The 57,671-nt window shown below is 63.9% G+C and carries 49 protein-coding genes and 1 pseudogene (1 of these 50 running past the window's edge); 32 read left to right on the forward strand and 18 right to left on the reverse strand.

Annotated elements, in window-relative coordinates; all coding sequences use genetic code 11:
• A partial coding sequence (locus FJ423_RS34810; RefSeq protein WP_348642916.1) for an FAD-dependent oxidoreductase occupies positions 1-177 on the reverse strand: 177 nt, incomplete at its 3' end.
• Between the two features lie 189 nt (positions 178-366).
• Between FJ423_RS34810 and FJ423_RS19970 the strand changes: the two genes are divergently transcribed.
• The 5 genes from FJ423_RS19970 to FJ423_RS19990 all read left to right on the forward strand — a co-directional run bounded on the left by FJ423_RS19970 (position 367) and on the right by FJ423_RS19990 (position 5,728).
• Entirely contained in the window at positions 367-1,524 is a 1,158-nt protein-coding gene (locus FJ423_RS19970; protein WP_140844209.1) for a fumarylacetoacetate hydrolase family protein, read from the forward strand.
• Positions 1,525-1,792: 268 nt separating this feature from the next.
• Complete coding sequence (locus tag FJ423_RS19975; protein WP_140844574.1) at positions 1,793-2,725, forward strand: substrate-binding domain-containing protein; 933 nt, start codon at positions 1,793-1,795, stop codon at positions 2,723-2,725.
• 107 nt (positions 2,726-2,832) lie between these two features.
• A complete protein-coding gene (locus FJ423_RS19980; RefSeq protein ID WP_140844211.1) occupies positions 2,833-3,819 on the forward strand; it encodes an ABC transporter permease in 987 nt (328 codons plus the stop codon).
• 4 nt (positions 3,820-3,823) lie between these two features.
• A complete protein-coding gene (locus FJ423_RS19985; protein WP_140844213.1) occupies positions 3,824-4,618 on the forward strand; it encodes an ATP-binding cassette domain-containing protein in 795 nt (264 codons plus the stop codon).
• Between the two features lie 87 nt (positions 4,619-4,705).
• A complete protein-coding gene (locus FJ423_RS19990; RefSeq protein ID WP_140844215.1) occupies positions 4,706-5,728 on the forward strand; it encodes a LacI family DNA-binding transcriptional regulator in 1,023 nt (340 codons plus the stop codon).
• 278 nt (positions 5,729-6,006) lie between these two features.
• On the opposite strand, the gene FJ423_RS19995 is transcribed toward FJ423_RS19990, so the two are convergent.
• Both FJ423_RS19995 and FJ423_RS20000 read right to left on the reverse strand, forming a co-directional pair.
• Entirely contained in the window at positions 6,007-6,795 is a 789-nt protein-coding gene (locus FJ423_RS19995) for a methyltransferase domain-containing protein (protein WP_140844216.1), read from the reverse strand.
• A 54-nt stretch (positions 6,796-6,849) separates the two neighbouring features.
• Positions 6,850-7,431 (reverse strand): TetR/AcrR family transcriptional regulator, encoded by a 582-nt coding sequence (locus FJ423_RS20000; protein ID WP_140544202.1) that lies wholly within the window; start codon positions 7,429-7,431, stop codon positions 6,850-6,852.
• 251 nt (positions 7,432-7,682) lie between these two features.
• On the opposite strand from FJ423_RS20000, the gene FJ423_RS20005 reads away from it, so the two are divergent.
• From FJ423_RS20005 to FJ423_RS20020, 4 genes are all read left to right on the forward strand, one after another.
• Entirely contained in the window at positions 7,683-7,919 is a 237-nt protein-coding gene (locus FJ423_RS20005) for a hypothetical protein (protein WP_095768759.1), read from the forward strand.
• On the forward strand, positions 7,913-11,110 hold the full coding sequence (locus FJ423_RS20010) for a multidrug efflux RND transporter permease subunit (protein ID WP_140844217.1): 3,198 nt from the start codon (positions 7,913-7,915) through the stop codon (positions 11,108-11,110). Before FJ423_RS20005 ends, FJ423_RS20010 begins: the two co-directional genes overlap by 7 nt.
• Positions 11,111-11,125: 15 nt before the next feature.
• Positions 11,126-12,274 (forward strand): efflux RND transporter periplasmic adaptor subunit, encoded by a 1,149-nt coding sequence (locus FJ423_RS20015; RefSeq protein WP_140844218.1) that lies wholly within the window; start codon positions 11,126-11,128, stop codon positions 12,272-12,274.
• Positions 12,275-12,468: 194 nt separating this feature from the next.
• A complete protein-coding gene (locus FJ423_RS20020) occupies positions 12,469-13,572 on the forward strand; it encodes a mandelate racemase/muconate lactonizing enzyme family protein (protein WP_140844219.1) in 1,104 nt (367 codons plus the stop codon).
• A 52-nt stretch (positions 13,573-13,624) separates the two neighbouring features.
• Here the strand turns inward: FJ423_RS20020 and FJ423_RS20025 are convergent, their stop codons facing one another.
• Together FJ423_RS20025 and FJ423_RS33900 are read right to left on the reverse strand one after the other, a co-directional pair.
• On the reverse strand, positions 13,625-14,983 hold the full coding sequence (locus FJ423_RS20025; RefSeq protein ID WP_140844220.1) for an NAD(P)/FAD-dependent oxidoreductase: 1,359 nt from the start codon (positions 14,981-14,983) through the stop codon (positions 13,625-13,627).
• Entirely contained in the window at positions 14,980-15,264 is a 285-nt protein-coding gene (locus FJ423_RS33900) for a hypothetical protein (RefSeq protein ID WP_210239571.1), read from the reverse strand. Before FJ423_RS33900 ends, FJ423_RS20025 begins: the two co-directional genes overlap by 4 nt.
• A 36-nt stretch (positions 15,265-15,300) precedes the next feature.
• On the opposite strand from FJ423_RS33900, the gene FJ423_RS20030 reads away from it, so the two are divergent.
• Entirely contained in the window at positions 15,301-16,023 is a 723-nt protein-coding gene (locus FJ423_RS20030) for an XRE family transcriptional regulator (protein ID WP_095768763.1), read from the forward strand.
• A 261-nt stretch (positions 16,024-16,284) separates the two neighbouring features.
• Here the strand turns inward: FJ423_RS20030 and FJ423_RS20035 are convergent, their stop codons facing one another.
• Genes FJ423_RS20035 through FJ423_RS20050 form a run of 4 tightly spaced genes read right to left on the reverse strand, consistent with a single transcriptional unit; the run spans position 16,285 to position 20,068 of the window.
• On the reverse strand, positions 16,285-17,325 hold the full coding sequence (locus FJ423_RS20035) for a DUF3445 domain-containing protein (RefSeq protein ID WP_140844221.1): 1,041 nt from the start codon (positions 17,323-17,325) through the stop codon (positions 16,285-16,287).
• A 9-nt stretch (positions 17,326-17,334) separates the two neighbouring features.
• Positions 17,335-18,300, reverse strand: coding sequence for a PDR/VanB family oxidoreductase (locus tag FJ423_RS20040; protein ID WP_140844222.1), 966 nt, complete (start codon positions 18,298-18,300; stop codon positions 17,335-17,337).
• Positions 18,297-18,893, reverse strand: a complete 597-nt coding sequence (locus tag FJ423_RS20045) for a dimethylamine monooxygenase subunit DmmA family protein (RefSeq protein ID WP_140844223.1) — start codon at positions 18,891-18,893, stop codon at positions 18,297-18,299. The genes FJ423_RS20040 and FJ423_RS20045 overlap by 4 nt, the downstream gene beginning before the upstream one ends.
• A gap of 41 nt (positions 18,894-18,934) precedes the next feature.
• Entirely contained in the window at positions 18,935-20,068 is a 1,134-nt protein-coding gene (locus FJ423_RS20050; RefSeq protein WP_140844224.1) for an aminomethyltransferase family protein, read from the reverse strand.
• Positions 20,069-20,353: 285 nt separating this feature from the next.
• On the opposite strand from FJ423_RS20050, the gene FJ423_RS20055 reads away from it, so the two are divergent.
• The 16 genes from FJ423_RS20055 (at position 20,354) to FJ423_RS20130 (ending at position 38,133) form a co-directional block, all read left to right on the forward strand.
• Positions 20,354-20,641 (forward strand): hypothetical protein, encoded by a 288-nt coding sequence (locus FJ423_RS20055; protein WP_095768768.1) that lies wholly within the window; start codon positions 20,354-20,356, stop codon positions 20,639-20,641.
• 11 nt (positions 20,642-20,652) lie between these two features.
• Entirely contained in the window at positions 20,653-21,030 is a 378-nt protein-coding gene (locus FJ423_RS20060) for a hypothetical protein (protein ID WP_095768769.1), read from the forward strand.
• A gap of 50 nt (positions 21,031-21,080) precedes the next feature.
• Entirely contained in the window at positions 21,081-21,242 is a 162-nt protein-coding gene (locus FJ423_RS20065; protein ID WP_095768770.1) for a hypothetical protein, read from the forward strand.
• Between the two features lie 12 nt (positions 21,243-21,254).
• On the forward strand, positions 21,255-22,661 hold the full coding sequence (locus FJ423_RS20070) for an APC family permease (RefSeq protein ID WP_095768771.1): 1,407 nt from the start codon (positions 21,255-21,257) through the stop codon (positions 22,659-22,661).
• A 46-nt stretch (positions 22,662-22,707) separates the two neighbouring features.
• The gene (locus tag FJ423_RS20075) at positions 22,708-23,397 is read left to right on the forward strand and encodes a hypothetical protein (protein WP_181174852.1); all 690 of its coding nucleotides are present in this window, start codon (positions 22,708-22,710) and stop codon (positions 23,395-23,397) included.
• On the forward strand, positions 23,394-23,723 hold the full coding sequence (locus FJ423_RS20080; protein WP_140844225.1) for a hypothetical protein: 330 nt from the start codon (positions 23,394-23,396) through the stop codon (positions 23,721-23,723). Before FJ423_RS20075 ends, FJ423_RS20080 begins: the two co-directional genes overlap by 4 nt.
• Before the next feature lie 86 nt (positions 23,724-23,809).
• The gene (locus FJ423_RS20085; protein ID WP_140844226.1) at positions 23,810-24,706 is read left to right on the forward strand and encodes a glutamine amidotransferase family protein; all 897 of its coding nucleotides are present in this window, start codon (positions 23,810-23,812) and stop codon (positions 24,704-24,706) included.
• Between the two features lie 4 nt (positions 24,707-24,710).
• The gene (locus FJ423_RS20090; protein ID WP_140844227.1) at positions 24,711-25,457 is read left to right on the forward strand and encodes a GXGXG domain-containing protein; all 747 of its coding nucleotides are present in this window, start codon (positions 24,711-24,713) and stop codon (positions 25,455-25,457) included.
• 6 nt (positions 25,458-25,463) lie between these two features.
• Entirely contained in the window at positions 25,464-26,792 is a 1,329-nt protein-coding gene (locus tag FJ423_RS20095) for an FMN-binding glutamate synthase family protein (RefSeq protein ID WP_140844228.1), read from the forward strand.
• 37 nt (positions 26,793-26,829) lie between these two features.
• A complete protein-coding gene (glnT, locus tag FJ423_RS20100) occupies positions 26,830-28,137 on the forward strand; it encodes a type III glutamate--ammonia ligase (protein WP_140844229.1) in 1,308 nt (435 codons plus the stop codon).
• 92 nt (positions 28,138-28,229) lie between these two features.
• Complete coding sequence (locus FJ423_RS20105; protein ID WP_095768777.1) at positions 28,230-29,483, forward strand: sarcosine oxidase subunit beta family protein; 1,254 nt, start codon at positions 28,230-28,232, stop codon at positions 29,481-29,483.
• A gap of 67 nt (positions 29,484-29,550) precedes the next feature.
• Complete coding sequence (locus FJ423_RS20110; RefSeq protein ID WP_140844231.1) at positions 29,551-29,826, forward strand: sarcosine oxidase subunit delta; 276 nt, start codon at positions 29,551-29,553, stop codon at positions 29,824-29,826.
• The gene (locus FJ423_RS20115; protein WP_140844233.1) at positions 29,826-32,807 is read left to right on the forward strand and encodes a sarcosine oxidase subunit alpha; all 2,982 of its coding nucleotides are present in this window, start codon (positions 29,826-29,828) and stop codon (positions 32,805-32,807) included. The genes FJ423_RS20110 and FJ423_RS20115 overlap by 1 nt, the downstream gene beginning before the upstream one ends.
• Positions 32,800-33,423: a sarcosine oxidase subunit gamma family protein gene (locus tag FJ423_RS20120; protein WP_140844235.1), complete on the forward strand. Its 624-nt coding sequence runs from the start codon at positions 32,800-32,802 to the stop codon at positions 33,421-33,423. The genes FJ423_RS20115 and FJ423_RS20120 overlap by 8 nt, the downstream gene beginning before the upstream one ends.
• 254 nt (positions 33,424-33,677) lie before the next feature.
• Positions 33,678-36,047, forward strand: coding sequence for an aminomethyltransferase family protein (locus FJ423_RS20125; protein WP_140844237.1), 2,370 nt, complete (start codon positions 33,678-33,680; stop codon positions 36,045-36,047).
• A gap of 376 nt (positions 36,048-36,423) precedes the next feature.
• Positions 36,424-38,133, forward strand: a complete 1,710-nt coding sequence (locus FJ423_RS20130) for an APC family permease (RefSeq protein WP_140844239.1) — start codon at positions 36,424-36,426, stop codon at positions 38,131-38,133.
• 72 nt (positions 38,134-38,205) lie between these two features.
• Here the strand turns inward: FJ423_RS20130 and FJ423_RS33610 are convergent, their stop codons facing one another.
• The 5 genes from FJ423_RS33610 to FJ423_RS20150 form a co-directional block, all read right to left on the reverse strand.
• Positions 38,206-38,376, reverse strand: coding sequence for a hypothetical protein (locus FJ423_RS33610; RefSeq protein ID WP_181174853.1), 171 nt, complete (start codon positions 38,374-38,376; stop codon positions 38,206-38,208).
• A gap of 47 nt (positions 38,377-38,423) precedes the next feature.
• Positions 38,424-41,576 carry an efflux RND transporter permease subunit gene (locus tag FJ423_RS20135; protein ID WP_140844241.1) on the reverse strand — a complete coding sequence of 1,051 codons (3,153 nt, stop codon included), beginning with the start codon at positions 41,574-41,576 and terminating at the stop codon, positions 38,424-38,426.
• A gap of 310 nt (positions 41,577-41,886) precedes the next feature.
• Entirely contained in the window at positions 41,887-43,050 is a 1,164-nt protein-coding gene (locus FJ423_RS20140; protein WP_140844243.1) for an efflux RND transporter periplasmic adaptor subunit, read from the reverse strand.
• A gap of 53 nt (positions 43,051-43,103) precedes the next feature.
• Positions 43,104-43,709: a TetR family transcriptional regulator gene (locus FJ423_RS20145; protein WP_140844245.1), complete on the reverse strand. Its 606-nt coding sequence runs from the start codon at positions 43,707-43,709 to the stop codon at positions 43,104-43,106.
• A 445-nt stretch (positions 43,710-44,154) separates the two neighbouring features.
• Complete coding sequence (locus FJ423_RS20150; RefSeq protein WP_140844247.1) at positions 44,155-45,795, reverse strand: acyl-CoA synthetase; 1,641 nt, start codon at positions 45,793-45,795, stop codon at positions 44,155-44,157.
• A gap of 204 nt (positions 45,796-45,999) precedes the next feature.
• Between FJ423_RS20150 and FJ423_RS20155 the strand changes: the two genes are divergently transcribed.
• From FJ423_RS20155 to FJ423_RS20165, 3 genes are all read left to right on the forward strand, one after another.
• The gene (locus FJ423_RS20155; protein ID WP_140844249.1) at positions 46,000-46,965 is read left to right on the forward strand and encodes a sugar-binding transcriptional regulator; all 966 of its coding nucleotides are present in this window, start codon (positions 46,000-46,002) and stop codon (positions 46,963-46,965) included.
• An 83-nt stretch (positions 46,966-47,048) separates the two neighbouring features.
• Positions 47,049-49,103, forward strand: a complete 2,055-nt coding sequence (locus tag FJ423_RS20160; RefSeq protein WP_140844251.1) for a bifunctional aldolase/short-chain dehydrogenase — start codon at positions 47,049-47,051, stop codon at positions 49,101-49,103.
• 226 nt (positions 49,104-49,329) lie between these two features.
• Positions 49,330-50,394, forward strand: a complete 1,065-nt coding sequence (locus tag FJ423_RS20165; RefSeq protein WP_140844253.1) for a D-alanine--D-alanine ligase family protein — start codon at positions 49,330-49,332, stop codon at positions 50,392-50,394.
• A 54-nt stretch (positions 50,395-50,448) separates the two neighbouring features.
• Here FJ423_RS20165 and FJ423_RS20170 read toward each other — a convergent pair.
• Positions 50,449-51,953 (reverse strand): annotated as a pseudogene (locus FJ423_RS20170) (winged helix-turn-helix domain-containing tetratricopeptide repeat protein).
• A gap of 285 nt (positions 51,954-52,238) precedes the next feature.
• Here FJ423_RS20170 and FJ423_RS20175 point away from each other — a divergent pair.
• Positions 52,239-52,430: a hypothetical protein gene (locus tag FJ423_RS20175; RefSeq protein WP_095768790.1), complete on the forward strand. Its 192-nt coding sequence runs from the start codon at positions 52,239-52,241 to the stop codon at positions 52,428-52,430.
• A 72-nt stretch (positions 52,431-52,502) separates the two neighbouring features.
• On the opposite strand, the gene FJ423_RS20180 is transcribed toward FJ423_RS20175, so the two are convergent.
• From FJ423_RS20180 to FJ423_RS20190, 3 genes are all read right to left on the reverse strand, one after another.
• Complete coding sequence (locus tag FJ423_RS20180) at positions 52,503-53,555, reverse strand: substrate-binding domain-containing protein (RefSeq protein WP_140844255.1); 1,053 nt, start codon at positions 53,553-53,555, stop codon at positions 52,503-52,505.
• Positions 53,556-53,590: 35 nt separating this feature from the next.
• Positions 53,591-54,586: an ABC transporter permease gene (locus tag FJ423_RS20185; RefSeq protein ID WP_140844578.1), complete on the reverse strand. Its 996-nt coding sequence runs from the start codon at positions 54,584-54,586 to the stop codon at positions 53,591-53,593.
• 78 nt (positions 54,587-54,664) lie between these two features.
• Entirely contained in the window at positions 54,665-56,176 is a 1,512-nt protein-coding gene (locus FJ423_RS20190) for a sugar ABC transporter ATP-binding protein (RefSeq protein ID WP_140844257.1), read from the reverse strand.
• A 136-nt stretch (positions 56,177-56,312) separates the two neighbouring features.
• Here FJ423_RS20190 and mtnK point away from each other — a divergent pair, with 136 nt between their 5' ends.
• Positions 56,313-57,581, forward strand: a complete 1,269-nt coding sequence (gene mtnK, locus FJ423_RS20195) for an S-methyl-5-thioribose kinase (protein WP_140844259.1) — start codon at positions 56,313-56,315, stop codon at positions 57,579-57,581.
• Positions 57,578-57,671, forward strand: the 5' end (the start) of a protein-coding gene (mtnA, locus tag FJ423_RS20200; RefSeq protein ID WP_140844261.1) for an S-methyl-5-thioribose-1-phosphate isomerase. 1,001 nt of this gene lie beyond the right edge of the window; only the first 94 of its 1,095 coding nucleotides appear in the window; the start codon lies at positions 57,578-57,580; its stop codon lies beyond the right edge, outside the window. Before mtnK ends, mtnA begins: the two co-directional genes overlap by 4 nt.

The following is a 57,671-nucleotide window of genomic DNA, read 5'->3' on the forward strand; positions in this document are numbered from 1 at the left end:
CACCTGGACGGAAAGGCCCGCGCGCGCCGCATGCAGCGCGGTCGAAAGGCCCATGATGCCGCCGCCGACGATGACCGCGTCAAGCACGCCGTCAGCCGAAAGCTCACACTGAAACGCCGTGGCCGCCTGGGGCTTTCGCCAGATCGGATCGGAAAAGGCTTCGACCAAGAGGATCACCTACGCGCTGGAGCTTCGTGAAAATCCTATTGCCGATTTCATGAATTTGAAAGGGCGCTTCGATGGGCCAGTTCGGCCGTGGCTGTGTGACAGCACATGCATCGTCGCAAATGTTGCGGCTGGCGGGATAGACGTTTCCGCGAAATCGGGGAAAAGTGCCGCGCGCGAAAAATTGAGAGGAATGATGCCATGACCGATCCGACCCGTCTGCCCGCCGATGGAATTTTCGTCGGCCGCGCCAAGACCAGCGCCGCTTCCCATCCGCTGGTGGTGACGGTGCGGGACGGCGAGGTGATCGACATTACCTCGAGCGCGGCGCCTACGGTGCGCGATCTTTGCGAATTGAAGGATCCGGCTGACTATCTGCGCTCGGCCAAGGGCAAGGCGATCGGCGCGCTGGAAGAAATCGCGGCGAACAGCTTCGAGGCCAAACGTGACGCCGGGAAGCCCATCCTGCTGTCGCCCGTCGACCTGCAGGCGGTGAAGGCCTCCGGGGTCACCTTCGTCGTCAGTCTGCTCGAGCGCGTCATCGAGGAACAGGCGCGCGGCTCGGCCGAAAAGGCCGACGCCATCCGCGCCGACATCGCCGGACTGATCGGCCACGATCTGTCGAAGCTCAAGCCCGGCTCGCCGGAAGCGATGGAGATCAAGGCAAAGCTGATCGCGCGCGGGGCATGGTCGCAATATCTCGAAGTGGGCATCGGCCCGGACGCCGAGATCTTTACCAAGTGCCAGCCGATGGCTTCCGTCGGCTTCGGCGCCGATGTCGGGCTGCATCCGGTCTCCACCTGGAACAATCCGGAGCCGGAGATCGCCATGATCGCCGACAGTTCGGGCCGTATCGTCGGCGCCACGCTCGGCAACGACGTCAATCTGCGCGACGTCGAAGGACGCTCGGCGCTGCTCCTCGGCAAGGCCAAGGATAACAACGCCTCGGCCTCGCTCGGGCCGTTCATCCGGCTGTTCGACGAAACCTTCTCCATCGCCGACGTGAAGCACGCCACGGTGCGGCTCAGCGTCGAGGGCGAGGATGGCTTCTCGCTGGAGGGCGCGAGCTCGATGGCGGAAATCAGCCGTTCGCCGGAGGAACTGGTCAAGGCGGCAATGGGACCGCACCACCAATATCCCGACGGACTGGCGCTCTATCTCGGCACCATGTTCGTACCCTCGAAGGATCGCGGCGAGAAGGGCAAGGGTTTTACGCACAAGGTCGGCGACATCGTCACCATCTCGTCGGAAAAGCTCGGCGCGCTGGTCAACCGTGTAAGGCTGTCGCCGGACTGCCCGCACTGGACCTACGGCGCCAGCCATCTGATGCGCGACCTAGCCAAGGCGGGCCTGATCTAACCGCGCACCGAAGGGCGGTTGCTTGGAGGCCAATCCGTGCAGCGGATGGTCGATGGCGCCGCTTGCCCAACGAATATCACCGCTGCTGATGCAATCTGATGGGATTGCTGATGGCGCGCGCGCCTGTGCCAACATCCATTGGCGATGGAGGCTTGCCACTGCCTGAAAAAGAGAATGCTCTAGACGTTCCGGTCGGCGCGGGCAGGAGATGCGGCCAAGGTCGCGTCGCACGGATCCAGGAGGAGAGTTCAACATGGGAGGAAATCGAATGCTTTCGCGGCTAAGACTGCTCGTGCTTGGCTTGATCGCGGCTATCGCCATTCCGGCGATGGCCGAGGCCAAGACGTTCTACTGGATTTCGCATGGCGGCCCGGCCGATCCGGTCTGGACCTACTTCCTGGCCGGCGCCAAGCAATGGGCGAGCGACACCGGCAACAAGGTGAACACCTCGTTCCACAATGGCGATGTCGCCTCGCAGCAGGAAGCCGTCCGAGCCGCCATCTCAGCCAAGGCAGATGGCATCGTCACCACCAGCCCCGATCCGGGCAGCCTTGTCGAGATCGTCAAGGAAGCGCGCGCGGCCAACATCCCGATCATCAACTTCAACACGCCCGATCCGAAGGCCAACTTCAACGCCTATGTCGGCGGCGACAACGTCACCTTCGGCAAGCACTGGGCGCAATATCTGGTCGACAAAGGCCTGGTGAAGAAGGGCGATTTCGTCTGGATGCCGGTCGAGGTTCCCGGCGCCACCTATGGCGTGCAGGAAGAGGAAGGCATCAAGAGCGTGTTCGGACCGGCCGGCATCACCTATGAGGTGACAGAAGCGACGCTCGACCAGGCCGAAGTGATCAACCGCATGGTCGACTATCTCACCGCCCACAAAGGCAAGGTGAAGGCCATCATCGGCCTCGGCGACCTCGTCACCGGCTCGATCAAGCGCGTCTTCGACCAGGCCGGCGTCAAGCCGGGCGAAATCCCGGTCGTCGGCTGGGGCAACTCGCTCGACACCACGCAGGAAGTGCTGAACGGCTACGTCAATGCCGGGCAGTGGCAGGATCCGCAAGCGACCAGCTATGTGGCGCTTTCGCTGGCCAACATGGCCGCCAGCGGAATTCCTCCGGGCTTCAACGTCATCACCGGCGCGCTCTATGAGAAGGACACCGCCGGCGTCTACGACAAGATCCTGTCCGGCAAATAATCCCTGACATCCACGGTCGCGGCTTTCGGGCCGCGGCCGCTTTCCTGTACCGTCGAGCCCTGCCTGATCGGAGCGGGCTTCAGCCAGTCATTCACGCCGCGGGCTCAATGGAAAACCGTTCCTTCATTCAAAGTTTCATCGCTCGAGCGGAATTCGGCCCGCTGGTACTGCTTATCGTCGAGCTCGTCGTCTTCTGGGGCATCAATCCCGATTTCCTGTCGCCGCAGAATATCTCCAACATCCTGGCCTTCACCGTCGAGCTCGGCCTGATTGCGCTGGCAATGACGCTCTTGATGACGTCGGGCGAGTTCGATCTTTCGGTCGGCTCGCTGTTCGGCTTCTCGCCGGTGCTGATGTGGACGCTCTACAACAGCGGCGTCACCTCGCTGGAAATGGGCCTGCTGATCGCGCTGATCGTTGCTGCCCTGATCGGGCTGGTGAATGGCTGGTTCGTCACCCAGCTCAAGATCCCGTCCTTCCTGGTGACGCTCGGCATGCTGCTGGTCGTGCGCGGCTCGGCGCTTTTCATCACCGACGGCTTTCCGCAGCGCACCTGGAGCGCGGAAGGCAGTTGGCTGGCGAACATCCTGGTCGGCGACTTCTATGTCGGACCCTTCCGAATCTACGCCTCGCTGTTCTGGTTCATCGGCGCCGCGGTCGTGCTGGGCTATGTGCTGACGCAGAGTCGCACCGGCAACTGGATCCAGGCCGCCGGCGGCAATCCAAACGCGGCCCGCGCGCGCGGCGTCAACGTCAGCCGCGTCAAGGTCGGCCTGTTCATCCTGTCAGCGGTGATGGCCTCGCTCGCCGGCGTCATCTCGTCGCTGCGCACCTCCGCGGCCAATCCCAACAGCGGCACGGGCTACGAGCTCGAGGTCATCGCCATGGTGGTGATCGGCGGCACGGCGCTGACCGGCGGACGCGGCACGATCATCGGCACGGTGCTCGGCATCCTGATCCTGCGCGTGATGCGCAACGGCATCGTGCTGATCGGCGTGCCGGGGCTCGCCTACAACATTTTCATCGGCGCGATCATCCTCGGCATGATGGCGCTGCATTCATGGCTCGAACGCCGGCACCAGGCGGGGACTTAAGACGATGGCCGAGCCTCTGATCCGCATGACAAACATCCGCAAGTCCTACGGGCGCGTGCAGGCGCTGGTGGACGCCAATTTCCACGTCAATGAAAAGGAGATCGTCGGCCTGCTCGGCGACAACGGCGCCGGCAAGTCGACGCTGATCAAGGTGCTGTCAGGCGCCGTGCCGCTGACCAGCGGCGACATCTTCATCCGCGGTAAGAAGGTCACGCTGCGCAGCACCAGCGATGCCATTGCCCACGGCATCGAGACGATCTACCAGGATTCGGCGCTGGTCACGCAGCTGTCGATCGCGCGCAACCTGTTCCTCGGGCGCGAGCCGATCAAGGCGCCGCGCTTCCTGAACCGCATGGACCAGGACGCAATGAACACGGTAGCGCGCGACCTGCTCAAGCAGGTCGGCATCACCAAGAACATCCCGCCGACAACACCGATCGGCTCGCTGTCGGGCGGCGAGCGCCAAGCGGTGGCGATCGCGCGCGCCATGCATTTCGACAGCGATCTCATCATCCTCGACGAACCGACCAACAATCTCGGCGTCGCCGAGACTCAAGGGGTCTTGAGTTTCGTACGCAGCGCCCGCGATTCCGGCCATTCCTGCATCTTCATCGCGCATAACATCCATCACGTCTTCCAGGTGGTCGACCGCATCGTGGTGATGCGCCGGGGCAAGGTGGTGGCCGACGACATCGATCCGAAAACGACAACGGTCGCCGAGGTCGAGCGCGTCATCACCGGCATGTCGGACAAGGAAATCCGCGACGCGATTTCCGACGGCCCGCAGCAGCATGGCTGAGAGCTGACCGGCAGGCCGATCGGCGGCCGGCAGCCGCTTCACGCCCGCCGCTGGCACAGAATTGCATCAGCGCCTATGACTGGACCCATGAAAGCCACCGTAGCCGATATCGCCCGGAGCTGCGGCCTGTCGACCGCGACCGTCGACCGGGTGCTCAACAATCGCCCGGGTGCAAGCGCTGCCAACCGGCAGCGCGTGCTGGAGGCGGCCAAGCAGCTCGGTTATCTGCCGACGCTCGACCAGGTCGTGCTGCCGTCGAAGCCGGCGCATCTCGAATTCTTCCTGCCGATCGGGTCCAACGCCTTCATGGCCGATCTCGCTTATCACATCGAGGATTATGCCCAGCGCCTGCCCTTGGTCGCGTCCTGCTGCATTCACAATCTTGCCGGCATTTCGCCGGGCGCACTGCAGAGTGCCGTGGAGAACCTGTCGCTCAAGGCCAACGGCGTCGGCGTGATCGCCGTCGACCATCCGCGCACGCGCAACATCCTGCGCGAGCTGGTTGATGCCGGGATCAGGCTGGTCACGCTGATCTCGGATGTGCCGGCGGCACCGCGCTCGGCCTATGTCGGCATCGACAACCGGGTGGCGGGCCGCACGGCGGCGCTGCTGATGGGCCGCTTCCTCGGCGGCCGTAGGGGACATCTGGCGATGGTGGTCGGCTCGCGCTCCTATCGCGGCCACGAGGAGCGCGAGATGGGCTTTCGTTCGGTGCTCGCCGAAGAATTTCCCGACCTCACGGTCTCAAGCGCGGCCGAAAGCAACGACGAGCCGGACGCCAGCTACCGCGCGACCGTCAAGGCGCTGCACGACGAAACGGATCTGCTCGGCATCTATTGCGTTGGCGCCGGACGCTCCGGCGTGGCCAAGGCGTTGCTCGAGGTCAAGCCGCGTTTGAAGCCGGTCTTCATCTGCCACGACCTGACCAGGGAAACGCGCCGCTATCTCGTCGACGATCTTGCCGACGTCGTCATCGACCAGAATGCGCGGCTGATCGCGGAGCAGTCGGTGATCCGTCTGCTCGGCTCCATTGCCTCGTCGGCGCCATACCTGACGAAGAAATTCATCGAGCCGCGGCTGATCTTCAAGGAAAACGTCCCGGCGCAGTAGCGCGGAGCGCGCCGCTCGCTTATTTGTCTGACGATTGATCCCGCAATTCTGCACAGCAGCTATGCAGGTTTCGCAATTGCCGAATCGTTAGGCATCTCGTATTTATCTGGGTGTCGGCCGTCTCCTCCTCCCAGATGTGATGCCGACGCTGAGTGCGGTACACCTCCTCCCGTGCCGTATTCGAAATCGAGCCCGCTGCCACCTCCTCCCGGCAGCGGGCTTTTTCTTTGCGTGCCAAAGGCGGAGGCGAAGCTACCTAATGCTGACCAGATACGCGCCTAGCCTTTCGCCGTCACCAGATTGGAGCTGAGTTCGAAAGCGACTCCCGATCCATCCGCATAAGACTGCAGCACGGGCGCGCTCCCGCTCATGATGTCCTCCACGACGTGCTTGCGTTCCTGATCGGCCATTGCCTTGCCGGCGGCGCTCATGCCGACCAGGGCCATCGTGTTCAACCGCAGGAGAGGCGCCCCGTCCTCAAAGCGTATCCTGCGCGATATTGTCCTTGATCGGACGTCGTGGAAGCCGGCGTCCCGGAGCAGCACCTCGATCGGCGCCGCATTCCCAAAGCTGTGGCGCAGGTCCACCACTGGGCCGAGGAGGCGCTCGGCGACGCGGCGGAGATCCCGAAAGAAGGGGATTTCCTCATCGGGGCGCCACGTGGCAACGGCCAGCCGGCCGCCCTGCGCCAGTGCTCGCCGCATCTCCGCCGCCGCAGCGGACTTATCGGGAAAGAACTGCAGCCCTTGTTGACAGACGATCAAATCGAACTGCTCTCCGTCATGGAGGGGCAGTGCACCGGCATTGCCTACGCGCCAATCGATGTCTGGCGCCACGGTGCGCGCGACAGCAAGCATATCTGCGTTGATGTCGATGCCGAGGACATATCCGGCGGCACCGAGCCGTTCCCTGGCAACCCGGGCAACTATTCCCGTGCCACAGGCGATGTCCAACACACGATGGCCTGGAGACAGCTTCAGTTCTTCGAAGGTCACTTCGGCCCAGGGGCGGAAGAGAGGACCCACGAGCCAGCGCTCATACATCTCCGGAAAACTTGCCTGACCCATCGTCTAGCGCCCGTTTCCGGAACAGCATAACAGAATCAGGACGAGGCGAAGAGATCAGCGCGCCCGGAACGAAGCGATCAGGCTTTCGGCCATGCGCACAAATTGCGCGCTCGGACCTTCGGCGCCGACGCTCTGCATCGAGACGCGCGCGCCTTCGAGCAGCAGCGACAGCGTGTCGGCGAGAAGCTCGGCCTGGCCGATGCCGGCATCGCGGCAAAGCGCGACCAGCTTTTCGCGCTGGGCCTCCTTCAGTTCCTTGATGACGCGCCTTGCCGGGTGATCGGTCTCGGTGAGCTCGACGGCGGCATTGGCCATATCGCAGCCGCGGCTGTCGGCGCTCAGCAGTTCCGACGCCTTTTGGACCCAAGCATGCAACTGGGCGAGCTTGTCGCCGGGATGCTTGGCCTCGAATTCGTCCCAGATCCTCGAAGCCTTCGCCGCCGTTGCGCGCAGGCATTCGACGATCAATTCGTCCTTGGACTCGAAGTGACGATAAAGCGTCATCTTGTTGGTGCCGGCAGCCTCGGTGATGGCGTCGACGCCCACACCCTTGATGCCGTGCTTGTGGAACATGTCCTGCGCCGTCTCCAGGATTCGGTCCCGGGGACGGGAACGCTCCGCAACGCCGTCAGTCATCATGCTCTCCTTTCGTCGTTTCCAAAAAAACCGTCGCCACCTCTTGACTAGGGTGTTACCGGTCTGTAACTTCCAGCATGTTACTTACTGGTAACACCTATATCACTCGCCGTCAAACGACAAGGCCCTCCGATAGCCCTGCCAGAGTGAGATAGGACGCAAAACCTGCCTGTCATGCGGCTTTGGCCGGTGAAGAACGAGAAAAAGCGGTTCGTGATCAAGCGATGCGGACCGAGCAAGGAGCCACTCCTATGCAAAAGCGCAAAGACCTGACGATCGACGAAGCCATCCGGGATCCGATGATCCGGCTGGTGATGAAGGCGGACGGGATCGACCCCAAAGCCTTCGAACGGATGCTGCGCCAGCGCGCGGCTGACCAGGCGCCGGGCAACATCCCGCCATCCTTCCTGCAGGATTCCGGCTCGGGCCGGGCCCGGCGCCTGCGCCATTTCGCAAATCCGTTCGGCGAGGCGTCCGCATCATGGTGAACTTCTTCATCCACCGCCCGATCTTCGCGTCGGCGATCGCCATCATCATGGTGCTCGCCGGTGCGATCGCCTATTTCCTCTTGCCCGTCTCGCAGTTTCCCGACATCACGCCCCCGCAGGTCGTGGTCAGCGCGCACTATCCGGGCGCCAGCGCCCAGGTCGTGGCCGATACGGTCACCACCCCGCTCGAGCAGCAGATCAACGGCGTGCAAGGCATGACCTACATGTCGTCGACGAGCTCGAATGACGGCTCGTCCACCATCACCATCACCTTCGACGTCGGCTATCCGCTGAGCACGGCGGCGGTCGACGTGCAGAACCGCGTCAGCCAAGCGGCATCCTCCCTGCCGGCCATCGTCAACCAGGGCGGCGTGACGATCAAAAAGCAGAACCCCAATTTCGTGCTGATCGTCGACCTCACCTCGCCCGACGGCTCGGTCGATCCGGTGGCGCTGAGCAACCTCGCCTATCTACAGGTGGTCGACCCGCTGAAGCGCCTGCCGGGCGTCGGCGACGTGCAGATCTTCGGCGAGCGCCGCTATTCGATGCGCGTCTGGCTCGATCCGGACAAGCTTGCCAATCTCGGCATCACCGCTGTCGACGTGCAGAACGCCATCGCCGAACAGAACGTGCAGGTGGCGGCCGGCAAGATCGGCCAGTCGCCGGCGCCCGCCGGGACCGCCTTCGAGATGCAGGTCAATGCGGTGGGCCGCCTTAGCGACCCGAAGGAATTCGGCGACATCGTCGTGCGCGCCAATTCGCAGAACGGCTCGCTTGTGCGGCTGCGCGACGTCGCCCGCATCGAGCTCGGCGCGCTGCAATATTCTTCCTCCGCCTTCTTCGGCAAGGACCCGACCGTGGTTTTGGCCGTCTACCAGATGCCGGGCTCCAATGCCCTCGACCTGCAGCAGCGGGTCAAGGACAAGATGCAGGAGCTGTCGAAGCGCTTCCCGAAGGGCGTCAGCTACGCCATGCATTACGACACGACGCGCTTCGTGTCGGCCTCGATGCACGACGTGCTGATCACGCTCGGCGAAGCGCTGGTGCTGGTGGTCGCGGTGGTGTTCATCTTCCTCCAGAGCTGGCGCACCACCATCATCCCGACCATCGCCATTCCCGTCTCGCTGATCGCGACGCTGGCGGTGATGTACATGCTGGGCTTTTCGCTCAACATGCTCTCGCTGCTCGGCATGGTGCTGGCGATCGGCCTCGTCGTCGACGACGCGATCGTCGTGGTCGAGAATGTCGAACGTCAGCTCGAGGCAGGACTCAAGCCGCTGGCCGCTACGCGCGCGGCGATGGCCGAGGTGACCGGTCCGATCATCGCCACCACGGCGGTGCTGATGGCGGTGTTCGTTCCCGTTGCCTTCATCCCGGGCGTCTCGGGCCGGCTCTACAACCAGTTCGCGCTGACCGTGGCGATCTCCGTCGGCATCTCCGCCTTCAACTCGCTGACGCTCTCGCCGGCGCTGAGCGCTGCATTCCTGCGCCATCGCGGCGAGACGCAGTTCGTGCTGTTCCGCTGGTTCAACGCCGGCTTCGACTGGCTGTCACATGCCTATGCGCATGGGGTGCGCATTCTGATCAAGCTGCGCTGGATCATGCTTGGCCTGTTCGCGGCCGGCCTCGTCGCCACCTATTTCGTCTGGCAGAAACTGCCTTCGACCTTCCTTCCCGTGGAAGACCAGGGCTATTTCTTCGTCGTCATCCAGCTGCCCGACGGCGCTTCGCTCGAACGCACCGACGCGGTGGCGCAGAAGGCGCGCGACATCCTGCAATCGACGCCTGGCGTCGACATCGTCGGCTCGATCAGCGGCCTGAACTTCCTGACCAGCGCCGCGCAGTCGAATTCGGCGGTGGAGTTCGCGATCCTGAAACCATGGGACGAACGCGGTCCTGACCAGAGCGCCTCGAAACTGGTCGAGCAGGTGCGCGGCAAGCTTCTGCAGATGCCGGATGCGTTCGCGCTCTCCTTCGATCCGCCGTCGATCCCGGGCATCGGCACCACCGGCGGCTTCGAGTTCCAGGTCGAGGATTTGTCCGGGCGCGGCAGTGCGGCGCTGAACGACGTCACGCAGGCGCTGCTCGCCGAGGCGCGCAAGCAGCCGGAGCTCAACCCGCAGCAGCTGTTCTCATCCTTCTCGACCTCGACGCCGCAGTTCAACTACGACCTCGACCGCAGCAAGGCGAAGCTGCTCGGCCTCAACCTGCCGGATGTCTTCAACACGCTGCAGATCTATCTCGGCTCGCTCTACGTCAACGACTTCAACCTGTTTGGCCGCACCTTCCGCGTGACCATCCAGGCCGACAAGGACGCGCGCGCCGACGCCACCGACATCTCGCGGCTCTATGTGCGCAACGCGTCGGGCGGCATGGTGCCGCTGAGCACGCTGGGCAGACTGGTGCCGATCGTAGGGCCGGAGACCGTGCCGCATTACAACAACAACGCGTCTGCCCTTATCAATGGCGGCGCTGCCCCCGGCTTCTCGTCCGGACAGGCGGTGGCGGCCATGGAGCGGGCGGCGGCGAATGTGCTGCCGCGCGACTTCGGCTACGAATGGACCGGCATCACTTTCCAGGAGCTCAAGGCCGGATCGATCGCCTCTGTCGTGTTCGGGCTGGCGATCGTCTTCGTGTTCCTGATCCTGGCGGCCCAGTATGAAAGCTGGGCGATGCCTTTCATGGTGCTGCTGGCCGTGCCGCTCGCTTTGTTCGGCGCCTTCGTCGTGCTGTTGCTGCGCGGCATGCAGATCGACGTCTACTCGCAAATCGGCTTCGTCATGCTGATCGGCCTGGCGGCGAAGAACGCGATCCTGATCGTCGAGTTCGCCAGACGCCGGCGCGAGGAAGGCTTGACCATCGTCGAGGCGGCGATGGAGGCGGCACGGCTGAGGCTGCGGCCGATCCTGATGACCGCCTTCGCCTTCATCCTCGGCGTGCTGCCGCTGATGTTCGCGACGGGCGCCGGTGCAGCCAGCCGGCAGTCGATCGGCACCACCGTCTTCGGCGGCATGGTGGCGGCGACGATCCTGTCGCTGGTCTTCGTGCCTGTCTTCTACGCCGTGATCGAGCAGTTGCGCGAACGTGGCGAAAGGGAACCTGCCAAGGCGCACGACGATGCGCCTCAGCAAGACGAAATTGAACCGACCGCCGAGCCGGCGCTTCAGCCGCTCGCCCAGGCGGCCGAATAAGATTGGAGATCAATTATGCGTAGATGGAAAATCGCTTTGGGAACGGCCGTCGCGCTCGGCGCGATCTCGGTGGCCAGCGTGCACTTTCTCGACATGGGCAATTTGAGCGGCGGCGCAGCGGGTGCCGCGCCAGCGCCGGCGGCCTTCGTGATGCCGGTGCCGGTGGTGAATGTCGTGAAGAAGACGCTGCCGATCTATCTCGACTACGCCGCGCGGGTGGAGTCGATCCGCAGCATCACGCTGCAGGCGCGCGTGCCGGGCTATCTGCAGGAGCAGACGGCTGCCGACGGCAGCGACGTCAAGCAGGGCGACCTGCTCTACCGTATCGCGCCCGACGACTATCAGGCCGCGCTCGACCAGGCGAAGGCGCAGGTGCAGCGCGATAGCGCGACGCTCGAATATGCAAAATCCAATCTCGGCCGCGGCACCGACCTCGCCAAGGCCGGCTATCTCGACAAGGACAGCTTCGACCAGCGCACCAGCAATCTGCGCGCGGCCCAGGCCGCCCTTGCCGTCGACCAGGCGGCGGTGCGGACGGCCGAGCTCAACCTCGGCTATGCCGAAATCAAGGCGCCGTTCTCGGGACGCATCGGCCGCAACCAGGCTTCGGTCGGCACGCTGGTCAGCGTCGCCGGCACGGTGCTCAACACGCTGGTGCAGCTCGATCCGATCTACGTGACCTTCAATCCGAGCGAGAGCGATCTGGTGCAGATCGAGCAGGCGAAGGCCGCCGGTCCGATCGCCGTCGACGTGCTGTTGCCCGGCGAGACCCAGCCCAGCCAGAAGGGCGAGCTGACCTTCATCGACAACACGATCGACCATTCGACCGGCACGATCACGGCGCGCGCCACCATCGGCAACGCCAAGTTCACGCTGCTGCCTGGACAGTATGTACGGGTGCGGCTGCATGTGAAGGAACAGCCCAACACGCTGATGGTGCCGCAGGTGGCGCTGGGTTCCAGCCAGCTCGGCAAATACCTCTATGTCATCGGCAAGGGCAACACCGTCGACCAGAAGCTGGTCTCGCTCGGCCCGACCGACGGCGACCTGATTTCCGTAACCTCCGGCATCTCGGAGACCGACCAGGTGATCACGGGCAATTTGCAGAAGATCGGACCCGGAATGCCGGTTTCTCCCTTGCCGCAACCGAAACCGGCCAGCTGATAACCCCCATCAGTTTCCGGTCCGACGGCGCCCTCGATACCCACGTCGAGGGCGCCGTTTACTATTTGGGGTCAGGCAATTCCGACGCGGAAAGGAACAATCTTCTACGGACGGTCCCTTGTTGGATTATCGACAACCTGATTGTGTTGCAGCCAGTTCATCGGAATATGACCTGACTCGCAACGGACACAAACGTGAAGATCAAGAGCATCAAGGCCTATCATGTCGTGCAGCCCTTCGTGGACGGTCCCTACCGCATGTCCAAGGGGCGGATCGCCGATTGCTTCGACGCGGTGATCGTCGCCATCACCTCGGACAGCGGCGTTACCGGCTGGGGCGAGATGGCGCCGCTTGGCAATTTCTACTCGGCCGCGTTTCCCGCAGGCACACGCGCGGGCGTGCCGGAGATCGCGCCGCATCTCATCGGCCAGGATCCACGCGGCCTTGCCGGCATCGGCCGGCTGATGGACACGGTATTCAAGGGCCACCCCTACATCAAGTCGGCGCTCGACATGGCGTGCTGGGATCTTGCCGCCCGCACCGCCGGCGTGCCGCTGGTGACCATGCTTGGCGGCCGCGAGAGCGACATGGCGGAGACCTACCGGGTCGTCACCCACGGCACGCTCGATCAGATGGCGGCGCTTGCCAAAAGGATCATCGCCGAAGGCTGCCGGCGCCTGCAGGTCAAGGTCGGCGGCAATGTGCGCGACGACATCGAGCGGGTCTCGGCAGTGGCCGCCGCCGTGCCGAAGGGCACGGTGATCTTCTGCGACGCCAATGCCGGCTGGACGCCTTACCAGGCGCGCCAGTTCGCCGACGCCACGCGCGGCATCGACTACACGTTCGAGCAGCCATGCACGACGATCGAGGAGAACATGTCGGTGCGCCGCATGCTCGACAAGCCGATGGTGCTGGACGAATCCGTCACCTCGCTGGGCGAGATGCTGGAAATCCACCGCCGCGGCGCCGCCGACGGGCTGACGCTGAAGATCTCGCGACTGGGCGGCGTAACGCAGACTCGCCTGATCCGCGACGTCGCGGTCGATCTCGGCTTCATGATCACGGTCGAGGACACCGGCGGCGCCGAGATCGACACAGCGGCCATGGCGCATCTGTCGCTGTCGACGCCGCAGGAGCGCCGGCTGCACGCCATCGCCTTCCACGAATGGGTGACAGTGCGTACGGCCAGGAACGCGCCGCCGGTAACCGGCAGCCACATGGGCGTTCCCGACGGCCCCGGCCTTGGCATCGATGTGGATCCTGGCCTGCTCGGCAAGCCGTTCTTCGAGATCGGCTGAAGATGAAGATCAGGCGGGTCGAGTCTGAGAACGTTGGCGCCAGCGCGCCGTGCTACTCGGCCGCCACGCCCTTCACCTCGAGATAGCTTTCCATGGAATCGTCCAGCGCCTGCAGCCAGGGCGTATGATGGAGCGGCGACATGGTGCCGGTCATCAGCGAGCGGTAGGCGTTGTCGCGGAAGGTCATGATGTTTTCCATCTTGTGGTGCTCCCACTCCATGAAGGTGCGGTTGACCGCCTCGACGTCGAAGCCCGGATAGTCGGTCTGGTCCATCAGCTCCTTGGTGTAGTCGCCCTGGAACCAGATCATCTGCTCGGCGTCTTCGAGGGTCTCTTCCCGGGCACGCCACTTGGCGCTGTGCTCGGCCATCGCCTCGGCGGAGGGCAGCTTGATGCGGCCAAGCATCACGTCGCGCGCATACCAGGCCTGCGCGTCGAACATGTTGAAGGTGTAGAACTGGTCCTGCATGCCGATGTAAAAAAGCTTCGGGTTCTTCTCCCAGACCACGCCTTCATAGAGATCGAGCGGCCACATGCGGTTGGCGGTCTTGAGCTTGAGGTCGTCGGTGAGGAAGGGGAAGGAATGCAGATAGCCGGTGCACAGGATGATGGCATCGACGTCCTTGGTCGTGCCGTCCTTGAAATGCGCCGTCTTGCCGACGACCTTCTGCAGCAGCGGCACCTCCTTCCAGTTCTCCGGCCATTTGAAACCCATCGGCTTGGAGCGGTAGCTGGAGGTGATCGATTTGGCGCCGTATTTGTAGCATTGCGAACCGATATCCTCGGCCGAATAGGAACGCCCGATGATCAAGATGTCCTTGCCCTTGAATTCCATGGCGTCGCGGAAATCGTGGCTGTGCAGGATGCGGCCGTTGAAGGTGGGGAAACCTTCGAAGAAAGGCACGTTGGGCACCGAGAAATGGCCTGAAGCGACCACGACGTTGTCGAATTCCTCCGAGTAGGTCACGTCGTTGGTGCGATCATGTGCGGTGACGGTGAACTTCTCGGTCTCGTCGGAATAGGTCACCATGCGCACCGGGCTGTTGAAGCGCACCCATTCGCGCAGGCCGGATTTCTCGACGCGGCCCTTGATGTAGTCCCACAGCACGGCCCGCGGCGGATAGGAAGCGATCGGCCGGCCAAAATGTTCCTCGAAGGTGTAGTCGGCGAATTCGAGGCATTCCTTTGGGCCGTTCGACCAGAGATAGCGGTACATCGAGCCGTGCACCGGGTCGCCATGCTCGTCGAGGCCGGTGCGCCAGGTGTAGTTCCATAGGCCTCCCCAGTCGCTCTGCTTCTCGAAGCAGACGATTTCCGGGATCTCGGCGCCCTTGTCGGCGGCCGACTTGAAGGCCCTTAGCTGGGCCAGGCCTGACGGTCCGGCTCCGATGACGGCGACACGAGATTTCATTGCGGGCCTCCTCCTTTTGATTTCGACTTTTTTCTTGACGCAATTCCGGGCGGAAAACCGTTCGACACTTTTCCTGGAATTGCTCCCACGAAACAAATTTCACTGACAGTGACAGTAATTGGGTCTTTGGTGCTGTCAACAAACATCTGCGGCGGCGGCGTTTGCGTGAAACGGTTTTTGCGCGCAAAGGCGGCGGCGTCACGTTGAAGCAGGCGCGCCCTGCAACCGCCAGCGGCTTGCTGTCGCGGTTGCGCTCTTGTATCGCCACCGAATATGTTCACCTTGAGTGAAATAAATCCGCGAGAGTCGGGGGCGACATGGCGAACAAGAATTCCGGCACCAGGTCCACCGATGCGGCAGCGAAGGGCAAGGCGCCGCTAAAGCGCGTTTCGGCCGCCGGGCGCACGATACGCGCCCCGTTGACGCAGAATCCGCACGCCATCCGCGACACGCGCGAAAAAGTGCTGGAAGTGGCGATCGGCCACGAGGTGCGGGCGTTCCGCAAGAAGCTCGGCATCACCGTCGCCGATCTCGCCACCGCCACCGACATTTCACTCGGCATGCTGTCGAAGATCGAAAACGGCATCACCTCGCCATCGCTGACGACATTGCAGGCGCTGTCGCGGGCGCTGGGCGTTCCGGTGACCGCCTTCTTCCGACGCTTCGAGGAAGAGCACAGCGCCGTTTTCGTCAAGGCCGGCGAAGGCGTCGATGTCGAGCGGCGCGGCACCCGCGCCGGCCATCAATACAACCTGCTCGGCCATATCGGCGCCAACACCAGCGGCGTCGTCGTCGAGCCCTATCTCATCACGCTGACCGAGAATTCGGACGTGTTTCCGACCTTCCAGCATGCGGGCATGGAATTCCTCTACATGCTCGAAGGCGAGGTCGTTTACCGGCACGGCAACAATCTCTATCCAATGAAACCGGGCGACAGCCTGTTCTTCGACGCCGACGCGCCGCACGGCCCGGAAGAGTTGACGCGGCTGCCGATGCGCTATCTGTCGATCATCTGCTATCCGCAAAACAGCGCGGGGTGAGTCGCTAGGCTCTCTTCCTCTCCCTCCGGAGGGGGGAGAGGTGGCGCTGCGAAGCAGCGACGGAGTGGGGGAAGGCGGTCCTCAAACGCGAAGCCGCTGACAAGTGGGCACTGCCGAGCGGGTCTGAAATCTTGGCAGGCGGTAGCAGTCGGAGGCATGCCTCGATGCGAATCAACGAGCGCCGAGCTGGGTCGACCCCCACTCCGTCGAGCTTCGCTCGACACCTCTCCCCCGATCGACGGGGGAGAGGAAGGGCTCTCTTCAATCCGGCCCGAACCCCGGGCTGGTCGGACTGCCGTCGTCGAGCTTCGACAGCCATTCCACCAGCGTCGGCCTATATCGTGTCAGGCCCTTATAGGTGGCGAGCTCTTCCGGCAGGTCGCGGATGACGCGGTGCAGGCGCCGCGCCCATTTCGGCTGCGTGACCAGCTCGTCCATCTTGATCAGATAGCAACGGATCGGGAAGACGATGGCGTTGGAACGCGGCAGCCGCCAGAAGCTTTGCAATTCGACGCGCAGATGCACCTTGTCGCCGACATTCTCCGGCGTGACCGTGGCGCGGTCCGGGCCCCATTTGTGATAATTCTCGGGACTGGTGTCGAGGCGCGGATTGATGGTCATCGTCCAGTTGAGACGCCTTGCCGGCTTGCCCTGCTGGATGTTGGTCAGGAACTTCAGCGCGCGGGTGAAAATGCCCTTCTCATGCGCCAGCGGCACCGGCGCGTGCCATTCGAAGAAGTTCATGCCGATGTCGAAGTCGAGCGACCAGTCGGCCTGGGTGGTGACCATGCCGGCATCCATCCACAGATTGCCGTCGCGCTGGTCGAGGATACAGAAATCGCCCTGGCTCTGGCGAGTGATGTATTCCATCGGCCCGTAAGGCAGCGTCGAGGTGTCGCCGAAGGTGAAGGTGTCGTCGATGCCGAGCGGCCAGTTGATCCAGCGCCAGCAATCGCCGTTTCGCTCCAGTGTGAAATGCTCGGGATAGCCGAGCGCCTGCTGCTCCATCAGAAGCTCGAGCAGGTCCCAGCCCGCGAGCGTCATATGCGGCAGCGACTGGCAGCGCAGCGGATCCTCGGCCAGCACAAGCGCGCGGTCTTGCATCTCGGCGACATAGTGCTCGTCGACGTCGATCAGGTTCTCGAGCACGCTGCCCTTGGGCCCGACGACATGCGGCTCGATGTTGACAGCATACATGTAGGCATCTTCGTTGAACGGGAAGGGAAAGCGCCTGATGTGCTCCGGGCTGTTCCTGAAGGTGAAATCGTCGCGAAACGTTTCCTTGCGAAAGGTGATGCCCATTGACGTCTCCTATCTTTCCAGGACCAGCGACTTGCCCTCGAAACGCGAGACGCAAGGCATGATCTTGCAGCCGGAACGGTGGTCTTCCTCGCTCAGCCAGTGATCATTGTGGATGAACTTGCCGTCGAAGGAGATCACATTGGTCTCGCACTGGCCGCAAACGCCGCCGCGGCAGAGATAAGGCGGGTCGACGCCGGCGGCTTCGATCGCCTCGAGCAGGCTCTGCTGCTCGCCGACGCGGATCGTCTTGCCGCTGACGGCCAAGGTCACGTCGAACGGCGCGCCGGGCTGCGGGGCCGCGAAATGTTCGAAATGCACGGTCTCCGGCGGCCATCCGAGGATGGCTGCGCGATCGCGCACCCAGTTGATCATGCCGGCCGGGCCGCAGACATAGAGATGCGTGCCGAGCGGCTGCGAGGACAAGAGCCGATCGAGGTCGATGCGCTCCTCGCGGTCGTCGTGGTAGAGCCTGACCCGGTTGCCATAGCGCTGCTGCAGGACATCGGCATAGGTGCCCAGCGAAGCGGTGCGGCAGGTGTAATGCAATTCGAAATTGCCGCCGGCGCCTGCCAGCTGCGACGTCTGCGCCATGAAAGGCGTGATGCCGATGCCGCCGGCCAGCATCAGGTGCTTCTTCGCCCGCAGATCCAGCGAGAACAGATTGACCGGATAGCTGATCACCATCTCGAGGCCGGGCTTGACCTGCCGGTGCATGAACAGCGAGCCGCCGCGGCCGGCATCGTCTCGGCGCACCGAGATCGTGTATTCGCGCGTGTCGAGCGGCGAGCCCATCAGCGAATAGGGATTGAGCCTAGTGCGGTCGCCGTCGCGCATCTCGACCACGACATGGGCGCCGCCGGAAAAGGTCGGCAGCAGCTCGCCGTCGCGACGGCGGAAATGGAAACGGGTCACGAGATCGTTGACGGGAACGACGTCGCTGACAACGACGTCGAGCTTGGTGGTGCCGGTGCTCATGGAAAGGCCTCCTCGATCGGAGGAATCTCGGAGCGATCCTCGGCATTGATGCACACGCCCTGGAAGGCCGCGAGGCGCCGCGAATAGTGATCGCGCACCAGAAGCAGCAGGCCGCAATGCGAGCAGGTAGCCGGCTGCGTCGTTACATTCTCGGTGATGCCCTTGCAGTGCACGCATTGCATGCGCCGCGCCAGCGAGCCGCGATGCTCGGTCGCAATGGAGGTATGGTCGATGCCGGCTTCAAGCGCTACTTGCATTGCCTGACCGATCAGGCCTTCGGTGCCGGCAAGATAAAGGCGCAGGCCCATATGGGCGTTGGTCAGCGTCTGCTTCAGCCGCGGCAACAGGCTGGCGAAAGACGGCGCGATGTGAAGTTGCATCGGCTTCAGCGCTTCGAGGGCGGCGATGTGCTTCCCCTCGGGCCCCGGAATGAAGACGATCTCGGCGCCGTCGAAGAAGCCAGGCGGCGCCTTGCCGGTCATGTCCGTTATCGCGAGCGCGCCTTCCGCATCGGCGATGAACAGATGATGCTTGCCTGGTTGCGGCGACAGCGTTCCGTAAATGGGCCGGCTGATGATCGTCTTGACTGCCATTCTTTCCTTCGTGCCCCGAAAGCCCTCCCGCTGATGATGCCTCAGCCTTTTGCCGTGCGCTTGGTCTTTTTGGGATCGTCGAACGGCAAGGGCTGCGCCGTTGCTTTGATCGAGCCGCTCCGATTGCGAATCTCAAGCTTGGTGTCCTTGACCGCGCAGTCGACATCGAGGCGCGCGATGCCCATCGATTTCTCGACCAGCGGCGAATACATGGCGCAGGTCACCACGCCGACTTGCCTGCCGTCGCGATAGACGGGCGCGCCCTCGTCCGCCGGCTCCTTGCCGTCGAGCAGCACGCCGTAGATCTTGAAGCGCTCCTTGCCCTTCAGCCGATAATGCTCCTCGGCGCCGCGGAAGCCGGTCTTGCCGGGGCTGACGGTGAAGTCGAGGCCGAGCTCCCACAGCGTGTCGCCGGGGCCCTCGTTCTCGAACGGATACTTTTGGGAATTGTCGTAAGGGTAGAAGAGCAGATAGCTCTCGACGCGCAGCATGTCGAGCGTGGTGAAGCGGCAGGGAATGATCCCGGCGCTCTTGCCCTCCTCGAGGATCCTGTCCCAGATCGTGCCGGCATCCTGGCCGCGGCAGAAGATCTCGTAGCCGCGCTCGCCGGTGTAGCCGGTGCGCGAGATCATCACCGGAAAGCCGAAGAGCTGCGTCTGCATATGATGGAAGTAATTGAGGTCGCGGATGCCCGGCACATGCTTGGCGAGATAGTCGACCGCGGTCGGGCCTTGCAGCGACAGGTCGTGCAGATTGTCATCGAAGCGCAGCGAGACATCGCGGCCCATCGCCGCCCGCTGCAACTCCTCATGGCCGGTGCCCGAGCCGTGCACGACCATCCACGAGTTCGGGCTGATGCGGTAGAGGATGCAGTCGTCGGTGAATTTGCCGGCCTCGTTCAGCATGCAGGCGTAGGCCGACTTGCCGGGATAGATCTTTTCCACGTCGCGCGTCGTGGCGAGGTCGATGAGATGCGAGGCGTGCGGCCCGGTGATGTGGACCTTCTTCAGGCCGGAGACGTCCATCAGCCCGGCCTTGGTGCGGATGGCGATATATTCCTCGTCGGCATTCTTGTCGTAGGTCCAGGCGGTGCCCATGCCGCTCCAGTCCTCGAGTTTCGAGCCGAGCGCGCGATGGCGATCCGCCAGGGTCGAGAATCTCCAGGATGCCGTCATCCGATCGTCCTCCGTGCGATTTAAGTCGTTGCTGTTCCCTGCTCCTGCTTGGTGGCGGAGCTTGGTCGAATATTGACCGCAAACGGCGAAGCCCTGCAATCCCCTTGAAGCAAATAATTTCATTGTCAGGCAAATTTCTTGCCCGATGACAAACGGTTTACGATGCGTAAATCCGGCTTGACAATTTCGGGAATCGAGCGGAATTTATGAAAAAAATTTCACTCTGTTGAAAGAGTGGACGCCCGGTCGGTTGTGTGGCCGGACGTCGCCAGAAGGGGAAAACCGATGTCCGACATGCAGCAGCGCATCGAAGCGCTGTACCGTTCCGACGTGCGTGGGTCCGTGCTCCTGATCGTGTGCCTTTGGGCAACGATCCTCTTCGTCCTCCTGATGACTTGGCCATACATTCCGCATAGCGGCATCAAGCTCGTGGTGGCGGTTGCAGCCGCCGCGGTGCTGATCTTCAACACCGCCGCGATCCTCGCCATGCTCAACCACTACAAGGAAGACAAGGACTTCATCTACGGGCTCGACATCAAGAACGCCGACGCCGCCCGCAACCGCCAATCGTGAAGGGAGAAACCATGGCTCGCTACACCCCGCCGGAGCAGAGCAAGGCCGGACAGATCCTCGACATCGCGGTCGTGGTGGTCGCAATCTTCGTGGCGCTCTGGCTGCCGCTGAAACTCGGGTTTGCCGGGGCGGCGAAGTCGATCGACCCGCTCGATGCCAAGACCTGGGACGCGCTCGGCCAGAACGCGACCATGGCCTCGATCTGGGAGAAGCTGGGCTACACGCCGGAGACGGCGCACGACATCATCCAGAACCGCTTCCACTACATCATCGACTGGCCGACGCTGATCATCATGGCGATCGTGCTGATCGCGTATTTCGTCTTCCTGTTCCGCGCCTCCGATAAGGAATATCGCGAGGTCATCAACGAGAAGTTCGACGACAAATAGACTTCGACGACAAAGAGACTTTCGACGACAAAGAGACCGGGGAAGACATCATGTGGATGGGACTGTCTTACGTTTGCTGGGGCATCTCGGTCGTGCTTGCGGCGTGGATGCTCTACGACTGGTTCAAGGTCGATACGACCTATTCCGAGGAGACTTTGACGTCTTCCCGTGAAGGCGAGCTTGAAGCCGTTTCCGAAAAACACCGGATCTGAGTGGGGACTGACATGACGGCTGCGGTTGAAACGGCACAAACGACGACAATCCACGGCGACAGGGTCTCGCTGCTTCGGGTGCTCGGCCCGGCGCATGTGTGGGCGCTGGGCGTCGGCATCGTGCTGGTCGGCGAGTTCACCGGCTGGAATTTCTCCGCCGACAAGGGAGGCGCGCTCGCCGCGCTGATCGTCTGCTGGGTCGTCGGACTGCTCTACACCTCGGTCGCCATGATCGATTCGGAGGTGACGTCCACCGTCGCCGCCGCCGGCGGCCAATATGCGCAAGCCAAGCATATCGTCGGGCCGCTGATGGCCTTCAACGTCGCGCTGTTCCTGGTGTTCGCCTACACCATGCTGGAAGTGTCGGACGCGATCCTGCTCGGCGACACCATCGTCGCCAAGGCCGGCGTCGAGGGGCTGACGCACAACTCCTTCATCGCCGCCACCATCGTCGTGCTCGCCTGGCTCAACTATCGCGGCGTGCTGATGACGCTCAACGTCAACTTCGTCATCACCGCGATCGCCTATGTCTCGATCGTGATCCTGTTCTTCTCCGTCAGCCCTTGGACGCAAGGCGCGGTGCTGAAGCTCAACGAGCTGGTCACCCCCGGCAACGCCCTGCCCTATGGCTGGATCGGCGTCATTGCCGCCTTCCAATTCGGCATCTGGTATTATCTCGGCATAGAGGGCACGACGCAGGCAGCCGAGGAAGTGCGCTCGCCGGCGCGCTCGCTGCCTTACGGCACCATGGCCGGCATGATCACGCTTCTGATCGCCGCCGCGATGACCTGGTATGTCTGCGCCTCGCTGATGCCCTGGGAATATCTCGGCATCACCTATTATCCGCTGTGGGACGCCGGCAAGCTGACGGGCAGCCCGCTGCTGGAAAACCTGCTCTTCATCGCGACGCTGCTGGCAGCGCTCGCCTCGGCCAATGGCTGCATCAACGACGCGGCGCGCGCCTGGTTCTCGCTCGGCCGCGACCGCTACCTGCCGAGCTGGTTCTCGGCAGTGCATCCGAAATATCGCACGCCCTATCGCTCGATCCTCTTCCTGCTGCCGATCGCGCTGGCCTTCGCCTTCATCGCTGATCTCAACCAGGCGATCACCTTCTCGATCCTGTCGGGCGTGCTGCAATACACCTTCATGAGCATCAACATCATGATGTTCCGCAAGAAGTGGCCGCTGGGTTCGATCCGCCGCGGCTACACGCACCCCTTCCACCCACTGCCGGCGATCGTGCTCTTCTGCCTGTGCATGGTGACTTTCTTCGCCATCTTCCTCGGCTTCGGCTCTCAGTTGATCGCGATGACCGTCTTCTATTTCCTGATCTCGCTGTGGTTCCACTTCTACCGCTACAAGTTCGTGCGGCGCGGCGACCAGTTCTCCATGCCGTGGCCGAAGCCGCAGGGTTATTGAGTGGAGTAAGGGCCCGCCTTTCGATGGCGGGCCGTGGCGTATCGAAATGTCCGAGCTGACGTCAGTATTGCTTACCGGGGCGATCGCATTGGGGGTCGCCGGCCATATTGTCTGGCTGGTGCTGGCCAGCCGCAACAGGGCGAAGGCGGCCTTGGCCGCCGATATGGCGAGCATCCGCAACATCGTTGCGGATGCCGCCGACATTTCCGACGGCACGGCCGGCGTCGTCACCTGGGCGGGTTCCTGGAACGGCCAGCGCGTTCAGCTGCGCACCGTCGTCGACACGCTGGCGACGCGAAAGCTGCCGACCCGCTGGCTCAGCGTTTCGATCACCGAGCCGGTCGCGGTGCCGGGTGTCTTCGACATGATGATGCGGCCGAATTCGGCGACGACATTCTCCAATTTCGACCATCTGCCGCACACGCTGCCGAAGGTGCTCGGCCTTCCCGTCGACGCGGTGCTCAGGACGGACCGCAGAGGCGTCGCCTTCCCGCAGGATCTGATCGCCGCGCATACAGACATCTTTGCCGAAAGCCGCGCCAAGGAATTGCTGATAACGCCGAAGGGCGTGCGCATCGTGTGGCTGCTGGCCGAGGCCGAGCGCGCTCGCTACGGTGTGTTCCGGCAGGCGGCGTTCGGCGATGCCGGGATCGATCCGGCCTTGATCGAACGGCTGCTCGAGGCAGCCTCGACGCTTCGCCAAGCCATCAACCGGCGCGAAAGGCGGGCCGCATGAGCGACGAAGCCGCCACTCCTGCTCCCGCGAATCCCTATCTCGTGCTCGGCGCCGCGATCGTCTTGCCGGCAAGCGGCCATGTCATACTCGGCGTGCCGGCGCGCGGGCTGCAATTCCTGTTCTTTATGGTGATCCTTGGCTGGATAACCACCAAGCTGGCGCCGGTCGACGCCGGCTTCATCGGCCGCCATGCCGGGGGTTTCCTGATCTATGCCCTCTCGATCCTCGACGCCTATAGGATCGCGCGCATCCGCCATGCGATCTGGGTTCACAATGCGCGCCCGGGCGGCGAGAGTGCCGAGGGCAATGCGCCATCTAATATGTAATCACAGGAAAATTTTTTTCATACCAATTGAATTCGGCTTACTCATTGGGTACATCATCTGAGAGCCAAAAAACGTTGGAGGCTGGCATGTGCGGAATCGTCGGACTTTTCTTGAAGGACAAGGCGCTGGAGCCGAAGCTCGGCGCCATGCTGTCGGAGATGCTGGTGTCGCTTAGCGACCGCGGCCCGGACAGTGCCGGCATCGCCATCTATGGCGCAGCCACCGGCAATGAAGCCAAGATCACCGTGCAGTCGCCGAAGCCCGATCGCGATTTTCGCGGCCTCGACGCCGAGCTCGCCAAGGCGATCAGCGCGCCGGTCAGCGTCGCGGTCAAGTCCACGCATGCGGTGATCCGGACCACGCCGGACAAGGTCGACGCCGCGCGCGAGGCGCTGCAGACGCTCCGGCCCGACATCCGCATCATGGGCGCCGGCGAAGCAGTCGAGATCTACAAGGAAGTCGGCCTGCCCGAAGCGGTCGTCGACCGTTTCGACGTGCGCGCGATGACCGGCACGCATGGCATCGGCCACACCCGCATGGCGACGGAATCGGCGGTGACGACGATGGGCGCGCATCCTTTCTCGACCGGCGCCGACCAGTGCCTGGTGCACAACGGCTCGCTCTCCAATCACAACAATGTACGCCGCGAGCTGATCCGCGACGGCATGACCTTCGAGACCGAGAACGACACTGAGGTGGCGGCTGCCTATCTCTCCAACCGGATGGCGCATGGCAAGAATCTCGGTGAGGCGCTGGAAGGCACGCTCTCCGACCTCGACGGCTTCTTCACCTTCGTCGTCGGCACCAAGAATGGCTTCGGTGTGGTGCGCGATCCGATCGCCTGCAAGCCGGCCGTGATGGCCGAGACCGACCAGTATGTCGCCTTCGGCTCCGAATATCGCGCGCTGACCAAGCTGCCCGGCATCGACAGTGCGCGGGTCTGGGAGCCCGAGCCCGCAACCGTTTATTTCTGGGAGCATTGAGCTGATGCCGGCAACCCCAATGTCGAAAGCCGAGCGCGAGCCAGGCCATGCCCACAGTCAGGCATCACGCGTCTTTGACCTGTCCGTGCATTCGCTGCGCGAGTTGAACCAGGCGCTGCACCAGCTCACGCCCGGCTCGAACGAGACCGCCTGGGAAGTGCTCAACCCCAAGGGCAGCCATTCGGTGGCGGTCGGCGTCGATCAGCCCGTCAGCATCGATGTGCGCGGCAGCGTCGGCTATTACTGCGCCGGCATGAATGATGGGGCCGCGATCACCGTGCATGGCTCGGCCGGCCCCGGCGTCGGCGAGAACATGATGTCCGGCTCGATCGTCATCAAGGGCGATGCCAGCCAGTATGCCGGCGCCACCGGCCGCGGCGGCTTGCTGGTCATCGAAGGCAATGCCTCGTCGCGCTGCGGCATTTCGATGAAAGGCATCGACATCGTCGTGCACGGCAATATCGGCCACATGTCGGCCTTCATGGCGCAGTCCGGCAACCTCGTGGTGCTGGGCGATGCCGGCGACGCGCTGGGCGATTCCATCTACGAGGCGCGGCTCTTCGTGCGCGGCAAGGTCGAGAGCCTCGGCGCCGACTGTATCGCCAAGGAAATGCGGCCCGAGCATATCGAATTGCTGCAGGCCCTGCTCGACAAGGCCGGCGTGACCGGCGTCAAGGCCTCGGAGTTCAAGCGCTACGGCTCGGCCCGCAAACTCTACAATTTCAACATCGATAACGCCGACGCGTATTGAGGCAAGATGACCTACCGCAACCCGCCGACGACGCCGCGCAAATCCGCGACCTTCGACGATTACACGCTTTCCGAAATCCGCCGCGCGGCCGCGACCGGCATCTATGACATCCGCGGCGCCGGCGCCAAGCGCAAGCTGCCGCATTTCGACGACCTGCTGTTCCTCGGCGCCTCGATCTCGCGCTATCCGCTCGAAGGCTATCGCGAGCGCTGCGACACCTCGGTGGTGCTCGGCTCGCGCCACGCCAGGAAGCCGATCGAGCTGAAGATCCCAATCACCATCGCCGGCATGAGTTTTGGATCGCTCTCCGGCCCGGCCAAAGAGGCGCTCGGACGCGGGGCCACGCTCTCCGGCACCTCGACCACCACCGGTGACGGCGGCATGACCGAGGAAGAACGCGGTCATTCCAAGACGCTGGTCTATCAGTACCTGCCCTCGCGCTACGGCATGAATCCGCGCGACCTGCGCCGCGCCGACGCCATCGAAGTGGTCGTCGGACAGGGCGCCAAGCCGGGCGGCGGCGGCATGCTGCTCGGCCAGAAGATTTCCGACCGCGTCGCCGAGATGCGCACGCTGCCCAAGGGCATCGACCAGCGCTCGGCTTCGCGCCATCCCGACTGGACCGGACCGGACGATCTCGAGATCAAGATCCTCGAGCTGCGCGAGATCACCGACTGGGAAAAGCCGATCTACGTCAAGGTCGGCGGGGCGCGGCCCTACTACGACACCGCGCTCGCGGTGAAGGCCGGCGCCGATGTCGTGGTGGTCGACGGCATGCAGGGCGGCACGGCTGCCACCCAGGAAGTGTTCATCGAGAATGTCGGCCAGCCGACGCTTGCCTGCATCCGGCCGGCGGTACAGGCGCTGCAAGACCTCGGCATGCATCGCAAGGTGCAGCTCATCGTCTCGGGCGGCATCCGCAACGGCGCCGATGTCGCCAAGGCGCTGGCGCTGGGCGTCGACGCGGTGTCGATCGGCACGGCGGCACTGGTCGCGCTTGGCGACAACGATCCCCGCTGGGAGGCGGACTACAACGCGCTCGGCACCACGGCCGGCGCCTATGACGACTGGCATGAGGGGCGCGACCCGGCGGGCATCACCACGCAGGATCCCGAATTGATGAAGCGGGTCGACCCGATCGCGGCCGGACGGCGGCTGGCGAACTACCTCAAGGTGATGACGCTGGAAGCCCAGACCATCGCACGCGCCTGCGGCAAGAACAGCCTGCACAATCTCGAGCCCGAGGATCTCGTCGCGCTCTCGATCGAAGCCGCCGCCATGGCCGGCGTGCCTTTGGCCGGCACCAACTGGATACCCGGCAAGAACGGCTTCTAGGACAAACTTCCAAGACACGTAAGCGAGGAACTACATAATGGGGAACGATCTCGCCGCATTCGCCAAGGAGAACGGCGTCAAATATTTCATGATCTCCTACACCGACCTGTTCAGCGGGCAGCGCGCCAAGCTGGTGCCGGCGCAGGCGATCGCCGACATGCAGAAGGACGGTGCAGGATTTGCCGGCTTCGCCACATGGCTCGACCTGACGCCGGCGCATCCCGACATGCTGGCGGTGCCGGATCCGGCTTCGGTCATCCAACTGCCGTGGAAGAAGGACGTCGCCTGGGTAGCCGCCAACTGCATCATGGACGACAAGGAGGTGAACCAGGCGCCGCGCAACACGCTGAAGCGGCTGATCGACGAAGCCGCCCGCGACGGCATGCATGTCAAGACCGGCGTCGAGGCCGAGTTCTTCCTGATCTCGCCTGATGGCAAGGCGATCTCCGACGAATACGATACAGCCTCGAAACCCTGCTACGACCAGCAGGCGGTGATGCGGCGCTACGACGTCATCGCCGAGATCTGCGACCACATGCTGGCGTTGGGCTGGGGCCCGTACCAGAACGACCACGAGGACGCCAACGGTCAGTTCGAGATGAACTGGACGTTCGATCACGCGCTGGCGACCGCCGACAAGCACTCCTTCTTCAAGTTCATGGTCAAGTCGATCGCCGAAAAGCATGGCCTGCGCGCGACGTTCATGCCCAAGCCCTTCCAGGGCCTGACCGGCAATGGCTGCCATGCGCATATCTCGGTGTGGGACGAGACGGGCAAGACCAATGTCTTTGCCGACAATTCGGAAGAGCTCGGCCTGTCCGCCAAGGGCAGGAACTTCCTCGGCGGCATCATGAAGCATGCCTCGGCGCTTGCCGCGATCACCAACCCGACGGTGAATTCCTACAAGCGCATCAACGCGCCGCGCACCATTTCGGGCGCGACCTGGGCGCCGAACACGGTGACCTGGACCGGCAACAACCGCACGCACATGGTGCGCGTGCCGGGACCCGGCCGCTTCGAATTGCGCCTGCCGGACGGCGCCGCCAATCCCTATCTGCTGCAAGCGGTCATCATCGCCGCCGGCCTGGACGGCATCCGCTCGAAGGCCGATCCCGGCAAGCGCTACGACATCGACATGTACCAGCTCGGCCACACGGTGACGGATGCGCCGAAACTGCCGCTCAACCTGCTCGACGCGCTCCGCGAGTTCGATAGGGACAAATCGCTCAAGGCGGCGCTGGGTGAGGAATTCTCGTCGGCATATCTAAAGCTGAAGCAGCAGGAATGGAATTCCTATGCTTCGCACTTCACGCAGTGGGAGCGCGACCACACGCTGGATATCTGACCGTCCTGTAGTGGAGCATGATGTCGTCCGAAAACCGCTTCACACTTTTCGGCATCATGCTCTAGCGGTGCGAGCGACCTCGGAATGAACTGATGAAATATTCGATCTTCTCGCTCGCCCGCGCCGCCCTTTCCGGCCACAAGAACTGGCAGCCGACCTGGCGCGATGCTGCGCCCAAGGACCGCTATGACGTGATCATCATCGGCGGCGGCGGCCACGGTCTCGCCACCGCCTGGTTCCTTGCCAGCGAGTTCGGTATCCGCAATGTCGCGGTGCTGGAAAAAGGGTGGATCGGCTCCGGCAATGCCGGCCGCAACACCACCATCATCCGCTCCAATTACGGCCTTCCCGGCAACACCGGCTTCTACGAATTGTCGATGAAGCTGTGGGAGCGGATGGAGCAGGACCTCAACTATAACGCGATGGTCAGCCAGCGCGGCGTGCTCAACCTCTATCACTCCGACGCGCAGCGCGATGCTTTCGCCCGGCGCGGCAACACCATGCGCATCAACGGCATCGATGCGGAACTGCTCGACCAGGCGGCGCTGCGCAAAATGCTGCCGTTCCTGAATTTCGACAATGCGCGTTTCCCCGTGCAAGGTGGACTGCTGCAACGCCGCGGTGGAACCGCACGGCACGACGCCGTGGTCTGGGGCTACGCGCATGCGGCGAGCGAACTCGGCGTCGACATCATCCAGAATTGCGAGGTTACCGGCTTCACGCGCGACGCCAACGGCAAGGTGACCGGCGTCGAGACATCGCGCGGCAAGATCGGCGCCGGCAAGGTCGGCATGGCAGTGGCCGGCTCCTCGTCACGGGTCGCGGCTATGGCAGGTCTTCGCCTGCCGATCGAAAGCCATGTGCTGCAGGCCTTCGTCTCCGAAGCGATCAAGCCGCTGATCCCCGGGGTCATGACCTTCGGCGCCGGACACTTCTATGTCAGCCAGTCGGACAAGGGTGGGCTGGTCTTCGGCGGCGATATCGACGGCTACAATTCCTATGCCCAGCGCGGCAATCTGCCGGTTGTGGAGGATGTCTGCGAGGGCGGTATGGCGCTGATCCCGATGATCGGCCGCGTGCGGCTTTTGCGCCAGTGGGGTGGCATCATGGACATGTCGATGGACGGCTCGCCGATCATCGACAAGAGCCCGGTCGACGGCCTCTACATCAATGCCGGCTGGTGCTATGGCGGCTTCAAGGCGACGCCCGGCTCCGGTTTCGTCTTCGCCCATCTCATCGCCCGCGATCAATCGCACAAGGAAGCCGCGCTTTTCCGCCTCGACCGCTTCCAGCGCGGCGCCATGATCGACGAGAAGGGCCAGGGCGCCCAACCGAACCTGCATTAGGGATAGAGCATGATGTTATCCAAAAACCGCTTCACACTTTTTGGCATTATGCATTGAAGACCCAGCCATGCGCATAGTCTGTCCCTTCTGCGGCGAACGCGAACTCGGCGAGTTCACATATCTCGGCGACGCCAAGCCACAACGGCCGGCGGCCGATGCCGGCGAGGACGCGGTCTACGATTACGTCTATCTGCGCGACAACCTCGCCGGCCCGATGAGCGAGCACTGGTACCATGGCGGCGGCTGCCGGGCCTGGCTGAAGGTCACGCGCAACACGCTGACGCATGAGATTTCGGCCGTCGAGCCGGCGGCGGGCGCAGGCGCCGCCAAGGTTGGTGCGTGATGCGCGGCGATCAGGCAAACCGGCTGAACAATGGCGGTCTCATCGACCGCTCGACCGCGCTCAACTTCCGCTTCGACGGCAAGACCCTCTTCGGCTTCAAGGGCGACACGCTGGCTTCCGCGCTGGTCGCCAATGGCGTCAAGCTCGTCGGCCGCTCGTTCAAATATCATCGCCCGCGCGGCATCCTGACGGCTGGCTCGGAAGAGCCGAACGCGCTGGTCGAATTGCGCAGCGGCGCAAGACGCGAGCCGAACACCAAGGCGACGACCGCCGAGCTCTATGAAGGGCTCGAAGCCGCCAGCCAAAACCGCTGGCCGTCGCTCAATTTCGACGTGATGTCGGTCAACCAGCTGTTCGCGCCGATCTTCGTCGCCGGTTTCTACTACAAGACCTTCATGTGGCCGGCCAAGTTCTGGGAAGCGATTTATGAGCCTGCGATCCGGCGCGCCGCGGGCCTTGGCCGCGCTGCCCAGGTTTCCGATCCCGACCATTATGACAAGGCCTGGGCGCATTGCGATGTGGTGATCGCGGGTTCCGGCCCGGCAGGTCTGGCGGCGGCTCTTGCCGCCGCGCGCTGCGGCGCGCGCGTCATCCTGTGCGAGGAGGATTTCGTCCTCGGCGGGCGCCTGCTCGCCGATGGCGGCATGATCGACGGATTGCCGGCCGCCGAATGGGTTGCGCGCGCGGTTGCCGAGCTTTCGGCGATGCCCGATGTGCGCATCATGACGCGCACGACTTTGTTCGGTGTCTATGACGGCGGCACCTATGGCGCGATCGAGCGTGTCAACGACCACCTGCCGGTGCCGCCGGAGCATCAGGTGCGCCAGCGGCTATGGCGGATCGTGGCCAAGCGCTGCGTCGTCGCGGCCGGCGCAATCGAACGCCCGATCGTCTTTGCCGGCAACGACACGCCGGGCGTGATGATGGCATCGGCCATGCGCAGCTACATCAACCGCTATGCGGCCACGCCGGCGAGACGCATCGCGCTGTTCACCAACAATGAGGATGGCTGGCGCACGGCCGAAACGGCGATCGCGGCCGGACTGCAGGTTGCGGCGGTGATCGATGCGCGGCCGGACGTTTCGCCGGCCCACCGCTCGCTTGCAAGCAAAGGCGGCTTTCCGGTGCTGCACGGCGCTGTCGCCGGCATCGACGGCGGCAAGGGCGGCGTGCGCAAGATTTCCGTCTCGCTGACCGGTGGCGCCCGCGCCGAGGTCGAGGTCGACGGGCTTGCCGTCTCGGGCGGCTGGAACCCGGCGGTCGGCCTCACCTCCTACCATCGCGGTCGGCCGAAATGGCGCGACGACATTGCCGCCTTCGTGCCGGATGGCGTGCCGCCCGGCATGGTGGCGGCGGGCGCAGCCAACGGCGCGTTCGGACTTGGCGCCTGCCTGCGCGAAGGGTTTGACGCAGGTGCTGCCGCAGCACGCGACGCCGGCCGCAGCGGCAATATCGGATCGATGCCGGTCGCCGACGACGAGGCCTTTTCGCTGACGCCGCTCTGGCACGTCGCCGGCAAGGGCAAGGCCTTCGTCGACCAGCAGCATGATGTCACCGCTTCCGACGTCGAGCTGGCGCAGCGCGAGGGTTTTCAATCGGTCGAGCATCTGAAGCGCTATACGACGCTCGGCATGGCGACCGACCAGGGCAAGACCTCGAATGTCGCCGGGCTCGCCATCATGGCCGCGGTCAGCGGCAAGTCGATCCCGGAGACGGGCACGACGATCTACCGCCCGCCTTACGTGCCGGTCGCCATCGGCGCCTTCGCCGGCCATCACCGCGACGAGAATTTCCATGCGACGCGGCTGACGCCCTCGCATCACTGGGCGGCCGAACAGGGCGCCATCTTTGTCGACACCGGCCTATGGAAGCGCGCGCAGTGGTATCCGCGCGCCGGCGAGAAGGACTGGCTGGAATCGGTCACCCGCGAGGTCAAGGCGGTGCGCAGCGGCGTCGGCTTCTGCGATGTCTCGACGCTCGGCAAGATCGACGTGCACGGCCCCGACGCAGGCGCCTTCCTCGACCGCGTCTACATCAACGCCTTCTCCAGCCTCGCCGTCGGCAAGGCTCGCTATGGGCTGATGCTGCGCGAGGACGGCATCGTCTATGACGACGGCACGACCTCGCGGCTGGCCGAGGATCATTACTTCCTCACCACCACGACGGCCAAGGCCGGGCTGGTGATGCAGCACCTGGAATTCTGCCGCCAGGTGCTGTTCCCCGAGCTCGACGTGCAGCTGACCTCGGTCTCCGACCAATGGGCGCAGTTCTCGATCGCCGGACCGAAGACCCGCGATCTCTTGAAAGAGATCGTCGATCCGGCCGAGGACCTGTCGAACGAAGGTTTCCCGTTCATGGGCGCGCGCGAGGTCAAGCTGCGCGGCGGCCTGAAGGCAAGGCTGTTCCGCATCTCCTTCTCCGGCGAGATGGCGTTCGAGATTTCGGTGCCGGCGCGCTATGGCGAGGCGATGGCGCGCAATCTGATGATTGCCGGCAAGCCATTTGGCGTAACGCCCTACGGCACGGAGGCGCTCGGCGTGATGCGCATCGAAAAAGGCCATGTCGCCGGGCCGGAACTCAACGGCACCACCACGGCGGGCGATCTCGGCCTCGGCAAGATGATGTCGACCAAAAAGGATTTCATCGGCCGCGTCATGGCCGGCCGCGAGGCGCTCGTCGCGCCGAACCGGCAGGTGGTCGTCGGCATCAAGCCGACCGACAAGGCGCGCCGCCTGCGCTCCGGCGCGCACATCATTCCAAAGGGCGAGACCCCCTGCCCCGGCAACGACCAGGGCTATGTCAGCTCGGTCTGTTTCTCGCCGGTGCTCGACCAGTGGATCGGTCTCGGCCTCGTCGAGCGCGGCCGCGAGCGCATCGGCGAGATCGTGCGCGCGCATGATCCGCTGCGCGGCGAGGACTACGATGTCGAGCTCTGCAATTCCGTCTTCTACGATCCGGATGGAGGGCGCCAGCGTGGCTGAGTTTTCCTGGGACGTCCGCAGCTCGCTGGACCGCGCGCTGATTGCCGGCTTCTACGGCGCGCAAGGCGACGCCGGCGTGTCGCTGACGGAGATCCGCAATTTCGATCTCGTCCAGGTAATGGCGCGGCGCGGCAAGGCCGGCGAGATGGCGAAGGCCGCGCAGGCGCGCTTCGGCATGGCGGCGCCGGAAACGCCAAAGGCAGTCGATACTGCCGACGCGACGCTGATCTGGTCGGGACCGGATCAGTTTCTCGTGCTGTCCAAGGGTGGCAGGCATTCGATTGAGGCGCTCGGCCCTGTCTTTGCCGGCTCGGCATCGCTTTCCGACCAGTCGCATGCGCGGGCGCTGATCAGCGTGTCCGGCGACAAGGCGCGCGCGATGCTCGCCAAGCTGTCGTCGATCGATTTGCATCCCGATGTGTTCGGTGTGGGCGCGGCGGCTGCCACGTCGATGGATCATACGAGCGTCACGCTGTGGCGCGGCCAGGACCGCAATGGTCAGGCGGTGTTCAACCTGCTGGTGTTCGCGACCTTCGCCGAGAGCCTATGGCAGACGATCCTGGACTCGGCGGCGGAGTATGGCGTGACGATCGGCCATTCCGAGGAGTTGGCGTAGCGCAGCCACCCCTTCTCCCCTTGTGGGAGAAGGTGTCGCCGAAGGCGACGGATGAGGGGTGCTCCAGGGAAAGCCAGCGTCTCACTCCGCTGGAACACCCCTCATCCGTCTCGGCGCTATCGCGCCGATCCACCTTCTCCCACAAGGGGAGAAGGGAAGTCCCGCCTTGCCAAACGCATTCCCCCTGCTATTCTTGCTGCTAAAATAATTTCACACACAGGCAAACTTGTTTCTCGCTCGGAGGAGGGTTTGAGATGAGTCAGTCGCCCTACCCCGCCGTCCTGTCCGGGCCGCCCAAGCCGAGCCTGATCCTTAGGCCCGGCCAGATCAGCCTGCCGCCGGGGATGGAGCGCTATACCGTCCAGGGCAATGGCGCGGCGCTGATCGACGTCGAGGCCGGCGACAGCGTCAGCGTGAGCAATGTCGAAGGCGGCCAGCCTTGCGAGCTGCTGGCCTGGGACAAATCAGGCGCGACGGATCCCGGCATTTTCGGCGAACGGTCGAACAGCAACGCCGCGGGCATCAAGGCGCTGCTTGCTGAGGGCGACGACAGCCTCTCGGCGCTGCGTCTCAGCCTTGAGCGCCGCAACGTGCAACTCGACCAGCCGAAGGCCGTGCGCGTTTTCGGCGGCGCCACGCCGGCCGGCACCGAGCAGAGCTTTGCCATCCAGCGCGACGGCGCGCTGCTGATCGCAGCTCCCGGCGGGCCGATGCTGGTCGACGGTCACAACACGGCGACGCCGCTCACCGTGATCGTGCGACGAGCGACGATCCGGCTGAAGACTAGAGGCCAGCTTGCCGATCCGCTCGCCGATCCGGTGCTCGATCTCAGGGTGCATTCGGCGACCGCCGAATCCTATTTCGTCAAGGCCGGCGACTATCTGCAGATCATCGATGTCGACGGCCGGCAGTGCACCGACTTCCAGTGCTTTTCGGCGCGCAAGCTGGACAAGGGCCGCGACCTGCCGCTCGACGTGACGACGACCCGCACGCTCATGGGTTCGGCCTATCCGATGCCCGGCTTGCATTCGAAATATTACGACCAGGACATGGAGCCGCTGGTCGAGGTGGTGCAGGACACGTGTGGCCGGCACGACGCCTTCGCGCTCGCCTGCGCCGCCAAATATTACGACGACATCGGCTATCCCGGACACACCAACTGCTCGGAGAATTTCAACAAGGAGCTGTCGGACAAGGGCGTGACGCCCCGCGCCGGCTGGATGGCGATCAATTTCTTCTTCAACACGGCGATCGACGCGCATGGCGTGATGGTGTCGGACGAGCCGTGGTCGCGACCTGGCGACTATGTGCTCTTGCGCGCCCTGACCGACATCGTCTGCGTCTCCTCGGCCTGCCCGGACGACACCACGCCCGCCAATGGCTGGGATCTCACCGACATCCATGTGCGCGCCTATTCCGGCCAGCACAAATTCTCGCGAGCGATCGCCAGACGCATGAAGCCCGATTCGGAACCGAAAATGACCCGCGAGACAGCCTTTCATTCGAGCTTTGCCAAGCACACGCGCGACTTCGTCGAATATCGCGGCTATTGGCTCGCCAATTCCTTCGCCAAGGAAGGCCCCATCGCCGAATACTGGGCCTGCCGGCAGGCCGCGGTGATCATGGACCTGTCGCCGCTGCGCAAATTCGAGGTCACCGGTCCGGATGCCGAAGCGCTGCTGCAATACACGCTGACCCGCGACGTCAAGAAGCTCGGCGTCGGCCAGGTGGTCTATACCGCGATGTGCTACGAGCATGGCGGCATGATCGACGACGGGACGTTGCTCAGGCTCGGCAAGGATAATTTCCGCTGGGTCGGTGGCGACGATCTTTCCGGCGAATGGCTGCGCGAGACGGCGAAAAAACTCGGCCTCAACGTGCTGGTGCGCTCCTCCACCGACCAGATGCACAACATCGCCGTCCAGGGGCCGAAGAGCCGCGACATATTGAAGGAAGTGGTCTGGACCTCGCCCGTGCAGCCATCGATCGGCGAGCTCGAATGGTTCCGCTTCGCCGTCGCGCGCATTGGCGGCGGCAATGGCGTGCCCGTCGTCGTCTCACGCACCGGCTACACCGGCGAACTCGGTTACGAAATCTGGTGCCATCCGCGCGACGCCGAAAAAGTGTTCGACGCCGTCTGGGAGGCCGGCCAGCCGCACGGGCTGAAGCCGATGGGCCTCCAGGCGCTCGATATGGTGCGCATCGAGGCGGGACTGATCTTCGCCGGTTACGAATTCTCCGACCAGACCGATCCGTTCGAAGCCGGCATTGGCTTCACCGTGCCACTCAAGACCAAGGCCGACGACTTCATCGGCCGCGATGCGCTGATCCGGCGCAAGGAGCATCCGCAGCACAAGCTCGTCGGCCTCGACATCGATGCCAATGTCGCCGTCGGCCACGGCGACTGCGTCCATGTCGGCCGCGCCCAGATCGGCGTCGTCACCTCCGGCATGCGCTCGCCGGTGCTCGGCAAGACCATCGCGCTGGCACGGCTCGACGTCACTCATGCCGAGATCGGCACGAAGGTCGAGATCGGCAAGCTCGACGGCCATGCCAAGCGGCTGCCGGCGCGGGTCGTGGGCTTCGCCCATTACGATCCGCAGAAGACCAGGCCGCGTTCCTGATAGCGGCACCCTATAGCGGCACCTTCCTTCTTCCGTTGTGGGAGTAGGTGGCCGAGCGAAGTTCGGTCGGATGAGGGGTGTTCCAGAAGACACCAGCCGCTCATTTCGCTGGAACACCCCTCATCCGTCTCGGCGCTACGCGCCGATCCACCTTCTCCCACAAAGGGGAGAAGGAAAGAGCATGTTTCGCAAGCGCGATGTGCATGACATCCACAAAACGCTTGACGCGAAAGCGCGTCGGATCAATCTTCACTCTTAAGAAAAAAATACGACTGAGTGGAAACACGACAGGCCGACGCCGATTTGCCGGGGAGCAAGCTTCGCAAGAGCCGAAGCATCGCTGGCGGGGAACAACAAAAAGGGGAAGACACAAGATATGAGCACGATAAGCACGGCCCTCGAGCAGCCTGTCGAAAGCAAGCTGCTCAGGCATATCGACTGGCGTGGCGCCTTCTGGGTGGCAAGCGGTGTTCCAGCGCTGGTCCTGTTCTCGATCGGCGGCATTGCCGGCACGACCGGAACACTGGCCTTCCTGATCTGGACGGTATCCATGATCATGGGTTTCCTGCAATCCTTCACCTATGCCGAGATCGCCGGCCTGTTCCCGAACAAATCCGGCGGTGCCTCGATCTACGGCGCCACGGCATGGCTGCGCTATTCCAAGTTCATCGCGCCGCTATCGGTGTGGTGCAACTGGTTCGCCTGGTCGCCGGTGCTGTCGCTCGGCTGCTCAATCGCCGCCGCCTACATCCTCAACGCGCTGGCGCCGATCCCGGCCTTCACCGAGACATCGCCGGAAGTCGTCGCCTACATCGCTGCGCATGCCGGAACGGCGCCCGCCGACGCCATCGCCGCGGTGGCGGCTGCCGCCACGCCCGCGATCCGCACCTGGTCGCTGTTCAGCCATACGCTGGGTCCAGTGTCCTTCACCTTCAACGCCACCTTCTTCATCGGCGCGGTGCTGATGCTGATCATCTTCGCGATCCAGCATCGCGGCATCCTCGGCACGGCCAATGTGCAGAAATATATCGGCCTGCTGGTCATCGTCCCGATGCTGATCGTCGGCGTCGTGCCGATCTTCACCGGCCAGATCGACTGGGCGAACTTCTCACCGCTGGTGCCGTTGGCGGCCGCCTACGCGCCCGATCCGGGTTCATGGAACATCGCCGGCTGGACGCTGGTGCTGGGCGGCATGTTCATCGCGGCATGGTCGACCTACGGCTTCGAGACGGCCGTCTGCTACACGTCGGAGTTCAAGAACCCCGGCACCGACACGTTCAAGGCGATCTTCTATTCCGGCCTGCTCTGCATGCTGCTGTTCATCCTGGTGCCCTTCACCTTCCAGGGCGTGCTCGGCCTGAACGGCATGCTGGCGACGCCGATCGTCGACGGCTCGGGCGTCGCCGACGCGCTGGCCGGCATGGTCGGCGGCGGTAAGATCATCCACAGCCTGCTGGTCATGCTGATGATCCTGGCCCTGGTGCTCTGCATCATGACGGCGATGGCCGGCTCCTCGCGCACGCTCTACCAGGGTTCGGTCGACGGCTGGCTGCCGCGCTATCTCAGCCACGTTAACGAGCATGGCGCGCCGACGCGGGCGATGTGGACCGACCTCTGCTTCAACCTGATCGTGCTGGCCATCGCCTCGGCCGACGCGACGAGCTTCTTCTTCATCCTCGCCGTGTCGAATTGCGGCTACATCATCTTCAACTTCCTCAACCTCAACGCGGGCTGGATCCATCGCATCGACAACGGCCACATCAACCGCCCCTGGAAGGCGCCGACCTGGCTGCTCGGCATCGGCGCGATCTTCGCCTATGTGAACGCCATCTTCATGGGCGCCGGCGCCAAGGTGTGGAACCCGATGGCGCTGTGGGCCGGCCTGATCACCGCTGCCTTGATCATCCCGGTGTTCTGCTTCCGCCACTATGTCCAGGACAAGGGCAAGTTCCCCGAACACATGCTGGCAGACCTCGGCATGGCGGGGGCCGACCTCTCGGTCAAGAAGGCGGGCATGCTGCCTTACCTGACGCTGATTGCCGGCGTGGTGGTGATGCTGATCGCCAATTGGGTGTTCGTCATCTGACGCGGCAGCCTTGAAAACAGACGGGCGCGCCTCGACGCGCCCTTCTTTTTTGCCGATCCCCCCGTCCCGGCATCAGCCGGCCTTTCGGACCGCCTCGCTTACAAAGAGCCGATTTTCTGGACGCTTCAGGCCGAGATTCTCGCGCAGCGTCGAACCTTTATGGCGTTGCTGAGAAAGAATTCTGTTTTGCGGAAGCCTTGCCACAGCGCATTTTTCCGCCCCGCGGACCTTGACGCGGGTCATCCGCCACCGGCTTTCGCCGATGGCGGATGATCCAAGGTTGCCACCTTTTATTCCGCAGCCAAGGCCAGCTGCGGTCTTTCGATGCCTTCGACGTTCTCCGGCTCTGGCGCCTGCTCGTCGGTCTTGGCCTTCTTCGGCGCGCGGCCGAAGAACAGGGCGTAGCCGGCCGGCAGCACCAGGATGGTGAGCACGGTGGCGACGAGGATGCCGCCCATCATGGCGTAGGCCAGCGGCCCCCAGAAAACGCCGCGCGAGATCGGGATCAGCGCCAGGACCGCGGTCAGCGCCGTCAGCATGATCGGCCGGAAGCGGCGCACGGCTGCACCCACGATCGCTTCCGATCGCTCCATGCCGGCGGCGATATCCTGGTCTATCTGATCGACCAGGATGATCGAGTTGCGCATGATGATGCCGAGCAGCGCGATGACGCCGAGGATGGCGACGAAGCCGAACGGCGCGCCGCTGATCAGCAGCGCCGCTGCGGCGCCGATGATGCCGAGCGGTCCCGTGGCCAGCACCAGCATCGACTTGCCGAAATGCTGCAGCTGGACCATAAGCAGCACGACGATGACGGCGAGCATGATCGGCGCCTTGGCGGCGATCGAGGCCTGGCTTTCGGCCGAGTCCTCGGCGCCGCCCTGGATCTCGACGTTGTAGCCGGGTGCAAGACCGGCGCGCAGGTCCTTCATGTCGTTGTACATCTTGGTGACGACGTCGTTGGACTGCGCGCCGTCCGGCAGCGTGGCGCGCACGCTGATCGTCGGCAGGCGGTCGCGCCGCCATTCGACGCCCTGCTCCATCACCGGCACGACCTTGGCCACTTGCGAGAGCGGCACCGATCCGCCGAAGTCGGTCGGGATATAGACCGAGTCGACCGAAGAGAGCAGGTGACGGGTCGCCTCCGGCTCGCGGGCGACGATCGAGACCGTCTCCTCGCCGTCGCGGAAGTCGTCTAGCGGCGCGCCGGACATGGTGGCCTGCAGCATCTGGCGGATGCGCTGCGAGGTAACCCCGAGGGCGCGGGCACGATCCTGGTCGATCACCAGCTTCATCGCCGGCACCGGTTCCAGCCAGTCGTCGTGGATGGCGCCGAGCAGCGGATTGGCCTGGAATCTCGCCTTCACCTCGTCGGCGATGCGGCGCACCTCCTTGCGGTCCGGGCCCATGACGCGCATCTGCACCGGCCAGCCGGTCGGCGGACCGAGGAAGAGGCGGTCGACCTTGCCGCGGATCGAGGGGAAGTCCTGCGCCAGGATCTTGCGCATCTTGACGATCAGCCGCTCGCGCGCCGGCTCGTCCTTGGCCATGACCAGCAGCTGGGCGAAGTTCGGGTTGCGCAGCTGCTGGTCGAGCGGCAGGAAGAAGCGCGGCGCGCCTTCGCCGATATAGGTGGCGATGAAGCGCTTGTCCGGATCGTCCGCCATCTTGCTTTCAAACGACTTGGCCTGGTTTTCGACATCCTTGATCGAGGTGCCTTCCGGCAGCCACAGGTCGACCAGGATTTCCGGGCGCGAGGATTGCGGAAAGAAGTTCTGCGGGATGAACTGGAAGGCCCACAGGCTGGTGGCAAAAGTAACCAGCGTCATCACCAAAACGATGATGCGGTGGCGCACGGCCCAGGTGACCGTCGCGCGCAGCCGGCGATAGAAGCCGGTATCGAAGACATCGTGATGAGTGCCGGCATGCTTGCGCTGCTTGAGGATCATGTAGCCGAGCCACGGCGTGAAATAGACCGCGACGAACCACGACACGACCAGCGCGATGCCGACGACATAGAACAGCGTGCGCACATATTCGCCGGCGGTGGAGGCGGCGAAGCCGACCGGGATGAAGCCAGCCGTGGTGATCAGCGTGCCGGTCAGCATCGGGAAAGCGGTCGAGGTGTAGGCGAAGCTCGCCGCCTCGATCTTGACCAGTCCCTCCTCCAGCTTTCGCTCCATCATCTCGACGACGATCATGGCGTCGTCGACCAAAAGGCCGAGCGCAATGATGAGCGCGCCGAGCGAGATGCGCTGCAGGTCGATGCCGATCTCGTACATGATGGCGAAGGTGGCGGCCAAGACGAGCGGGATGGCGATGGCGATCACCAGGCCCGAGCGCCAACCGATCGACAGCAGCGAGACTGCAAGCACGATGAGCAGCGCCTCGCCGAGCGCCTCCATGAACTCGCTCACGGCGTCCTTGACGACCTGGGGCTGGTCGGAGATCTGATCGACCGACACGCCATACGGCAGCCCTGCCTCGAAACGCTGATAGGTCGCCTCGACATCCTTGCCGACATCCCTGACGTTAAAACCCTTGGCCATGACGACGCCGAGCTGGACGCTCTGATGGCCGTTGAAGAGGTATTTGTTGTCGTAAGGATCCTGGAGGCCGGAAGAGACCGTGGCGATGTCGCCGAGGCGCGTCACCTGGTTGCCCGAGCGCAGCCTGAGCTCGCGGATATCCGCGGCCTTGGTGACATCGCCCTCGACCGAGATGCGCACCGAGCGCAATCCGGTGTCGACCGAGCCCGCCGGATCGACGGCGTTCTGCCCTTTCACGGCGTTTTGCAGGTCAAGGATGGTCAGGCCGCGCTCGGCCAACGCCTTGGACGAGACGTCGATATAGATCTTCTCCGGCTGGTCGCCGATGATGACGGCCTTTTCGACGCCCGGCGTCGTCAACAGCATGTCGCGCGCCTGGATGGCGAACTTCTTCAGCTCCGGATAGGTGAAGCCGTCGCCGCTGATCGAATGCAGCGTGATGAAGGTGTCGCCGAACTCGTCGTTGAAATAGGGGCCGAGCAGCCCCTGGGGCAATTCATTGGAGATGTCGCCGACCTTCTTGCGCACCTGGTAGAAGGCGTCCTTCACTTCCTCGGTGTTGGTGTCGCCCTTGACCTGCAAGGTGATGATGGCGCTGCCGGCGCGGGTGTAGGAACGGACGAAATCGAGATGCGGCGTTTCCTGCAACTTGCGCTCGATCTTGTTGACGACCTGATCCTCCATGTCCTGGATCGAGGCGCCGGGCCAGATCGCCTGCACCACCATGACGCGGAAGGTGAAGTCGGGGTCTTCCTTCTGGCCCATGCGCATCAGGCCGAGCGCGCCGGCAAGGATGATCAGCCCGAACAGGAAGCGCGCGATGCTTGGATGTCCGATCGCCCAACGCGAAAGATTGAAGGGCCGTTTTTCAGTGCTGCTATCGCTGGTGGTCATGGCACACGTCCAGTCCAATTGATCGGCAAGGCACGCTCGCTTGGCATGCCGCTTCCAGTTCGGTGGGCTTCCGGGCGGCGAGACCCCTCAAGCGGAGAGAGCTCGCAAATCGCGCTCGACGCGGCACTGCTGCGGGGGAGCCAACATGCCGGCATCTCACGATCGGGGCGTTCGCCGCCCGGAACCCATGCTTTCCCCGGCCCGCGGCAAGCAGCGAGAGCGGGAAAGGCGTTCGTTACGCCTGACTTCAGGTTTTAGGTCGATGCATGTCGTTGTCCCAAAACCGCTTCGCACTTTTGGGCGACAAGCATCAGTGCAGGCTGCTGGTGGTCGCGGCGTCGTCCTCCGCCGAGGCGGATTGCTGGGCGTCGCTTGCAAGCTTGACCTTCAGGTTCTCGGTCATGAACTGTGTGCCGGCCGCCACCACGACGTCGCCCTGTTTGAGGCCATCCGCCACGGCGACACCGTCGGCAGTGAAGTTGGCGACCTTGATCGGGCGCGGATGGACTGTTTCGGAGGCGCGGTCGACCGTCCAGACGATCTGCTGGCCATCCTTCTCGGTCATCGCGGTCAGCGGGATCGACACGAGCTGCGCCTTGCTGCCGACGGTTGCCTCGACATTGGCCGTCATGCCGAGCAGCACGCGCGGATGGTTGGGCAGCGAAACCCGGACAGCGAAGGTACGCGACTGCGGATCGGCGCTACCGGCGACCTCGCGGACCTTGCCGTCAAGCGTCAGCCCTTCGTCCGACCAGAAGCTTGCCTTGACTTCCTTGCCGGGCTTGAACCCTGCAATATCCATCTCCGGCACCGCGATCGAAACTTCCTTCTCGCCGTCCACCGCGACCGTCATGACCGGCGTGCCGGCGCCGACCACCTGGCCGACATCGGCAGAGATGGCGGTGACGATGCCGGCCTGGCTGGCCTTGAGATCGGTGTAATGGACCTGGTTCTGCGCCTGGGCCAGCGTCGAGCGGGCGGCATCGCGCGTCGCCACGGCCTGGTCGTAGGCCAGCCGCGCCTGATCGAGCTGCGACTTCGGCGCGAAGTTCTTGGCATAGAGCTGCTCGGCGCGCTTCCTGGCGAGATCGACGGTTTCGACCTGGCGTTCGGCGGCGTCCAGGCTGGCCTGCGCGCTCTTCACCGACAGCTCGTAGTCGGACGGGTCGACGCGGGCGAGCACATCGCCTTCATTCACATGCTGGCCGATATCGACCAGACGCTCGGTGACCTTGCCGGCGATGCGGAAGCCGAGGTTCATCTCGATGCGGGCGCGCACAGAACCGGAATAGTCGAGCTGGCGGGTGGTCCGCGCCTCGCCGATCTCGACCACCTTGACCGGCCGGACGACTTCCTGAACGACCTCGGCCTTTTCCCGGCTGCAGCCGGCAAGGGCAAGCGCGGCGACGACGATGCCGATGGCGGGGAGGCCGGCGGCCGGCAGCCTGCGGAGGATGGAACTGGACAAAGACACTTTAGCACTCCCGAACTGGAGATGATCTGTCGGCCGCACGCGGCGGGCGGCTTCTATTTCAAGGCTCTGATGGCGTAGTCGATAAGTTCGTCGGGCATTGCCCGGTTGGTCTTGGCAAGGCACTGCGCCACCATCTGCGGGTGGCACAGAATGACGGTGGCGGCGCCGAAGCAGCGCGCGGCGGTTTCAGGATCCTGCTGCCTGAACTCGCCTGCCTCGATGCCCTCGCGGATCACCTCGGCGAACAGGTCGTGGATACTGTTGACATGCTTGTCGATGACGGACCAGTCGCGCTCCAGCGCGACGATAACCATCTCATGCACCTTCTGCTCGTCGAGCATGGTCTCGAGCGTCATCTTGTACTGGGCATGGATGTAGCGGCGCAGCCGCTCCTCGGCGCTGACCGGGAGATGCATGATCTCGTAGGCCATCTTGTAGCTGGCGCCGAGCATGCGGCCGCAGACGGCCTGGTGGATTTCGACCTTGGAGGCAAAGAAGCGGTAGATGTTGGCGGGCGACATGCCGAGCTCGCGAGCGATGTCGGCAACATTGGTCTTACCGTAGCCATAATGGCGGAACAGCCGCTCGGCGCAGTCGAGAATGCGGGTCACATTCTCCTGTCTGGCGGGGTCTGCCACGATGTTGGCGGCTTCTGACATAGCGCTTTCGGTTTGATGAGTGACGAATTTCAATTTTCATCAGTCGTAAAACGAAAGCGGCGAGGAGTCAACGCGAAATCGACGTACGCGTATAATTTGGTGACAGATGGTGACAGTTGCTAGGTCTGCGGTGAGTACGTTGACGATTAGCCATTGGCGCCTGCGACGTCGTCATCCACGGGCGGAGCAAGGAGCGAAGCGACGCGCGCAGACCCGAGGATCCATTCCGTGACGCCGGTCGAAGAACGAAGCAGATCAAGATGTTACGCCGGTCAGCACTTTCCGTCCGCTGCGGCCATTCTCAACCGCCGGAGCGCGGCCGCAAAGTAGCGGCATGGATCCTAGGGTTTCCGCAACGTCGCTTCGCGACTGCTCCACCCTAGGATGACGACGTCGCGGGCCTGGCGCAAATTGTCGACGTCAAAGCCATGTTGGGAGGAGCGAACTACACCCCCTTCGCCATCTCCCGCAGCCTGAACTTCTGGATCTTCCCCGTCGAGGTCTTCGGGATTTCGGCAAACACCACCGCCTTCGGCACCTTGAAGCGCGCCAGCAGCCCTCGGCAGTGCTCGATGATCTCGGCCTCGGTCGCGGTCTTGCCGGGCTTCAGCTCGACATAGGCGACCGGGACCTCGCCCCATTTGTCGTCCGCGCGGGCAACCACACCGCACGAGGCAACCGACGGATGCCTGTAGAGAGCGTCCTCGACCTCGATGGACGAGATGTTCTCGCCACCCGAGATGATGATGTCCTTCGAGCGGTCCTTCAACTGGATATAGCCGTCCGGATGCATGACGCCGAGATCGCCGGAATGGAACCAGCCGCCGGCGAAGGCCTCGTCGGTGGCCTTGCGGTTCTTCAGATAGCCCTTCATGACGATGTTGCCGCGGAACATGACCTCGCCGATGGTCTCGCCGTCGGCCGGCGTCTCCATCATCGTCCCGGGATCCATCACCGTCAGACCTTCGAGCGCGGCATAGCGCACACCCTGGCGTGCCTTCTTCTGCGTCCTCGGTCCCTTCTCCAGCGCGTCCCACTCATAGTGCCACTCGTTGACGACCGCCGGGCCGTAGGTCTCGGTCAGGCCGTAGAGATGGGTGACGGCAAAGCCGGCATCGGCCATGCCGGACAGCACGGCCTCCGGCGGGGGCGCTGCGGCGGTGTTGAAGGTGACGGTCTGTGCGAACTGCCGCTTGTCCTCATCCTTCGCGTTGATCAGCACCGACATGACGATCGGGGCGCCGCACAGATGGGTGACGCCGTGGTCGGCGATGGCGTCGTATATCGGCTTTGCCCGCACCCAGCGCAGGCAGACATGGGTGCCGGCCTGCACGGCCAAAGTCCAGGGGAAGCACCAGCCGTTGCAATGGAACATCGGCAGCGTCCAGAGATAGACCGCGTGCTTGGCCATGCCGGCATGGATGGTGTTGGTGTAGGCCATCAGCGCCGCGCCGCGATGGTGATAGACGACGCCCTTCGGATTGCCCGTGGTGCCGGAGGTGTAGTTGAGCGAGATGGCGTCCCACTCGTCATCGGGCATCGACCAGACAAAGGTCTCGTCGCCGGCGGCGACGAACTCCTCGTAATCAGCTGAGCCGATCCGATCGCCCTTCGGATAGGGCGCGTCGGCGGCATAGTCCGGATCGTCATAGTCGATGACCAGTGGCTTCACCTTGGCCAAGGCCAGCGCGTCCTTGACGACGCCCGAGAACTCGCGGTCGACGATCAGCACCTTGCTGTCGGCATGGTCGAGCTGGAACGCGATGACGGCGGCGTCGAGGCGGGTGTTCAGCGAATGCAGCACCGCCTTCACCATCGGCACGCCGAAATGGGCTTCCAGCATCGGCGGCGTGTTGGACAACATCACCGTCACCGTATCGCCCTTGGCGATGCCGTGCTTCGCGAGCGCCGAGGCAAGCTTCAGCGACCGGCGCCAGAAATCGCGATAGGTGATGCGCTGGTTGCCATGAATGATGGCGATGTGGTCGGGATAGGTCTTGGCCGCGCGCTCAAGATAGGTGAGCGGCGTCAGCGGCTGGTGGTTGGCAGCGTTCCTGTCGAGATCCTGTTCGTAAGGATTGGCCATCCCGTTCTCCCCGATATTCTTTTCGAGCTTTCTAACCTTAGGCCGGCCGTCACGCTATCCCCCTTCCACGACTGAAAATGCTATGCTGCGCCGGCTTGGTGGAACGGCAATCCGGATTTGGCCGCGCCGCGAGACGATCGCAGCTCGCGCAGGCAAATTTGACTTTTGTCGAGAGCCGTGACTAATGTCAGCCGAGGAGGCGGCATGGCGATCAGACCGGCAGAACAGCTCATCCACAAGGCCGCCTGGCTTTACTATGCGCATGGCCTGCGTCAGGACGAAGTGGCGAGCCAGCTCAACATTTCTCGCGCCTCGGTCGCCATGTATCTGCGCAAGGCGCGCGAGACCGGCATCGTCAACATCTCGACCTCGACGCAGCTCTTCACCGACGACGTCATGGCGCGACGGCTGGAAGATGCGTTCGATCTCGACGCCGTCTGGATCGCGCCGGAAAATGGCTACCTCGCCGATCCATCGACCGATATCGCCGTGCTGGCGGCGAGCGTCTTTCTCGAGCTGGTGAAGAAAGGCGACCGCATCGGCGTCGCCTGGGGCCGCACGGTCTACACCATCGCCGACATCATGTCCTATGCCGACCTGCAGGACGTCACCGTGGTGCAGCTCTGCGGCAATCTCGGCGCGCCCTATTCCTACCGGCCCGACCAGTGCACGATGGAGATCGCGCGACGGCTGAATGCCAAGGGCCTCAACTTCTACGCGCCGCTGGTTCTGTCGACGGAAGGCCTGGCGCAAGGTTTGCGTGCCGAGCCGGTGATCCGCGACCAGCTGGCCGGCATCGCCGATTGCGATCTGGCGCTCTATTCCGTCGGCGCGGTCGACGCCGACAGCCATCTGGTGAAATGCGGCGCGCTGTCGGCGGCCGAGATGGAAACGTTGCGGCGCCAGGGTGCGGCCGGCGTCATCGCCGGACAGATCATCGACGCCGGCGGCGAGGTGCTCGACTGCAGCTATAATAGGCGCGTCATCTCCGCCGAGCTCGCCTCGCTGCGCGCCATCGAGAAGCGGCTGATGGTGGTGCAGGAAGACACCAAGTTCGAGCCACTGCTTGCGGCCATCGCCGGCGGGCTGTGCACGCATCTGGTGGTCGGCGCGCATATGGCCGAGCGCCTGCTTCAGCACGCCGGCGCGGCAACGAAAAAGGCCTTGTAGAAAACCACCCTTGCCGCTTCTGTCATCACGACGTCGCGGCCTTCTGTTCATGAGCAAGAAAAGACGGAATCGGACGGATCGACATGCAGAACCTTTGGAATGACGCCGACGCGGAAAAGATGGTTGCCGACTATGCCAGGAAGGGCGTCGGCCGCGACCTTGCGCTGCGCGTCTACACGACCCGCCTGCTCGGCGGCGAGCCGCGCCTGGTGCTGCATGGCGGCGGCAACACCTCCTGCAAGACCAAAGCCACCGATCTCGTCGGCGACGAATGGGACGTGCTCTGCGTCAAGGGGAGCGGCTGGGACATGGCGGTCATCGAGCCGCAAGGCCTGCCGGCGGTGAAAATGGGCGCGCTGCTCAAGGCGCGCTCCCTGGACAAGCTCTCCGACGAGGACATGGTGGCGCTGCAGCGCTCCAACCTCATCGATCCGTCCTCGCCCAACCCGTCGGTCGAAACGCTGCTTCATGCCTTCCTGCCGCACAAGTTCGTCGACCACACGCATTCGACAGCGATCCTTGCCGTCGTAGACCAGGAAGACAGCAAGGCATTGGTGAAAAAGGTGTTCGGCGACAAGATGGGTTACGTGCCCTACATCAAGCCGGGCTTCGACCTCGCCAAGGCTGCGGCGGAAATCTTCGACGCCGACCGAAAAGTCGAGGGCCTGATCCTCGACAAGCATGGCATCTTCACCTTCGGCGACGATGCCAAACAGGCCTATGACCGCATGATCCACTATGTGACCATGGCCGAGGACTATGTCGCCAAAAACGGCAAGCCGCAGCCGGCCAAGGCAGCATTGCCGGCAAAGCTTGCCAAGCCCAGCGACATCGCGCCGACGCTGCGCGGCGCAGTTGCCGTGGCGCGCGGCGAAGGCCGCTTCGACCGCATGATCAGCGACTTCCGCACCTCGGACGCGATCGTCGACTTCATCAATTCCGCCAAGATCGCCGAGCTGGCCGGGCGCGGCGTTTCGACGCCGGACCTGTCGATCCGCATCAAGACCGGACCGATGGCGGTACCGGCGCCCGACGTGGACAAGCTCGGCGACTACAAGGCCGTCGTCCGCAGCCATGTCGATGCCTTCGTCAAGGACTACACCGCCTATTTCGAGACCAATGACGCGCTGGACGACGTCAAGCGCACCATGCTCGACCCGATGCCGCGCCTGACGCTGGTGCCGGGTCTCGGCATGTTCGGCCATGGCCGCACGCTGAAGGAGGCCAAGATCGCGTCGGATGTCGGCGAGATGTGGATCGAGGCGGTGCGCGGCGCAGAAGCGATCGGCAATTTCCATCCGCTCTCCAAGGCCGACCTCTTCCCGCTCGAATACTGGTCGCTCGAGCAGGCCAAGCTCGCTTCGAACAAGCCGAAGCCGCTGACCGGCCAGGTCGTGCTGGTCACCGGCGGCGCCGGCGCCATCGGCGCCGCGACGGCAAAACTGTTCGCGGCCAATGGCGCGCATGCCGTGATCGTCGATCTCGACCCAGCCAAGGCAGCGGAAGCGGCGAAGGCGGCCGGCAACAACTCGATCGGCGTCGGCGCCGACATCACCAAGCCGGCCGAGATGCGCGCCGCCTTCGACAAGGCGGTCGCCATCTATGGCGGCGTCGACATCCTGGTCTCGAATGCGGGTGCAGCCTGGGAAGGCCGCATCGGCGAATTGGACGACGCGACGCTGCGCAAAAGCTTCGAGCTCAATTTCTTCGCCCACCAGTCGGCGGCGCAGAATGCGGTGCGCATCATGCTGGAACAGGGTACGGGCGGCGTGCTTTTGTTCAACACCTCCAAGCAGGCGATCAATCCCGGCCCGAAATTCGGCGCCTACGGCATCCCGAAAGCCGCGACATTGTTCCTGTCGCGGCAGTATGCGCTTGACTACGGCGCCTATGGCATCCGCTCCAATGCGGTGAACGCCGATCGCATCCGCTCGGGTCTCTTGACCGACGCGATGATCGCCAGCCGTTCCGGCGCGCGCGGCGTCTCGGAGAAGGAATACATGTCCGGCAATCTGCTGGGACAGGAAGTGACGGCCGACGACGTCGCGCAGGCCTTCCTGCACCAGGCGCTGGCCGAGCGCACCACGGCGAATGTGACAACGGTGGACGGCGGCAACATCGCGGCGGCACTCCGCTGAACATATAGGTATGCCTTGGAGCGGTACTTCGTTTCGTGAAAACGAAGAACCGCTCCATCGTCCCTGTTTTGACGCAGTTTGGGACCGAAGGCCTTCCGCGCTTCTGCTGAAGAACTGCTCGAACCCGTCAAAATCCACACCAATCCTTCGCGTATTGCTCAACCAGTTTAAGGGATGCCTCGTGTTTCGCATGCGGCTCCAACCTTGATCATTGGTGGAGCTCCAGATGGCGGCGAAAAGACTTCGTATTGGCGTGCTCTTCGGCGGGCGCTCCGCCGAGCATGAAGTATCGCTGCTTTCAGCAACCAACGTCATGGCTGCCTTAAACCCGGCGAAATACGATGCCGTTCCGATCTTCGTCACCCGCGAAGGGCAATGGCTGCTGAGCCGCTTTGAGGACGGCGCGCTGGCGACGCCGTCGGCCGGCACGCAGCTCTGCCTGGTGCCGGGCGGCCATGGACGGACGCTGGCGATCCCTGCCGGCGGTGTGCCCCACGACCTGCCTCCCATCGATATCCTGTTTCCGGTCCTGCACGGCCTGCATGGCGAGGACGGCGCGGTGCAAGGCCTGGCCGAGGTGGCACGCGTGCCGCTCGCCGGCTGCGGCATCTTGGGGTCCGCCACGGCCCTCGACAAGGACATCGCCAAGCGGCTGCTGAGAGCGGCCGGACTGCCTGTAGCGCGCTCGGTGACGATCGGTGAAGGTGCCGCGCCTTCGCTCGCCGAACTGGAAGACCAACTCGGCCTGCCGCTGTTCATCAAGCCGGCGCGGCAGGGCTCGTCGGTCGGCGTCGCGAAGGTCAATGCCAGCCAAGAATTCGATCGGGCGCTCGAGGAAGCATTCCAGCACGACCGCAAGCTGCTGGCAGAAGAATTCGTTCGTGGCCGCGAGATCGAATTCAGCGTGCTGGAGAGCCCCGCGGGCGAACTCTTCGTTTCGCGGCCGGGCGAGATCGTGCCTGCGGAGAGCCACGGTTTCTACAACTACAACGCCAAATATATCGACGAGAATGGCGCGGCACTGATCGTGCCAGCCGAGCTGCCGCAGAAGGTCGAGGATGCCATGCGCGACGCGGCTGCAAGGGCGTTCAGGGCGCTCGGCTGCGACGGCATGGCCCGCGTCGACTTCTTCCTGATGCCGGACATGAATTTCCTGATCAACGAGCTCAACACCATTCCCGGCTTCACCAACATCAGCATGTATGCCAAGGCTATGGCGGCGAGCGGCGTCAGCTATCCGGAGGTCATCGACCGTCTGGTGGCGCATGGGCTGGCGCGCGCCGGCCGGTGAAAAAGACCTGAGGATACGAAATCCCGGCAGCGGCCAGTTGGCCATGTCGCCACATCACTCCGGCAGGCCGGCCTTGCGGAAGCCGTCGACGAAATGCTCAAGCATCGCGTCGTCGCGGAACGGCTCCGTCTCGACCCAGCGCTGCGTGGAGAAATGCGGATTGCCGACGAGGAACAGTGCGACCTCGGTGCGCGCCTCGTCGAGACGGCCGAGCTGCGCCAGGCTTGCCGCCAGAAAGCGGCGCGAGCTTGTGCGGTAGGTCTCGTCGCGGCGCAGCGTTTCGACGGCGGCTTCGTAGTCACAGGCCGCATACTGTGCCTGGCCGAGCGTCAGATAGTACCAGCTCGGCGGAAAGGGGTTGAGCCGGAAGGCCTTGCGGATGTGCTCCAGGCCCTCGCTTATCCGCCCGCCCAGCACGTCGATATCGGACAATGTCGCCCAGATATCCGCCTCGTTCGGGTCGAGCTCGATCGCCTTGGCGAATTCCGCCTCGGACCGTTCGAAATCGCGTTCATAGGCAAGAAGGTTCGCCAGAACCCAGCGGCAACCGGCATCGTTGGGATCGATCGCCACAGCCTTGCGCGCCAGTTCCAGGGCCGTGCTGCGGGCAGGCTCGAACGGCTCGCCCCAATGCACCCAGCCCATCCAATGGTTCATGGCCAGCCAGCGATAGGCCTCCGCGTAGTCCGGGTCGAGCGAAACCGCGCGCGTCAGCATCAGATGCGCTTCGCGCGCCATCTGCGGCGACTCGTCGAACAGTTTTCGCGCCCGCACGACGAGATCATAGGCTTCGAGGTTCTTCGGCCGGTTGCGCTCCGGCAATGCGCGCAGCCGCCCGAGCAGCGCCTCGACGATCTTGGCCGTCGCCTCGTCCTGGACGGCGAAAATGTCCTCAAGGCTGCGATCGAAACGCTCCGCCCAGAGATGCTCGCCGCTCAGCGCATCGATCAGCTGGGCATTGATGCGCACCCGCCCCACGGCGCGTCTGGCGCTGCCTTCCACCAGGTATCGCACGCCGAGCTCCCGGCGATGGCGCGCACATCCATGGCCTTGCCCTTGTAGGCAAAGACCGAGTTGCGCGCGATGACAAAGAGGCCCGGTATCCGGGAGAGATCGGTGATCAGGTCTTCGGTCAGGCCGTCGGCGAAAGAGTCCTGCTCGGGATCGCTGCTCAGATTGACGAAGGGCAGCACGGCAATCGACGGCTTGTCGGGCAGCGGCAAGGGTTTGCGTGGGGCATCGGGCCGTTCGACGGTGCCGGTGAAGCGGTAGCCGACGCGCGGCACGGTGGCGATCCATTCACCGCCACCGGTCGCCGGACCAAGCAGCTTCCTGAGCTGCGCGATCTGGACGGTGAGATTGCCTTCCTCGACTGCCATGCCAGGCCAGGCCGCATCCATCAGCTCGGCCTTGGCCAGGATTTCGCCCGGACGCGCGACGAGCGCCTCCAGCAGCTTCAGCCCGCGATGGCTGGCGGCGACGGGAACATCGCCCCGGAGCAGCGTTCCCGCGCCTGGATCAAGCACGAACGGTCCGAAAGCAAAGCGCGATCCCTGCATGGGGCGATCTATAGAGCAATTCCAGGAAAAGTGTGAAGCGGTTTTCACTCCGGAATTGCGTAAAAACAAAGGGATAGAGCGGTTCGCCGTTTCCGTGAAACGGTGAAACGCTCTAACCGATTTGGAAGTTTTGAGAACTATTTGGGACGGCTTAATTACGCCGCCGGCCGCCTGCGGCACAGTGCAATCTCAATCAGGTCGAGGGTTTTCAAAACCCCTTATTCGATGGAGGTTGCCATGAACGATAGCTTCACGCCCTCTACGTGTCTGGCGGCGGCACCGGCAATGCACTCAAGGCGCGGGCGCTTCAGCCTGGCGGCCTTGCGCAGCCTTATCGCCGAGCGGCGCAAGCAGGCCTATTTCCGCTTCGAGCTCAAGCGCATGGCGACGGACAATCCGCATCTGATTGACGACATCGGGCTGACGAGAAAAGAGGTCGAGGCGGAGATCGCCAAGCTGCCCTTCTGGCAGCGATAGACCGCCTTGGGCCGGCTGAAGGGCAGAGAGCGGCCCGTTGGACCGCTCTCTTCATTTGCGACCGTCCGAACCTTACTTAGCGTTCGGGTTCGGCATCCAGGCCGGCATCGCGACATCGGCATGGGCGAACTGCGGCAGCTTGGCCGACAGGTCTTCCATGTTCTTGATGTCCTTGTCGATCAGCTCCTTCTGGGTGATCAGCGTCGGCGGCACGATGACGTTGTGGCCGGGATCTTCGCCTGCGAGCAGCTGCGCCAGCGCGCGCACCGAGACCTGGCCGACGACGGCCGGGTTGGTGGCGGCGGTTGCTGCCCAGGCGCTGTCCGGCTCGCGCATGGCGGCGATGTCCGAGGTCGAGATGTCGGCCGAATAGATCTTGATGCCCTTGTTCAGGCCCGCCTCGTCGACGGCGATCTTCACGCCCTTGGCGAACTCGTCATAGGGCGCGAACATCACCTTGATGTCGGGATGCGCCTGCAGCACCGAGCGCGCCTGGTTGGCGACGGAGTTGGCGATCGGGTTGTCGAGCGTGCCGAACATGGCGACCTCGTTGATGCCCGAGTACTTCTTCTTTACGTCGACCCAGGTCTCGTTGCGGCGGTCGAGCGGAGCGATGCCGGCGACATAGACATAGCCGGCCTTCCAGCTCTCGCCATTGTCCTTGACCGCCTGCTCGAGCGCGAGCTTCGCCAGGTCGCGGTCGGACTGCTCGACCTGCGGGATCTTCGGGTTCTCGACATTGACGTCGAAGGCGACGACCTTGATGCCGGCGTCGACGGCGCGCTGGGCGGCGTCCTTCATCGATTCTGTCAGGCCGTGCTGGATGATGATGCCCTGCACGCCGAGCGCGATGGCCTGGTCGACCATGTCGGCCTGGAGTGCTGCGTCCTGGCGGCTGTCCAGCACGCGCAGGTCGACGCCGAGCGCCTTGGCCTGCGCCTCGACGCCGGAGAGATAGGCCTGGAAGAAGTCGCCTGTCGACAGATAGCGCACCAGCGCGATCTTGACGCCGGGCTTGTCGAACGGCGCCGGACGGTCCGCGGCAAGCGCCGTTCCCTGCATCAGCAGCGCCGCACCGGCGAGGCCGAGTGCCGCCTTCCCCAAAAGTCTTCTTGTGATGCTCACTTCGTTTTCCTCCATTTGTTATGCCCCGGTCGAAACTATCTCTTGCCCCTGCCGGAAAGGGCGAAGGTGAAGACAAGGGCGACGACAAGCACCGCGCCCTTGACGAAATCCTGCGTATAGTAAGGCGCGTTCATCATCGTCAGGCCTTGCAGCAGGACGCCGACGAACACCGCCCCGACGGCGGTGCCGAAGGCGTTTGGCTTGGCGGCGCCGAGCACCGCGTAGCCGATTAGCGCCGCCGCGACTGCGTCGAGCAAGAGATTATTACCCGAGGCGATGTCGCCGCGTCCAAGCCGGGCGGCGAGCAAAATCCCGCCGATCGAGGCAAAAACTCCCGAAATCACATAAGCCCAGATCTTGTATGCCTTGACAGGCGCGCCGGCGAGCTCAGCCGCCCTCTCATTGCTGCCGACGGCATACATCATGCGGCCGAAGCGCGTGTATTCGAGGAAGAACCAGATAAGCAGCGCGAGCACGACGAGCACGACGACCGAAACCGGGATCAGATTCGGGATGAAGAAGTCGATGCGGTGGCGACCGAGCGCCAAGAAGGCTTCGGAGAACTTGCCGTTGGCGACCGAGCCGTCGGGCATGGTCATGCCGGTGGCGATCGAGCGGCCTTCCGTCGGAATGCGCTGCAGGCCGAGCAGCAGGAACATCATGCCGAGCGTGGCCAGAAGATCGGGCACGCGCATATAGACGATCAGCCAGCCATTGATCAGTCCGACGATGACGCCGATGACAAGACAGGCGATGACCGCGACAATCGCGTTCTGCTCAAGCACGACCATGGCGTAGGAGGCAGCCATCATGGCGCTGGTGGCGACCGAGCCGATCGACAGGTCGAAGCCGCCGACGACGAGCGTCGCGGTGACGCCGAGCGCCAGCACGCCAGTGATGGCCACCGACTGGAAGATGAACACAGCGCTTTGCGGCGAGGCGAAGCCGTCGGCGGCGACCGCGAAATAGGCGATCAGCCCGATCAGCAGGACGATGAAGCCGTAGCGGATGGCGTAGTCGCGCAATGTCATCGAACGCTCCCGCGCCGTTGCCTTACCCGCCAAACTGGAACTCATGCCTGCACTCCCGAGTCTCGTCATCCTGCGATCTCACGCCGCGCTGTGAAGCGGTCCACCGGCCACTTCCGCCAGCAGCCGGTCGAGATCGATGTCATCGTTGCGGTGCTCGCCGACGATCGTGTGTTCCGACATCACCAGGATGCGGTCGGCGGTCTCCAGCGCCTCGTCGAGCTCGGTAACGAAGATCAGCGTCGCGCGGCCGTCGGCGCTTGCCCTCAGCTTGGCGGCGATGTCGCGACGCGCCGAAATGTCGACACCCTGGAAAGGCTCGTCGAGGATGAACAGGCGCGAGGCCTGCGACACCCAGCGCGCCACCATCACCTTCTGCTGGTTGCCGCCGGAGAGCGCCGACAGCTCGTCCTTCTCCGAGCGGCAGACGATACCGAGCTCGTCGATCTGGCGGCGGGCGGCGATGCGCTCGGCGCGCTTCTTCATGACGCCGAGGCCCGACATGCGCTTGAGGAATGGCAGGCTGATGTTGCGTTCGATGTTGAAGCCGCCGACAATGCCGCTCGCGGCGCGGTCCTTGGCGACCAGGAAGACGCCGGCGGCGATTGCCTCGCGCGCCGAGCCCGGCGCGTAGGGCTTGCCGTCCATGTGCATGGTGCCGGCAAGCGGCCTGCGCACGCCGAACAGCGTTTCCGCCAGCGCCGTCTTGCCGACGCCGACAAGGCCGGTGATCGCCACCACCTCGCCGGCGCCGAGCGTCATCGAGATCGGCCGCGATCCTTGCGCCAGCCGCAACCCTTCGGCGGAGAAGACGGCTCGGGCCGAGCTTCTGGCAACCACCCTGTCTAGATGGATCTTGCGGCCGAGCATGGCGTTGACCGCGCCCTCATAGTCGAGCGGCTTCCGGTCGAAAATGCCGGAGACCACGCCGTCGCGCATCGACACGATGCGGTCGGCCAGTCGCCTGATGTCGGACATCCGGTGCGAGATATAGAGGATGGCGACGCCCTGGCCGCGCAGCCGATCAATGAGCGAAAACAACCGATCGGCCTCGGCGCTCGATAGCGAAGAGGTCGGCTCGTCGAGGATCAGGACCTTAGGCCGATGCGCCATGGCGCGGGCGATGGCCACCATCTGCCGATCCGCCAACGACAAGTCGCTGACGCGCGCCTTGAGGTCGATGGCAAGTCCCATGCGGTCGGCGACGGCTCTCGCCTCGGCGCGGACATCGGCAGGCTTGAAAAGCAACGACGCGCCTTTGCCGCTTAGCCGGTCGAGCGTCAGATTGGTGGCGACGTCGAGGTCGGCGACGACGCCGTCATTGATGTTTTGGTGCACGGTGACGACACCGGCGCGAATGGCTTCGGCGGGTGTCTGCGGGTCGAAGGCCTTGCCGGCAAGCCGCATCGAGCCTGCGCCGTGTTCGTAGACGCCGCTGACGATCTTGACCAGGGTGGATTTGCCGGCGCCGTTGGCGCCCATGAGCACGGTCACCTCGCCCGCAAAGAGGTCGAGCGAGATGCCGCCAAGCACCTCGTTCTGGCCGAAGGATTTCCTTAGGCCCTCCACATGGAACACGGTATCTGCGCCCATCCATTCCTCCCGGATCGTGACGCTATGGGCTCATTCGGCAATTGTCAACACGATTGACATTTGCCAGAGCGCTTCCTAGCTTGGCCCCGCCGCTGTGGCTCCGCTATCGTCGGAAACCACGCGCAGGAGGGAGAGCATGACCTGGAACTTCGAAGCATTGTCGGCGGAAACGCTGCCGAAGCGCCTTGGCGAGACCGCGGCGCTCACGGAGCGCATCGGCAAGGACACTAGCCGCTGGAAAGTACGCGAGGTCGGCGACGGCAATCTCAATCTCGTTTTCATCGTCGAAGGCGACAAGGGTGCCGCGGTGGTCAAGCAGGCGCTGCCCTATGTGCGGCTGGTCGGCGACAGCTGGCCGCTGCCCTTAAAACGCTCCTTCTTCGAATATCATGCGCTGACCCGGCAGGAGGGCCGTGCGCCCGGCTCGGTGCCGGCGATCTACCATTTCGACGAGAGCCAGGCGCTGATCGTCATGGAGTATCTGGCGCCGCCGCACATCATCCTCAGGCGGGCGCTGATCGACGGCCGCGAGCTGCCGAACATCGCACGCGACATCGGCCTGTTCATGGCGCGCACACTGTTCCGCGGCTCCGACCTGTCGATGGTGACGAAAGAGCGCAAGGCCGATCTTGCGCTGTTCGCCGACAATGTCGAGCTGTGCGACATCACCGAGAACCTGGTGTTCTCCGACCCCTATTTCGATGCCAAGATGAACCGGCATACCTCGCCGCAGCTCGACGGCCTGGTCGCCGAGCTGCGCGCCGACCGCGACCTCAAGGTCGAGGCGCAGCGGCTGAAGCATCTGTTCGCCGCCAATGCCGAGACGCTGCTGCATGGCGACCTGCATTCCGGCTCGATCATGGTGACCGACAGCGAGACCCGGATGATCGATCCGGAATTCGCCTTCTACGGCCCGATCGCCTTCGATGTCGGCATGCTGCTTGCCAATTTCTGGATGGCCTTGTTCTCGCAGCGCGGCCACGAGGAGAAAGGCGGCCGCGACTCCATGCGCGCCTATCTGCTCGGCGTCACGGCTGAGACCTGGGCGACCTTCCGCGCCGAGTTCTCGCATCTGTGGCGGACCGAGCGCACCGGTATCCTCTACCAGAGGAGCCTGTTCGAGGATCAGGGCGATCTGCTCGGCTCCGAGCAGGCGCTCGACCATATGCTGCACTCCATCTGGACTGACCTGCTCGGCTTTGCCGGCATCGAGGTGCACCGGCGCATCCTGGGTCTCGCCCACAATGCCGATTTCGAGACCATTGCCGATCAAGACCTGCGCGCCAGATGTGAAGCCAAGGCTTTGCGCTTCGGCCGCCATATCGCCGTCAACCGGCGCCAGATCCACAGCATCGACGAGGTCAACAAGCTGGCCGCGCTGATCGAACAGGAGAAGAGCCTTTGAACGTCGGCAAACGCCACTATCGCACCATCTGGCTCAGCGACGACAAGCGCTCGGTCGAGATCATCGACCAGCGCTGGCTGCCGCATGAAT

Origin of the sequence: Mesorhizobium sp. B2-8-9, from assembly GCF_006439475.1 — a bacterium.
GTDB lineage: Bacteria > Pseudomonadota > Alphaproteobacteria > Rhizobiales > Rhizobiaceae > Mesorhizobium.

Coding starts and splice junctions, on each gene's coding strand:
- FJ423_RS19970 (WP_140844209.1), top strand. CDS start 367: ATGACCGATCCGACCCGTCTGCCCGCCGATGGAATTTTCGTCGGCCGC.
- FJ423_RS19975 (WP_140844574.1), top strand. CDS start 1,793: ATGCTTTCGCGGCTAAGACTGCTCGTGCTTGGCTTGATCGCGGCTATC.
- FJ423_RS19980 (WP_140844211.1), top strand. CDS start 2,833: ATGGAAAACCGTTCCTTCATTCAAAGTTTCATCGCTCGAGCGGAATTC.
- FJ423_RS19985 (WP_140844213.1), top strand. CDS start 3,824: ATGGCCGAGCCTCTGATCCGCATGACAAACATCCGCAAGTCCTACGGG.
- FJ423_RS19990 (WP_140844215.1), top strand. CDS start 4,706: ATGAAAGCCACCGTAGCCGATATCGCCCGGAGCTGCGGCCTGTCGACC.
- FJ423_RS19995 (WP_140844216.1), bottom strand. CDS start 6,795: ATGGGTCAGGCAAGTTTTCCGGAGATGTATGAGCGCTGGCTCGTGGGT.
- FJ423_RS20000 (WP_140544202.1), bottom strand. CDS start 7,431: ATGACTGACGGCGTTGCGGAGCGTTCCCGTCCCCGGGACCGAATCCTG.
- FJ423_RS20005 (WP_095768759.1), top strand. CDS start 7,683: ATGCAAAAGCGCAAAGACCTGACGATCGACGAAGCCATCCGGGATCCG.
- FJ423_RS20010 (WP_140844217.1), top strand. CDS start 7,913: ATGGTGAACTTCTTCATCCACCGCCCGATCTTCGCGTCGGCGATCGCC.
- FJ423_RS20015 (WP_140844218.1), top strand. CDS start 11,126: ATGCGTAGATGGAAAATCGCTTTGGGAACGGCCGTCGCGCTCGGCGCG.
- FJ423_RS20025 (WP_140844220.1), bottom strand. CDS start 14,983: ATGAAATCTCGTGTCGCCGTCATCGGAGCCGGACCGTCAGGCCTGGCC.
- FJ423_RS20030 (WP_095768763.1), top strand. CDS start 15,301: ATGGCGAACAAGAATTCCGGCACCAGGTCCACCGATGCGGCAGCGAAG.
- FJ423_RS20035 (WP_140844221.1), bottom strand. CDS start 17,325: ATGGGCATCACCTTTCGCAAGGAAACGTTTCGCGACGATTTCACCTTC.
- FJ423_RS20040 (WP_140844222.1), bottom strand. CDS start 18,300: ATGAGCACCGGCACCACCAAGCTCGACGTCGTTGTCAGCGACGTCGTT.
- FJ423_RS20045 (WP_140844223.1), bottom strand. CDS start 18,893: ATGGCAGTCAAGACGATCATCAGCCGGCCCATTTACGGAACGCTGTCG.
- FJ423_RS20050 (WP_140844224.1), bottom strand. CDS start 20,068: ATGACGGCATCCTGGAGATTCTCGACCCTGGCGGATCGCCATCGCGCG.
- FJ423_RS20055 (WP_095768768.1), top strand. CDS start 20,354: ATGTCCGACATGCAGCAGCGCATCGAAGCGCTGTACCGTTCCGACGTG.
- FJ423_RS20060 (WP_095768769.1), top strand. CDS start 20,653: ATGGCTCGCTACACCCCGCCGGAGCAGAGCAAGGCCGGACAGATCCTC.
- FJ423_RS20065 (WP_095768770.1), top strand. CDS start 21,081: ATGTGGATGGGACTGTCTTACGTTTGCTGGGGCATCTCGGTCGTGCTT.
- FJ423_RS20070 (WP_095768771.1), top strand. CDS start 21,255: ATGACGGCTGCGGTTGAAACGGCACAAACGACGACAATCCACGGCGAC.
- FJ423_RS20075 (WP_181174852.1), top strand. CDS start 22,708: ATGTCCGAGCTGACGTCAGTATTGCTTACCGGGGCGATCGCATTGGGG.
- FJ423_RS20080 (WP_140844225.1), top strand. CDS start 23,394: ATGAGCGACGAAGCCGCCACTCCTGCTCCCGCGAATCCCTATCTCGTG.
- FJ423_RS20085 (WP_140844226.1), top strand. CDS start 23,810: ATGTGCGGAATCGTCGGACTTTTCTTGAAGGACAAGGCGCTGGAGCCG.
- FJ423_RS20090 (WP_140844227.1), top strand. CDS start 24,711: ATGCCGGCAACCCCAATGTCGAAAGCCGAGCGCGAGCCAGGCCATGCC.
- FJ423_RS20095 (WP_140844228.1), top strand. CDS start 25,464: ATGACCTACCGCAACCCGCCGACGACGCCGCGCAAATCCGCGACCTTC.
- glnT (WP_140844229.1), top strand. CDS start 26,830: ATGGGGAACGATCTCGCCGCATTCGCCAAGGAGAACGGCGTCAAATAT.
- FJ423_RS20105 (WP_095768777.1), top strand. CDS start 28,230: ATGAAATATTCGATCTTCTCGCTCGCCCGCGCCGCCCTTTCCGGCCAC.
- FJ423_RS20110 (WP_140844231.1), top strand. CDS start 29,551: ATGCGCATAGTCTGTCCCTTCTGCGGCGAACGCGAACTCGGCGAGTTC.
- FJ423_RS20115 (WP_140844233.1), top strand. CDS start 29,826: ATGCGCGGCGATCAGGCAAACCGGCTGAACAATGGCGGTCTCATCGAC.
- FJ423_RS20125 (WP_140844237.1), top strand. CDS start 33,678: ATGAGTCAGTCGCCCTACCCCGCCGTCCTGTCCGGGCCGCCCAAGCCG.
- FJ423_RS20130 (WP_140844239.1), top strand. CDS start 36,424: ATGAGCACGATAAGCACGGCCCTCGAGCAGCCTGTCGAAAGCAAGCTG.
- FJ423_RS33610 (WP_181174853.1), bottom strand. CDS start 38,376: ATGACCCGCGTCAAGGTCCGCGGGGCGGAAAAATGCGCTGTGGCAAGG.
- FJ423_RS20135 (WP_140844241.1), bottom strand. CDS start 41,576: ATGACCACCAGCGATAGCAGCACTGAAAAACGGCCCTTCAATCTTTCG.
- FJ423_RS20145 (WP_140844245.1), bottom strand. CDS start 43,709: ATGTCAGAAGCCGCCAACATCGTGGCAGACCCCGCCAGACAGGAGAAT.
- FJ423_RS20150 (WP_140844247.1), bottom strand. CDS start 45,795: ATGGCCAATCCTTACGAACAGGATCTCGACAGGAACGCTGCCAACCAC.
- FJ423_RS20155 (WP_140844249.1), top strand. CDS start 46,000: ATGGCGATCAGACCGGCAGAACAGCTCATCCACAAGGCCGCCTGGCTT.
- FJ423_RS20160 (WP_140844251.1), top strand. CDS start 47,049: ATGCAGAACCTTTGGAATGACGCCGACGCGGAAAAGATGGTTGCCGAC.
- FJ423_RS20165 (WP_140844253.1), top strand. CDS start 49,330: ATGGCGGCGAAAAGACTTCGTATTGGCGTGCTCTTCGGCGGGCGCTCC.
- FJ423_RS20175 (WP_095768790.1), top strand. CDS start 52,239: ATGCACTCAAGGCGCGGGCGCTTCAGCCTGGCGGCCTTGCGCAGCCTT.
- FJ423_RS20185 (WP_140844578.1), bottom strand. CDS start 54,586: ATGACATTGCGCGACTACGCCATCCGCTACGGCTTCATCGTCCTGCTG.
- FJ423_RS20190 (WP_140844257.1), bottom strand. CDS start 56,176: ATGGGCGCAGATACCGTGTTCCATGTGGAGGGCCTAAGGAAATCCTTC.
- mtnK (WP_140844259.1), top strand. CDS start 56,313: ATGACCTGGAACTTCGAAGCATTGTCGGCGGAAACGCTGCCGAAGCGC.